53 protein-coding genes, 4 tRNA genes and 1 riboswitch (2 of these 58 only partly in view) are annotated in these 56,983 nt (G+C 70.1%); of the genes, 19 read left to right on the top strand and 38 right to left on the bottom strand.

Annotated elements, in window-relative coordinates; translation table 11 throughout:
* The 11 genes from rpsJ to rplJ all read right to left on the bottom strand — a co-directional run.
* Positions 1-103, bottom strand: partial view of a 30S ribosomal protein S10 gene (rpsJ, locus tag ACUKCB_RS25020; protein WP_013156110.1) — the 5' portion only. It extends 206 nt beyond the left edge of the window; the window shows 103 of its 309 coding nt (coding positions 1-103); the start codon lies at positions 101-103; the stop codon falls past the left edge of the window.
* 259 nt (positions 104-362) lie between these two features.
* Positions 363-1,556 (bottom strand): elongation factor Tu, encoded by a 1,194-nt coding sequence (tuf, locus tag ACUKCB_RS25015; RefSeq protein WP_473038027.1) that lies wholly within the window; start codon positions 1,554-1,556, stop codon positions 363-365.
* An 81-nt stretch (positions 1,557-1,637) separates the two neighbouring features.
* Entirely contained in the window at positions 1,638-3,749 is a 2,112-nt protein-coding gene (gene fusA, locus ACUKCB_RS25010; RefSeq protein ID WP_473038025.1) for an elongation factor G, read from the bottom strand.
* Positions 3,750-3,794: 45 nt separating this feature from the next.
* A complete protein-coding gene (gene rpsG / locus ACUKCB_RS25005; RefSeq protein ID WP_191266666.1) occupies positions 3,795-4,265 on the bottom strand; it encodes a 30S ribosomal protein S7 in 471 nt (156 codons plus the stop codon).
* 2 nt (positions 4,266-4,267) lie between these two features.
* Entirely contained in the window at positions 4,268-4,639 is a 372-nt protein-coding gene (rpsL, locus tag ACUKCB_RS25000) for a 30S ribosomal protein S12 (RefSeq protein WP_014912437.1), read from the bottom strand.
* Between the two features lie 471 nt (positions 4,640-5,110).
* Positions 5,111-7,819, bottom strand: a complete 2,709-nt coding sequence (locus tag ACUKCB_RS24995) for a DNA polymerase III subunit gamma/tau domain-containing protein (protein WP_473038024.1) — start codon at positions 7,817-7,819, stop codon at positions 5,111-5,113.
* A 148-nt stretch (positions 7,820-7,967) separates the two neighbouring features.
* Positions 7,968-11,846 (bottom strand): DNA-directed RNA polymerase subunit beta', encoded by a 3,879-nt coding sequence (locus tag ACUKCB_RS24990; protein ID WP_473038023.1) that lies wholly within the window; start codon positions 11,844-11,846, stop codon positions 7,968-7,970.
* A 34-nt stretch (positions 11,847-11,880) separates the two neighbouring features.
* Positions 11,881-15,348 carry a DNA-directed RNA polymerase subunit beta gene (gene rpoB / locus ACUKCB_RS24985; RefSeq protein ID WP_452542709.1) on the bottom strand — a complete coding sequence of 1,156 codons (3,468 nt, stop codon included), beginning with the start codon at positions 15,346-15,348 and terminating at the stop codon, positions 11,881-11,883.
* Between the two features lie 54 nt (positions 15,349-15,402).
* On the bottom strand, positions 15,403-15,564 hold the full coding sequence (locus tag ACUKCB_RS24980; protein WP_191266676.1) for a hypothetical protein: 162 nt from the start codon (positions 15,562-15,564) through the stop codon (positions 15,403-15,405).
* Positions 15,565-16,185: 621 nt separating this feature from the next.
* Positions 16,186-16,572: a 50S ribosomal protein L7/L12 gene (rplL, locus tag ACUKCB_RS24975; protein ID WP_473038022.1), complete on the bottom strand. Its 387-nt coding sequence runs from the start codon at positions 16,570-16,572 to the stop codon at positions 16,186-16,188.
* Positions 16,573-16,669: 97 nt separating this feature from the next.
* Positions 16,670-17,197, bottom strand: coding sequence for a 50S ribosomal protein L10 (gene rplJ / locus ACUKCB_RS24970; RefSeq protein ID WP_191266683.1), 528 nt, complete (start codon positions 17,195-17,197; stop codon positions 16,670-16,672).
* Positions 17,198-17,694: 497 nt separating this feature from the next.
* Here rplJ and ACUKCB_RS24965 point away from each other — a divergent pair, with 497 nt between their 5' ends.
* Both ACUKCB_RS24965 and ACUKCB_RS24960 read left to right on the top strand, forming a co-directional pair.
* A complete protein-coding gene (locus ACUKCB_RS24965; RefSeq protein WP_473038021.1) occupies positions 17,695-17,817 on the top strand; it encodes a hypothetical protein in 123 nt (40 codons plus the stop codon).
* Between the two features lie 21 nt (positions 17,818-17,838).
* Complete coding sequence (locus ACUKCB_RS24960; RefSeq protein ID WP_473041126.1) at positions 17,839-18,552, top strand: SCO4651 family lipoprotein; 714 nt, start codon at positions 17,839-17,841, stop codon at positions 18,550-18,552.
* A 172-nt stretch (positions 18,553-18,724) separates the two neighbouring features.
* On the opposite strand, the gene rplA is transcribed toward ACUKCB_RS24960, so the two are convergent.
* The 5 genes from rplA to ACUKCB_RS24935 all read right to left on the bottom strand — a co-directional run bounded on the left by rplA (position 18,725) and on the right by ACUKCB_RS24935 (position 21,684).
* Positions 18,725-19,402 carry a 50S ribosomal protein L1 gene (rplA, locus tag ACUKCB_RS24955; RefSeq protein ID WP_473038020.1) on the bottom strand — a complete coding sequence of 226 codons (678 nt, stop codon included), beginning with the start codon at positions 19,400-19,402 and terminating at the stop codon, positions 18,725-18,727.
* 88 nt (positions 19,403-19,490) lie between these two features.
* Positions 19,491-19,919, bottom strand: a complete 429-nt coding sequence (gene rplK, locus ACUKCB_RS24950; RefSeq protein WP_473038019.1) for a 50S ribosomal protein L11 — start codon at positions 19,917-19,919, stop codon at positions 19,491-19,493.
* Positions 19,920-20,201: 282 nt separating this feature from the next.
* On the bottom strand, positions 20,202-21,056 hold the full coding sequence (gene nusG / locus ACUKCB_RS24945; protein WP_473038018.1) for a transcription termination/antitermination protein NusG: 855 nt from the start codon (positions 21,054-21,056) through the stop codon (positions 20,202-20,204).
* Between the two features lie 200 nt (positions 21,057-21,256).
* A complete protein-coding gene (secE, locus tag ACUKCB_RS24940) occupies positions 21,257-21,511 on the bottom strand; it encodes a preprotein translocase subunit SecE (protein ID WP_191266703.1) in 255 nt (84 codons plus the stop codon).
* 100 nt (positions 21,512-21,611) lie between these two features.
* A tRNA-Trp gene (locus ACUKCB_RS24935) sits at positions 21,612-21,684 on the bottom strand.
* Positions 21,685-21,934: 250 nt separating this feature from the next.
* Between ACUKCB_RS24935 and ACUKCB_RS24930 the strand changes: the two genes are divergently transcribed.
* Together ACUKCB_RS24930 and ACUKCB_RS24925 are read left to right on the top strand one after the other, a co-directional pair.
* Positions 21,935-23,143: a pyridoxal phosphate-dependent aminotransferase gene (locus ACUKCB_RS24930; protein ID WP_473038017.1), complete on the top strand. Its 1,209-nt coding sequence runs from the start codon at positions 21,935-21,937 to the stop codon at positions 23,141-23,143.
* 116 nt (positions 23,144-23,259) lie between these two features.
* Positions 23,260-24,309, top strand: coding sequence for an adenosine deaminase (locus ACUKCB_RS24925; protein ID WP_473038016.1), 1,050 nt, complete (start codon positions 23,260-23,262; stop codon positions 24,307-24,309).
* 121 nt (positions 24,310-24,430) lie between these two features.
* Here ACUKCB_RS24925 and ACUKCB_RS24920 read toward each other — a convergent pair whose 3' ends face one another.
* Positions 24,431-24,757: a rhodanese-like domain-containing protein gene (locus ACUKCB_RS24920; protein ID WP_473038015.1), complete on the bottom strand. Its 327-nt coding sequence runs from the start codon at positions 24,755-24,757 to the stop codon at positions 24,431-24,433.
* Positions 24,758-24,869: 112 nt separating this feature from the next.
* Between ACUKCB_RS24920 and ACUKCB_RS24915 the strand changes: the two genes are divergently transcribed.
* Positions 24,870-25,478, top strand: a complete 609-nt coding sequence (locus ACUKCB_RS24915; RefSeq protein ID WP_473038014.1) for a TetR/AcrR family transcriptional regulator — start codon at positions 24,870-24,872, stop codon at positions 25,476-25,478.
* A 183-nt stretch (positions 25,479-25,661) separates the two neighbouring features.
* Complete coding sequence (locus tag ACUKCB_RS24910; protein WP_473038013.1) at positions 25,662-26,039, top strand: hypothetical protein; 378 nt, start codon at positions 25,662-25,664, stop codon at positions 26,037-26,039.
* Positions 26,040-26,142: 103 nt separating this feature from the next.
* Here the strand turns inward: ACUKCB_RS24910 and ACUKCB_RS24905 are convergent, their stop codons facing one another.
* A complete protein-coding gene (locus tag ACUKCB_RS24905; RefSeq protein ID WP_473038011.1) occupies positions 26,143-26,736 on the bottom strand; it encodes a TMEM165/GDT1 family protein in 594 nt (197 codons plus the stop codon).
* A 427-nt stretch (positions 26,737-27,163) separates the two neighbouring features.
* Between ACUKCB_RS24905 and ACUKCB_RS24900 the strand changes: the two genes are divergently transcribed.
* Positions 27,164-27,472: a hypothetical protein gene (locus tag ACUKCB_RS24900; protein WP_473038010.1), complete on the top strand. Its 309-nt coding sequence runs from the start codon at positions 27,164-27,166 to the stop codon at positions 27,470-27,472.
* A gap of 90 nt (positions 27,473-27,562) precedes the next feature.
* On the opposite strand, the gene ACUKCB_RS24895 is transcribed toward ACUKCB_RS24900, so the two are convergent.
* The 16 genes from ACUKCB_RS24895 to ACUKCB_RS24820 form a co-directional block, all read right to left on the bottom strand.
* Entirely contained in the window at positions 27,563-28,639 is a 1,077-nt protein-coding gene (locus ACUKCB_RS24895; RefSeq protein ID WP_473038009.1) for a UDP-N-acetylmuramate dehydrogenase, read from the bottom strand.
* Positions 28,640-28,682: 43 nt separating this feature from the next.
* The gene (locus tag ACUKCB_RS24890; RefSeq protein ID WP_473038008.1) at positions 28,683-29,108 is read right to left on the bottom strand and encodes a MaoC family dehydratase; all 426 of its coding nucleotides are present in this window, start codon (positions 29,106-29,108) and stop codon (positions 28,683-28,685) included.
* A gap of 16 nt (positions 29,109-29,124) precedes the next feature.
* Positions 29,125-29,568, bottom strand: coding sequence for a MaoC family dehydratase N-terminal domain-containing protein (locus tag ACUKCB_RS24885; RefSeq protein WP_473038007.1), 444 nt, complete (start codon positions 29,566-29,568; stop codon positions 29,125-29,127).
* A 135-nt stretch (positions 29,569-29,703) separates the two neighbouring features.
* Positions 29,704-29,868 carry a 50S ribosomal protein L33 gene (gene rpmG / locus ACUKCB_RS24880; protein WP_026117477.1) on the bottom strand — a complete coding sequence of 55 codons (165 nt, stop codon included), beginning with the start codon at positions 29,866-29,868 and terminating at the stop codon, positions 29,704-29,706.
* A gap of 101 nt (positions 29,869-29,969) precedes the next feature.
* A tRNA-Met gene (locus tag ACUKCB_RS24875) sits at positions 29,970-30,045 on the bottom strand.
* A gap of 101 nt (positions 30,046-30,146) precedes the next feature.
* Positions 30,147-30,222 (bottom strand) — tRNA-Thr (locus ACUKCB_RS24870).
* A gap of 280 nt (positions 30,223-30,502) precedes the next feature.
* Positions 30,503-32,608: an ATP-binding protein gene (locus ACUKCB_RS24865; RefSeq protein WP_473038006.1), complete on the bottom strand. Its 2,106-nt coding sequence runs from the start codon at positions 32,606-32,608 to the stop codon at positions 30,503-30,505.
* A 75-nt stretch (positions 32,609-32,683) separates the two neighbouring features.
* On the bottom strand, positions 32,684-37,315 hold the full coding sequence (locus tag ACUKCB_RS24860; RefSeq protein ID WP_473038005.1) for an SbcC/MukB-like Walker B domain-containing protein: 4,632 nt from the start codon (positions 37,313-37,315) through the stop codon (positions 32,684-32,686).
* Positions 37,269-38,645, bottom strand: coding sequence for a TIGR02678 family protein (locus ACUKCB_RS24855; RefSeq protein ID WP_473038004.1), 1,377 nt, complete (start codon positions 38,643-38,645; stop codon positions 37,269-37,271). Before ACUKCB_RS24855 ends, ACUKCB_RS24860 begins: the two co-directional genes overlap by 47 nt.
* Positions 38,645-39,724, bottom strand: a complete 1,080-nt coding sequence (locus tag ACUKCB_RS24850; RefSeq protein ID WP_473038003.1) for a DUF2397 family protein — start codon at positions 39,722-39,724, stop codon at positions 38,645-38,647. Before ACUKCB_RS24850 ends, ACUKCB_RS24855 begins: the two co-directional genes overlap by 1 nt.
* Positions 39,725-39,913: 189 nt before the next feature.
* A complete protein-coding gene (locus tag ACUKCB_RS24845; protein ID WP_473038002.1) occupies positions 39,914-40,459 on the bottom strand; it encodes a hypothetical protein in 546 nt (181 codons plus the stop codon).
* 128 nt (positions 40,460-40,587) lie between these two features.
* Positions 40,588-40,863, bottom strand: a complete 276-nt coding sequence (locus ACUKCB_RS24840; protein WP_473038001.1) for a hypothetical protein — start codon at positions 40,861-40,863, stop codon at positions 40,588-40,590.
* An 11-nt stretch (positions 40,864-40,874) separates the two neighbouring features.
* On the bottom strand, positions 40,875-41,120 hold the full coding sequence (locus ACUKCB_RS24835; RefSeq protein ID WP_473038000.1) for a hypothetical protein: 246 nt from the start codon (positions 41,118-41,120) through the stop codon (positions 40,875-40,877).
* A gap of 12 nt (positions 41,121-41,132) precedes the next feature.
* The gene (locus tag ACUKCB_RS24830) at positions 41,133-41,378 is read right to left on the bottom strand and encodes a hypothetical protein (RefSeq protein WP_191266743.1); all 246 of its coding nucleotides are present in this window, start codon (positions 41,376-41,378) and stop codon (positions 41,133-41,135) included.
* Between the two features lie 56 nt (positions 41,379-41,434).
* Complete coding sequence (locus ACUKCB_RS24825) at positions 41,435-41,680, bottom strand: hypothetical protein (RefSeq protein ID WP_017578673.1); 246 nt, start codon at positions 41,678-41,680, stop codon at positions 41,435-41,437.
* Between the two features lie 401 nt (positions 41,681-42,081).
* Positions 42,082-42,163: transfer RNA gene (locus tag ACUKCB_RS24820), tRNA-Tyr, on the bottom strand.
* Positions 42,164-42,387: 224 nt separating this feature from the next.
* On the opposite strand from ACUKCB_RS24820, the gene ACUKCB_RS24815 reads away from it, so the two are divergent.
* Positions 42,388-42,885: a YajQ family cyclic di-GMP-binding protein gene (locus ACUKCB_RS24815; RefSeq protein ID WP_191266749.1), complete on the top strand. Its 498-nt coding sequence runs from the start codon at positions 42,388-42,390 to the stop codon at positions 42,883-42,885.
* Between the two features lie 85 nt (positions 42,886-42,970).
* Here ACUKCB_RS24815 and ACUKCB_RS24810 read toward each other — a convergent pair whose 3' ends face one another.
* Entirely contained in the window at positions 42,971-43,831 is an 861-nt protein-coding gene (locus tag ACUKCB_RS24810) for a M48 family metalloprotease (protein WP_473037999.1), read from the bottom strand.
* A gap of 481 nt (positions 43,832-44,312) precedes the next feature.
* On the opposite strand from ACUKCB_RS24810, the gene ACUKCB_RS24805 reads away from it, so the two are divergent.
* From ACUKCB_RS24805 to ACUKCB_RS24780, 6 genes are all read left to right on the top strand, one after another.
* Positions 44,313-46,163 carry a 2-oxoacid:acceptor oxidoreductase subunit alpha gene (locus ACUKCB_RS24805; protein WP_473037998.1) on the top strand — a complete coding sequence of 617 codons (1,851 nt, stop codon included), beginning with the start codon at positions 44,313-44,315 and terminating at the stop codon, positions 46,161-46,163.
* Positions 46,164-46,230: 67 nt separating this feature from the next.
* On the top strand, positions 46,231-47,217 hold the full coding sequence (locus ACUKCB_RS24800; protein ID WP_473041125.1) for a 2-oxoacid:ferredoxin oxidoreductase subunit beta: 987 nt from the start codon (positions 46,231-46,233) through the stop codon (positions 47,215-47,217).
* A 122-nt stretch (positions 47,218-47,339) separates the two neighbouring features.
* Positions 47,340-48,014: an NAD(P)H-binding protein gene (locus tag ACUKCB_RS24795; protein ID WP_473037997.1), complete on the top strand. Its 675-nt coding sequence runs from the start codon at positions 47,340-47,342 to the stop codon at positions 48,012-48,014.
* A gap of 189 nt (positions 48,015-48,203) precedes the next feature.
* Positions 48,204-48,731: a hypothetical protein gene (locus ACUKCB_RS24790; protein ID WP_473037996.1), complete on the top strand. Its 528-nt coding sequence runs from the start codon at positions 48,204-48,206 to the stop codon at positions 48,729-48,731.
* A 325-nt stretch (positions 48,732-49,056) separates the two neighbouring features.
* A complete protein-coding gene (locus ACUKCB_RS24785; RefSeq protein ID WP_191266771.1) occupies positions 49,057-49,269 on the top strand; it encodes a hypothetical protein in 213 nt (70 codons plus the stop codon).
* Between the two features lie 74 nt (positions 49,270-49,343).
* The gene (locus ACUKCB_RS24780; protein WP_191266773.1) at positions 49,344-49,559 is read left to right on the top strand and encodes a hypothetical protein; all 216 of its coding nucleotides are present in this window, start codon (positions 49,344-49,346) and stop codon (positions 49,557-49,559) included.
* A 120-nt stretch (positions 49,560-49,679) separates the two neighbouring features.
* Here the strand turns inward: ACUKCB_RS24780 and ACUKCB_RS24775 are convergent, their stop codons facing one another.
* Entirely contained in the window at positions 49,680-50,216 is a 537-nt protein-coding gene (locus ACUKCB_RS24775) for a GNAT family N-acetyltransferase (protein WP_473037995.1), read from the bottom strand.
* Positions 50,217-50,420: 204 nt separating this feature from the next.
* On the opposite strand from ACUKCB_RS24775, the gene sigJ reads away from it, so the two are divergent.
* The 5 genes from sigJ (at position 50,421) to cobM (ending at position 55,685) form a co-directional block, all read left to right on the top strand.
* Entirely contained in the window at positions 50,421-51,329 is a 909-nt protein-coding gene (gene sigJ / locus ACUKCB_RS24770; RefSeq protein WP_473037994.1) for an RNA polymerase sigma factor SigJ, read from the top strand.
* 262 nt (positions 51,330-51,591) lie between these two features.
* A riboswitch (cobalamin riboswitch) is annotated at positions 51,592-51,793 on the top strand.
* A gap of 52 nt (positions 51,794-51,845) precedes the next feature.
* On the top strand, positions 51,846-52,775 hold the full coding sequence (locus ACUKCB_RS24765) for a nitrite reductase (RefSeq protein WP_473037993.1): 930 nt from the start codon (positions 51,846-51,848) through the stop codon (positions 52,773-52,775).
* Entirely contained in the window at positions 52,772-53,437 is a 666-nt protein-coding gene (locus ACUKCB_RS24760; protein ID WP_452542655.1) for a precorrin-8X methylmutase, read from the top strand. The genes ACUKCB_RS24765 and ACUKCB_RS24760 overlap by 4 nt, the downstream gene beginning before the upstream one ends.
* Positions 53,434-54,951, top strand: coding sequence for a precorrin-2 C(20)-methyltransferase (locus ACUKCB_RS24755; RefSeq protein WP_473037992.1), 1,518 nt, complete (start codon positions 53,434-53,436; stop codon positions 54,949-54,951). Before ACUKCB_RS24760 ends, ACUKCB_RS24755 begins: the two co-directional genes overlap by 4 nt.
* A complete protein-coding gene (cobM, locus tag ACUKCB_RS24750; protein WP_473037991.1) occupies positions 54,936-55,685 on the top strand; it encodes a precorrin-4 C(11)-methyltransferase in 750 nt (249 codons plus the stop codon). Before ACUKCB_RS24755 ends, cobM begins: the two co-directional genes overlap by 16 nt.
* Positions 55,686-55,712: 27 nt before the next feature.
* Here the strand turns inward: cobM and ACUKCB_RS24745 are convergent, their stop codons facing one another.
* Together ACUKCB_RS24745 and cbiE are read right to left on the bottom strand one after the other, a co-directional pair.
* Positions 55,713-56,315, bottom strand: a complete 603-nt coding sequence (locus ACUKCB_RS24745) for a Uma2 family endonuclease (RefSeq protein WP_473037990.1) — start codon at positions 56,313-56,315, stop codon at positions 55,713-55,715.
* Positions 56,316-56,517: 202 nt separating this feature from the next.
* Positions 56,518-56,983 carry the 3' portion of a precorrin-6y C5,15-methyltransferase (decarboxylating) subunit CbiE gene (cbiE, locus tag ACUKCB_RS24740; protein ID WP_473037989.1) on the bottom strand. It continues 767 nt past the right edge of the window, so 466 of the gene's 1,233 nt are visible here — the last part of the coding sequence; the start codon falls outside the window, past its right edge; the stop codon is at positions 56,518-56,520.

Raw genomic sequence — 56,983 nt, 5'->3', positions numbered from 1 at the left:
GTGCGCCAGTTCGCGTCACAGTCTCAACGATCTTGCGCGCCGAGCTGTCGATGACCTCGTGGTCATAGGCCTTTAGCCGAATGCGGATCTTTTGTCCCGCCATGTGGCCTGTTCGTCCTTCGCTTCAGTGTCCGTAACGGTGAGCTGTCCCGGTCACAGACGCCCAGGCCCGTCGGCGAATCCGCCGGCGTGTTCGGCCGTGAGCCCCTATTCCCTTGAGAAACCGCAACAGGGCTTGCCCCTGCGGTGCGTCACCGTCACAGAGCCCGATGACGTCTTGTCAGTGTGGTGGGTGGGCCGCGGTGAGGCGGCCCACCCACCACGTCGGGGCGGCTCCTCAGGGGGCCACCCCAACGTGTGTGCTACTTGATGATCTTCGTGACGCGACCCGCGCCCACGGTCCGGCCACCCTCACGGATGGCGAACTTCAGGCCCTCTTCCATCGCGACCGGCTGGATCAGCACGACGGACATCTCGGTGTTGTCACCGGGCATGACCATCTCGGTGCCCTCCGGCAGCGTCACGACGCCGGTGACGTCGGTGGTGCGGAAGTAGAACTGCGGGCGGTAGTTGTTGAAGAACGGCGTGTGGCGGCCACCCTCGTCCTTGGACAGGATGACGACCTGGCCCTCGAACTCGGTGTGCGGGGTGGTCGTGCCGGGCTTGATCACGACCTGGCCGCGCTCGACGTCCTCGCGCTTGATGCCGCGCAGGAGCAGACCGACGTTGTCGCCGGCCTGGCCCTGGTCGAGCAGCTTGCGGAACATCTCAACACCGGTGACGGTGGTGGTCTGCTTGTCTTCCTTGATACCGACGATGTCAACGGTCTCGTTGACGTTGACGATACCGCGCTCGATACGACCGGTGACGACGGTGCCGCGACCGGTGATCGAGAAGACGTCCTCGATCGGCATCAGGAAGGGCTTGTCGGTGTCACGCTCGGGCTCCGGAATGAAGCTGTCGACCGTGCCCATGAGCTCCAGGACGGCCTTGCCCCACTCGGCGTCGCCCTCGAGCGCCTTCAGAGCCGAGACCTTGGTGACGGGAACGTCGTCGCCGGGGAACTCGTACTCGCTGAGCAGCTCACGGACCTCGAGCTCGACGAGCTCGAAGATCTCCTCGTCGTCCACCATGTCGGCCTTGTTCAGGGCGACGACGATGGCGGGGACGCCGACCTGGCGGGCCAGGAGCACGTGCTCCTTGGTCTGCGGCATCGGGCCGTCGGTGGCGGCCACGACCAGGATCGCGCCGTCCATCTGCGCGGCACCCGTGATCATGTTCTTCACGTAGTCCGCGTGGCCGGGGCAGTCGACGTGAGCGTAGTGACGCTCGGTCGTCTGGTACTCGACGTGGGCGACGGAGATGGTGATACCGCGCTCGCGCTCCTCAGGAGCGTTGTCGATGTCCTCGAACGGGGTGAACGGGTTCAGCTCCGGGTACGCGTCGTGCAGCACCTTGGTGATGGCTGCGGTCAGCGTGGTCTTGCCGTGGTCAATGTGACCGATGGTGCCGATGTTGACGTGCGGCTTAGTCCGCTCGAACTTTTCCTTCGCCACTGGAAGTCTCCTAGACGTACAGAACTATCTGACTGTGGTCCAACCCGCGGTTGCGGGAACAGCCTGGTTACGTGTTCGCGACTATTCGCCGCGAACCTTCGCCACAATTTCTTGGGCGACAGCGGACGGAACCTCCGCGTAGGAGTCGAACACCATCGAGTAGTTGGCTCGACCCTGCGTACGGCTGCGCAGGTCACCCACGTAGCCGAACATTTCCGAAAGGGGCACCTGGGCCTTGACGAGCCGGACACCGGAACGCTCGTCCATGGACTGGATCTGTCCACGGCGGGAGTTCAGGTCACCGATGACGTCACCCATGTACTCCTCGGGCGTGGTGACCTCGACGGCCATGACCGGCTCGAGCAGCGCAGGCTTCGCGAGCCTGACGGCCTCCTTGAAGGCCATCGAACCAGCGGTCTTGAACGCCATCTCGGAGGAGTCGACGTCGTGGTACTGGCCGTCCTGCAGCGTCACCTTGATGCCGACGAGCGGGTAGTGCGCGAGCACACCCAGCTCAGCGGCCTCCTGGCAGCCCGCGTCGACCGACGGGATGTACTCCCGCGGGATGCGGCCACCGGTGACGGAGTTGACGAACTCGTAACCCGACGCGTCGCCCTCTTCGGCCACGAGCGGCTCGAGGTCGATCTTGACCTTGGCGAACTGGCCCGACCCACCGGTCTGCTTCTTGTGGGTGTAGACGTGGCCTTCGACCTTCTTGCGAATGGTCTCGCGGTAGGCCACCTGGGGCTTACCGATGTTCGCCTCGACCTTGAACTCGTCGCGCATGCGGTTGACCAGCACCTCGAGGTGCAGCTCACCCATGCCGGAGATCACGGTCTGGCCGGTCTGCTCGTCCGAGGCCACCTGGAAGGAGGGGTCCTCGTCGGCCAGACGCTGGATCGCGATGCCCAGCTTCTCCTGGTCGCTCTTGGTCTTGGGCTCGATGGCCACCTCGATGACCGGAGCCGGGAAGGTCATGGACTCCAGGACGATCGGCGAGCCCTGCTCGCAGAGCGTCTCACCGGTCGTGGTGTCCTTCAGGCCCATGACCGCGACGATGTCGCCCGCGCCCGCCTCGGGGATCTCCTCACGCTTGTTGGAGTGCATGCGGTAGATCTTGCCGATGCGCTCCTTGCGGCCCTTCAGGCTGTTCAGAACCTGGGTACCGGCGGTGAGGACACCCGAGTAGATGCGCACGTAGGTGAGCTTGCCCAGGTGCGGGTCGCTCATGATCTTGAAGACCAGTGCGGACATCGGCTCGTCCACGCTCGGCTTGCGCTCGAGCTTGGTCTCCTCGCTCTCGTCCTTGGGGTCGTGGCCCTCGATGGCGTCCACGTCCAGGGGCGAGGGGAGGTAGGCGGTGACCGCGTCGAGCAGGGGCTGGACGCCCTTGTTCTTGAAGGCGGTGCCGCAGACCACGGGGACGGCGGTGCCGGCGATGGTGGCGCGACGGATCGCGGTCACCAGCTGCTCCTCGGTGGGCTCCTGGCCCTCCAGGTACAGCTCCATGATCTCGTCGTCGGCCTCGGCCAGCGTCTCGATGAAGGAGTCGCGGGCCTCGCGGGCGGCGTCCGTGTGGGTCTCGGGGATGTCGACCGTGTCGTACATCTCGCCGAGCTTGGCCTCGTCGTTCCAGACGTAGGCCTTCATCTTCACGAGGTCGATGACGCCCTGGAAGTCGCTCTCGGCGCCGATGTTCAGCTGGATCGGCATGGCGTTCGCGCCGAGGCGCTCACGGAACATGTCGACACAGCGCTGGAACTCCGCGCCGATCTTGTCCATCTTGTTGACGAAGCAGATCCGGGGGACCTTGTAACGGTCGGCCTGGCGCCAGACCTGCTCCGACTGGGGTTCGACGCCTTCCTTGGCGTCGAACACCGCGACGGCACCGTCGAGCACACGCAGCGACCGCTCGACCTCGACCGTGAAGTCGACGTGGCCAGGCGTGTCGATGATGTTGATGGTGTAGTCGTCCCAGTGGGTGGTGGTAGCAGCCGAGGTAATGGTGATACCCCGCTCCTGCTCCTCCTTCATCCAGTCCATGGTGGCAGCGCCATCGTGGACCTCGCCCACCTTGTGGGTCACACCGGTGTAGTAGAGGATCCGCTCGGTCGTCGTGGTTTTGCCCGCGTCGATGTGGGCCATGATGCCGATGTTGCGGACCTTGGCCAGGTCAAGCAAAGTCTTAGCCATGAGGCTCGTCTTCCCTAGGTCTCAAGGAATCGATTCGCCGCGGGATTACCAGCGGTAGTGGGCGAAGGCCTTGTTCGACTCGGCCATCTTGTGCGTGTCCTCACGCTTCTTGACAGCCGCGCCCAGACCGTTGCTGGCGTCAACCAGCTCGTTCATCAGACGCTCCGTCATGGTCTTCTCACGACGCTTGCGCGAGAAGTCGACCAGCCAGCGCAGGGCCAGCGTGGTGGACCGGGAGGCGCGAACCTCGACCGGCACCTGGTAGGTCGCGCCACCGACACGGCGGCTGCGGACCTCCAGCGCGGGCTTGATGTTGTCCAGGGCTCGCTTGAGGACGACGAGCGGGTCCTGACCGGTCTTCTCACGGGCGCCTTCGAGGGCGTCGTAGACGACGCTCTGTGCGATGGAGCGCTTGCCGTCGAGGAGCACCTTGTTGATGAGTGCGGTGACGAGCGGCGAGCCGTAAACCGGGTCGGTGATGAGCTGGCGCTTCGGCGCCGGGCCCTTGCGCGGCATGCTTACTTCTCCTTCTTGGCGCCGTAGTGGCTACGGGCCTGCTTGCGGCCCCGGACACCCTGGGTGTCGAGCGAACCGCGGACAATTCGGTAGCGGACGCCCGGCAGGTCCTTCACTCGACCGCCACGAACCAGCACGATGCTGTGCTCCTGGAGGTTGTGACCAATGCCGGGAATGTAGGCCGTGACCTCGATGCCGCTGCTCAGCTTGACGCGAGCGACCTTACGCAGAGCGGAGTTCGGCTTCTTCGGCGTAGTGGTGTAGACACGCGTGCACACACCACGACGCTGCGGACTCCCCTTCAGCGCCGGGGTCTTGTTCTTTGCGACCTTGTCCTGTCGGCCCTTGCGGACCAGCTGCTGGATGGTGGGCACCGCGTCTCCGTCTTCCTCGTGACCTACGCCGGTTCTCGTAGCCGATATCGCTATTGACCTGCTGAATTTCCCGAAACTCCCCGACCCCCGGGGTCGGGCGTGTCGCACTTTTTCCCACGCATGGCAGATGGCGCACACCCGGCCGTAAGGCCGATTCACAGGAGGGGGTTCACATGCGCCGCGCGCCTTGCGTCCGTCCTGTGGAGGACTGGGGCGCCGCACACGCACGTGTGACCCGTCGACTCACGGGCACAATCACACAGGCTACCGCTTACCGAACAGGCGGTCAAAACGGTGTGCGACATGGCGAGACAAGCGGAACCGGATCTCGCGTAGCCGTGGGTCACCCCTAGTCTACGCGCTTCCAGACTCGTTTCGCCCATGTTTTCCCGCCGGGGGGCGGGCGGAGGGCCGCAAAAGGGCAACGGCCGCTCCCAGGGGGCCAATTGTCCCCCGGAAGCGGCCGAGAAGCTACAGCGCGAACCAGATCGCGACGGAGATCACCGTCACCAGGATGCCGATGACCGCGAAGACGGTGCCGGTGGTGATCAGCCCCAGCCCGTCGAGTGTGCCGCGCGACTCACGGATCGCCCTCTTGGCCTTGGGGCCGGTGACGAACAGCGCCAGGACCGCGGTGATCACACCGAGCCCCGGGAGCAGCGAGGCCACACCCAGCCACAGGGTCAGGTTCGCCCCGGGTTCGGTGTCGGCCAGGAAGTCGACGCTGTCGTACCCGGGGTAGGCGTCGCCCACGTCCCCGCCCAGGGGCGCGTCGTCGAAGCCCGGGAAGTCCGCGGCGATCCGGTCCCGGCGCCGCCGGGACTGCCTGGGCCGTTCCGGCATCCCGTAGTCCGCCGGAGTGAAGCCGTCCTCGTAGTCCGACTCCTCCTCACCGGCCTCGTCCTCGGCGGCGCGTTCCCGAAGGGCCCGGTCCACGGGCGGCGGCACCGCCCCCAGGTCGGAGGGGACCCCGGGCGCCACCGGCCCCTGTTCCTCCGGCGGACCGTCGAGTCCGTCACCGGCCCGGTCGTGGACCAGGTCCTCGTAACCGTCCTCGTCCCCGTACCCGCCGTATTCGACGCCCTCGTCGAACCGGTCGTCGTCCACGTCCTCGTAGGCCCGGTCCCGGTAACCGTCCCCGCCGGAGGCGGCGCCGCGCTCGTCGTAGCCCAGCTCGTCGTAGCCCCGGGGTTCCTCCCGGTCCCAGGAGCCCCGGGTCCCGGTGGACCAGTCCTGCCGGACCCCGTCGTCGAGGCCGCCGGGATCGGCGGGCCCGTCGAAGGAGGGTGCCGTGAACATCTGGGTGGAGCCATCGCCACCGCGCCAGGAGTCGTCCTCGGCAGCGGCGGCGGAGCCGCCCCAGGAGGGCTGGTCCAAGGGGTGTTCGTCCGGGGCCGACCGGCCCCACGAGGCCTCCTCTGCCGGCGGCGCGTCCCAGGAGAGCTCGTCCCGCGCGGGTGCGTCCCACGGGCGCTCGTCCCACCCCTGGCCGGGGCGCTCGTCCCACCCCTGGCCGGGGCGTTCGTCCCACCCCTGGCCGGAGTCGGGTCCGTACTCCTCCTCCGTGCCCGGGTCCTCCTTGGCCCTGGCCCGCGACTGCATGTCGGCGATGGCCGCCAGCGGGTCCTCGGAGGTGGCCACGGCCGCGGACAGCTCGCCCGTGTCGGGGCCGCCGTCCCACTCCCCCGCGGTTTCCCCGGCGGGGGCGGCGCTCCACTCGGTGTCAGCGCCCCAGTCGGTGTAGGAGGGCTCCTCCGGGGCCGTGTCGCGGCGGCGGCGCTCGGCGTCACGGACCACGTCGGGCAGGCGGGGGTCGTCGCGGTCGAAGGCCCAGGTGTTCCCACTCCCGCCGCCGATCCCGCCCTGGTCGGCGGAGACCGCTTCGGGCGAGGGCGCGGAGAGCTCGTCCTCGTACCCTCCGGTCCGGTCGCGGGTGTACCGGTCGCGCACCGGGGACTCGTCGAGCGGCGGTACAGGCCGGGGTGAGAGCTCGTCGTCGTACCGGTCAACGCCGTAGGAGGGGGCGGGGGCCGGGTCGCTCCACTCCCGGGTGGTCGGCTCGGCCCAGGGCTCGGTGGTGCCCGCGCCCCTCCAGGCGTCCCCGCTGTCCGGTGTCGGGCTCCAGCTGTCCAGGCCGCCGGTGCCCTGCCACTGTCGCGGCTGGTCCCGGTCGGGCTCGGGCCTCCAGGCATCCCCGGCCGATCCCGCCCAGGTGTCCTGCACGGGCTCCGGGGCCGGCGGTTCGACCGCGGGGGCGGGCTCGGGCTCCGCGGCCGCCTGCGGCGCCCAGGAGTCCTCGATCGGAGCGGTCCAGGCGTCCCGCGCGGGTTCGGGGGCCGGCGGCTCCGCTCCCCACGGTCGCGTGGCCGCGGTGGGCTCCTCCGCCGCCCGGCCGCCGCCCTCCGCCGGGGGTGCCTCGGCCGCCCAGGTGTCGTTCACCGTTCGGGGTGCCTCGGCCGCCCACGGCTGCGCAGCCGGAGCGGCCGTGTCCGCTGCCAAGGACGGTTCGGCCCCGGCTTCCCCTGCGGGTCGGCTCCCTCGTGCGAGGGACTCCTCGGGCTCCTCCTCGGCGGGCCGGGCGGCCCACGAGTCGTTCCCGGACGCCGCCCAGCTGTCGTGGGCGGGTTCAGCGGGTTCGGAGCCCTCCGGCGGTAGCGGGACCTCGGCGCTGGCGGCGATACCCGGGTAGCCGCCGGTCGCGGCGCTCTCCCGGGCCTCCGTCGGGCCCTCGGTCTCCGCGGAACTCCCGGCCCGCGAGGGCCCCTCCGGCTCAGGGAACCCCCCGGGCGCACCCAGCGGGTCGCTCTCCCCCGGGATCCGGGTGACCGGCTGGTAGGCCGCGCTCCCCGCACCCGGGTAGGAGATCCCCGGAACGTACGGGGGCTCCCCGCCGTAGGTCGGCGGGGTCTCCTTCGGGGTCGCGGGCGGACCGCCCAGAGCGTCCGGGTAGGGCTCCACCATGGCCGGACGCGAGGCGCTCAGCCCGGCGTAACCCCCGCTGTCCGGGAAGACCGCGCCACCGGCGGGGGCGTCGTCGCCCTCCCCGGTGCCTTCCTCGCCCTCCAGGGGGTCCTGGTACTCCGACTGTGTGCGATAGCGGTTCTCACTGGGCTTGAACCACGAGTCCGCGTCCTGCTCGGACGCCCGGTTCCCCGGTGCGTCGCCCCCGTTATCAGTCACTTGCCTGCTCTCCCGCCAGCGCCGTAGCGCCCTCTCCCCGTCCACACAGCGGTGTGCGGACCGACAACGACGAAACGGCGGCGGGGCCACCCCCGGTGTGGGGGTGGCTGACCGCCGCCGTCAGCTCAGCCAACGTTCAGGTTGACGCTTACCGGTTGTACGGCCCGAAGTCGTACTCCTCCAGGGGAACGGCCTCTCCCGATCCCTGACCGAAGGTGTACTCGCTGGGCTCCTCGTAACCGGAGACCGAGTACATCGAGGCCTTGGCCTCCTCGGTCGGCTCCACCCGGACGTTGCGGTACTGCGGAATTCCGGTACCGGCCGGGATGAGCTTACCGATGATGACGTTCTCCTTGAGGCCGAGCAGCGGGTCGCTCTTGCCGTGGATCGCGTTCTCGGTCAGCACGCGGGTGGTCTCCTGGAAGGAGGCCGCCGACAGCCAGGACTCCGTGGCCAGCGAGGCCTTGGTGATACCCAGCAGTACCGGACGTCCGGCGGCCGGCTGGCCGCCTTCGGACACGACGCGTCGGTTGATCCGCTCGAACTTGGGCCGCTCGACCATCTCACCGGGCAGCAGCTCGGTGTCGCCCGACTCCAGGATGTTCACGCGCTTGAGCATCTGGCGGACGATGATCTCGATGTGCTTGTCGTGGATGGACACACCCTGCGACTTGTACACCTCCTGGACCTCCGACACGAGGTGCTGCTGCACCGCGCGCGGGCCCTGGATGCGAAGCACCTCGTGCGGGTTGATCGCACCCTGGATGAGCTGCTGGCCGACCTTGACGTGGTCGCCGTCGCCCACCAGGAGCTGCGCACGCATCGGGACCGGGTAGGCGATCTCGTCCGTGCCGTCGTCGGGGATGACGACGATCTTGCGGCTCTTCTCGGTGTCGTCGATCCGGATCCGGCCCTCCATCTCGGAGATCGGAGCCATACCCTTGGGGATACGGGCCTCGAAGAGCTCCTGGACACGGGGCAGACCGTGGGTGATGTCCTGACCGGCCGAACCACCCATGTGGAAGGTACGCATGGTCAGCTGGGTGCCGGGCTCACCGATGGACTGGGCCGCGATGATACCGATCGCCTCACCGACGTCCACCGGCTTACCGGTCGCCATGGAGCGGCCGTAGCAGGTGGTGCAGACACCGATCTTCGCCTCACAGGTCAGCGACGAGCGGATGCGCACGCGGGTGACCCCGTGGGCGACGAGCTTGTCGATGTTCTGCTCGGAGGTGTCGGACAGCGCCGGGAGCACGAGGTTGCCCTCGGGGTCCAGCGTGTCCTCGGCGATCGTCCGACCGAAACCGGTGTTCTCGACGTTGTGCTTGCGCACGACGACGCCGGCGGCGTTCTTCTCGCCGATCTCGTGCCAGAGCGAACGGTCGGTGCCGCAGTCGATCTCACGGACGATGACGTCCTGCGCGACGTCCACCAGACGCCGGGTCAGGTAACCCGAGTCGGCGGTACGCAGGGCGGTGTCGGCCAGACCCTTGCGCTGACCGTGCGTGGAGATGAAGTACTCCAGCACGGACAGGCCCTCACGGTAGGAGGACTTGATCGGACGCGGGATCGTCTCACCCTTGGTGTTGGAGACCAGACCACGGATACCGGCGATCTGGCGCACCTGCATCGGGTTACCACGCGCACCGGACTGGACCATCATCCACACCGGGTTGTCGGCGGGGAAGTTGTCCTCCATGTTCTTGGCGACCTCGGCCGTGGCCTGGGTCCACACCTCGGTGAGCTCCTGACGGCGCTCGTCGTCGGTGATCAGACCGCGGTCGTACTCGCGCTGGATCTTGTCGGCCTTGCCCTCGTAGCCGCTGAGGATCTCGGCCTTGCGCGGAGGCGCGACGACGTCCTCGATACCGATGGTCAGACCGGACCGGGTGGCCCAGCGGTAACCGGCGTCCTTCAGGGCGTCCAGGGTCGTGGCGACCTGGACCTTGGGGTAGTTCTCGGCGAGGTCGTTGACCAGGACCGAGACCTGCTTCTTGCCCACCTGGAAGTTGACGTAGGGGTAGTCCACCGGGGTGGCCTCGTTGAAGAGGTACCGGCCCAGGGTGGTCTCCAGGACGTAGACGTCGCCCTGCTCCCAGCCCTCCGGCGGCGTCCAGTCCTTGGGCGCGGGAGCGCCGTCGGCGATACGCAGCCGGATCCTGGCCTGCAGGTCCAGGTCGCCCAGGTCGTAGGCCATGATGGCCTCGGCCGGGGAACGGAAGGCACGGTCCTCGCCCCTGGCCCCGGGCTTCTCCGTCGTCAGGTAGTACAGACCGATGATCATGTCCTGGGTGGGCATGGTCACGGGCTTGCCGTCGGACGGCTTGAGGATGTTGTTGGTGGCGAGCATCAGCAGCCGCGCCTCGGCCTGGGCCTCGGCGGACAGCGGCAGGTGCACGGCCATCTGGTCACCGTCGAAGTCGGCGTTGAACGCCGTGCACACGAGCGGGTGGATCTGGATGGCCTTGCCCTCGACCAGCTGCGGCTCGAAGGCCTGGATGCCCAGACGGTGCAGCGTGGGAGCACGGTTCAGCAGAACCGGGTGCTCGGTGATGACCTCTTCGAGGACGTCCCACACGACCGGACGGGACCGCTCCACCATGCGCTTGGCGCTCTTGATGTTCTGCGCGTGGTTCAGGTCGACCAGGCGCTTCATCACGAACGGCTTGAAGAGCTCCAGGGCCATCTGCTTGGGCAGACCGCACTGGTGCAGCTTGAGCTGCGGGCCGACGACGATGACCGAACGGCCGGAGTAGTCGACTCGCTTACCGAGCAGGTTCTGCCGGAAACGGCCCTGCTTGCCCTTGAGCATGTCGGACAGCGACTTGAGCGGACGGTTACCGGGACCGGTGACCGGGCGGCCGCGGCGGCCGTTGTCGAACAGCGCGTCGACGGCCTCCTGCAGCATCCGCTTCTCGTTGTTGACGATGATCTCGGGCGCGCCGAGGTCCAGAAGCCGCTTGAGGCGGTTGTTCCGGTTGATGACGCGGCGGTACAGGTCGTTGAGGTCGGAGGTCGCGAAGCGGCCACCGTCCAGCTGCACCATCGGACGCAGGTCCGGCGGAATGACCGGGATGCAGTCCAGCACCATGCCCATGGGGCTGTTGGTGGTGTTGAGGAACGCCGAGACGACCTTGAGCCGCTTCAGGGCGCGAGCCTTCTTCTGGCCCTTGCCGGTGCGGATGGTCTCCCGGAGCTTCTCCGCCTCCTCGTCCAGCTCGAAGTTGGACAGGCGGTCCTGGATGGCCTGGGCGCCCATGCCGCCGCGGAAGTACTTCCCGAAGCGGTCCCGCATCTCGCGGTAGAGCATCTCGTCGCCCTCGAGGTCCTGGACCTTGAGGTTCTTGAAACGGCTCCACACCTCGTCGAGGCGGTCGATCTCGCGCTGGGCGCGGTCGCGCAGCTGGCGCATCTCACGCTCGGCGCCCTCGCGCACCTTGCGGCGCGCGTCGCCCTTGGCGCCCTGCTCCTCCAGCTCGGCCAGGTCGGCCTCGAGCTTGCGGTGGCGCTCCTCGATGGTGGAGTCGCGGCGCTGCTCCAGGTGCTGCTTCTCGACCGAGATCCGGGCCTCCAGCGACTGGAGGTCGCGCTCACGGGCCTCGGTGTCCACCCACGTGACCATGTAGGCGGCGAAGTAGATGATCTTCTCGAGATCCTTCGGCGCCAGGTCCAGCAGGTAGCCCAGCCGGGAGGGCACGCCCTTGAAGTACCAGATGTGCGTGACGGGGGCGGCCAGTTCGATGTGGCCCATCCGCTCCCGGCGCACCTTGGCACGGGTCACCTCGACGCCGCAGCGCTCACAGATGATGCCCTTGAAGCGGACGCGCTTGTACTTGCCGCAGTAGCACTCCCAGTCCCGGGTCGGACCGAAGATCTTCTCGCAGAAGAGTCCGTCCTTCTCGGGCTTGAGGGTGCGGTAGTTGATGGTTTCGGGCTTCTTGACCTCGCCGTGCGACCACTGGCGAATGTCGTCGGCGGTGGCGAGGCCAATCCGCAGCTCGTCGAAGAAGTTGACGTCGAGCACTTAATTCGTCCCCTGCTCTCGGATTCCGCGGAAGTTAGACCTCTTCGACACTGCTCGGCTCTCGCCTGCCCAGGTCGATTCCCAGTTCTTCCGCGGCGCGGAAGACGTCCTCGTCACTGTCCCGCATCTCGATGGACATACCGTCACTGGACAGCACCTCCACGTTCAGACAGAGCGACTGCATCTCCTTGATGAGCACCTTGAAGGACTCAGGGATACCCGGCTCAGGGATGTTCTCGCCCTTGACGATGGCCTCGTAGACCTTGACGCGACCCACCACGTCGTCGGACTTGATGGTGAGCAGCTCCTGGAGCGCGTAGGCGGCACCGTAGGCCTCCAGCGCCCAGACCTCCATCTCACCGAAGCGCTGACCGCCGAACTGCGCCTTACCGCCCAGCGGCTGCTGGGTGATCATGGAGTACGGACCGGTGGAGCGGGCGTGGATCTTGTCGTCCACGAGGTGGTGGAGCTTCAGGATGTACTTGTAGCCGACGGAGATCGGCTCCGCGAAGGGCTCACCGGTACGGCCGTCGAACAGACGGGCCTTGCCGTCGGTGTTGATGAGGCGGTCGCCGTCCTTGTTCGGGCGGACCGACTGGATGAGGCCGCTGAGCTCGTCACCGTGCAGACCGTCGAAGACCGGCGTGGCCACACGCGAGTTCGGGTCGACCTCGGCGGCGCCGATCGCGTGCAGCGACTTCTGCCACTCCTCCTCGACACCCTCCACCAGCCAGCCGTTCTTGGCCAGCCAGCCCAGGTGGACCTCCAGTACCTGACCGACGTTCATTCGGCCGGGGACGCCCAGCGGGTTGAGGATGATGTCGACGGGGGTGCCGTCCTCCAGGAAGGGCATGTCCTCCTGGGGCAGGATCTTCGAGATGACGCCCTTGTTGCCGTGACGCCCGGCGAGCTTGTCACCGTCGGTGATCTTGCGCTTCTGGGCCACGTAGACGCGGACCATCTCGTTGACGCCGGGGGCGAGCTCGTCGCCCTCGTCGCGGCTGAACACCCGGACGCCGATGACCTTGCCGGTCTCGCCGTGCGGCACCTTCAGGGAGGTGTCGCGGACCTCGCGGGCCTTCTCGCCGAAGATGGCGCGGAGCAGGCGCTCCTCCGGGGTCAGCTCGGTCTCGCCCTTGGGCGTGACCTTGCCGACGAGGATGTCGCCGTCGACGACCTCGGCACCGATGCGGATGATGCCCCGGTCGTCGAGGTCGGCCAGGACCTCCTCGCTGACGTTGGGGATCTCGCGGGTGATCTCCTCCGGGCCCAGCTTGGTGTCGCGGGCGTCGACCTCGTGCTCCTCGATGTGGATCGAGGAGAGGACGTCGTCCTGCACCAGGCGCTGGGAGAGGATGATCGCGTCCTCGTAGTTGTGGCCCTCCCAGGACATGTACGCCACGAGGAGGTTCTTGCCCAGCGACATCTCGCCCTGGTCCGTGGAGGGACCGTCGGCGAGGACCTGCTTGGCCTCGATCCGCTGCCCCTCGTACACGATGGGGCGCTGGTTGAAGCAGGTGCCCTGGTTGGAGCGCTGGAACTTGCCCATCCGGTACGTCTTGCGGGTGCCGTCGTCGGCCATCACCGTGACGTAGTCGGCGGTGACGTCCTCGACCACGCCGGCCTTCTCCGCGACGATGACCTCACCGGCGTCGGTGGCGGCACGGTACTCCATGCCGGTGCCGACGAAGGGCGACTCGGCGCGGAGCAGCGGCACGGCCTGGCGCTGCATGTTGGAGCCCATGAGCGCGCGGTTGGCGTCGTCGTGCTCCAGGAACGGGATCATGGCGGTGGCGACCGACACCATCTGGCGCGGCGACACGTCCATGTAGTCGACCTCGTCGGTGCTGACCTGCTCGAACTCTCCGCCCTTACGGCGGACGAGCACGCCGGCCTCGGCGAAGGTGCCGTCCGGGTTCATCGGCGTGTTCGCCTGCGCGATGACGTAGAGGTCCTCCTCGTCCGCGGTGAGGTAGTCGACGTGGTCGGAGATGCGACCGTCGATGACCTTGCGGTACGGGGTCTCCACGAAACCGAAGGAGTTCACGCGGCCGTAGGCGGCCAGCGAGCCGATCAGACCGATGTTCGGTCCCTCGGGCGTCTCGATCGGGCACATGCGGCCGTAGTGGGACGGGTGGACGTCCCGGACCTCGAAGCCCGCGCGCTCACGGGACAGACCGCCCGGACCCAGCGCCGAGAGGCGGCGCTTGTGGGTCAGGCCCGCGAGCGGGTTGGTCTGGTCCATGAACTGGGACAGCTGCGAGGTGCCGAAGAACTCCTTGATGGAGGCCACGACGGGGCGGATGTTGATCAGGGTCTGCGGCGTGATCGCCTCGACGTCCTGGGTGGTCATCCGCTCACGGACGACGCGCTCCATCCGGGCCAGGCCCAGACGGACCTGGTTCTGGATGAGCTCGCCGACGGTGCGCAGGCGGCGGTTGCCGAAGTGGTCGATGTCGTCGGTCTCGACCGGACGGGGACCGAGGGTGGTCTCCTTCTCGACCTCGCCCGCGTGCAGGCGGACCAGGTAGTCGATGGTGGAGACGATGTCCTCTTCGGTGAGGGTGCCCTGCGTGAAGTCGGTGTCCAGACCGAGCTTCTTGTTGATCTTGTAGCGACCGACCTTGGCCAGGTCGTAGCGCTTGGGGTTGAAGTACAGGTTCTCCAACAGCGCCTGGGCCGACTCCTTCGTGGGCGGCTCTCCGGGGCGCAGCTTGCGGTAGATGTCCAGCAGCGCGTCGTCGGTGCCCGCTGTGGGGTCCTTCTCCAGGGTGTTGCGGATCGACTCGTACTGGCCGAAGCGCTCCAGGATCTGGTCGGTCGTCCAGCCCAGCGCCTTGAGCAGGACGGTGACGCCCTGCTTGCGCTTGCGGTCGATGCGGACGCCGACGAAGTCGCGCTTGTCGACCTCGAACTCCAGCCAGGCGCCGCGGGACGGGATGACCTTGCAGCCGAACAGGTCCTTGTCCGAGGTCTTGTCGACGGACTTGTCGAAGTAGACACCCGGGGAACGGACCAGCTGGGAGACGACTACGCGCTCGGTACCGTTGATGATGAAGGTGCCCTTGACGGTCATGAGCGGGAAGTCGCCCATGAACACCGTCTGGCTCTTGATCTCACCGGTGTCGTTGTTGATGAACTCCGCCGTGACGAACATCGGGGCGGAGTACGTCATGTCCTTGTCCTTGCACTCCTCCTCGGAGTACTTGGGCGGCTCGAACCGATGGTCGCGGAACGACAGCGACATCGTGCCCGAGAAGTCCTCGATCGGACTGATCTCCTCGAAGATCTCTTCGAGACCGGACTGCTCCGGAACGTCCTTGCGGCCGGCGTTACGGGCCGTCTCGACCCGGGTCTTCCACGTGTCGTTGCCCAGCAGCCAGTCGAACGACTCGGTCTGCAGGGCCAGAAGGTTGGGAACCTCGAGGGGCTCCTGGATACGGGCGAAAGAAACGCGGTGCGGACCAAGGGCGTTAGCGGAGGCGTTGCGCGAGGCTGCCAACAGGGGTCCTTCCGAAGGCTTGTGGCGGTTGAAGCGCGCACGCCAGACGATCCGTCACGAGAAGTACCGCCGCAACGCGGTTGAGACGGTCACATCGATCGGGTTCGGGCTTTCCGGATCCAGCGAAATGGGATGGCGGAAACCGAACACCGATACAGGGATCACCAAAGGGCAGCGCAAAAGAGCAGTGTAGCCGAACACCACACCGCTGTCCACTCACGGTCCACAACGCCACTCACGACACCGGCAGGATCACCCGTGGAGGGCGATCCGTCAAGCCCGCCCCTCGTGCACCGGCGCCCCTGTCGGGGGGACTCCGGCCCGGGTTCCGACCGACGGCGGAGCCGACGGCCATCCCCGGGGGGGAGGCCCTGGACCATCAGGGTGAAACAGCGCGCCTGCCCTGGCCCCTCGGGGGATGTGAGCCAACGGACACCCGGAAAGGTTCCCCCGCCCAAGGCGGGTAAACACTCTCCCCGTGCCCCGTCAAGATTCCCGGGACGGGAGGTTATCGCGTCCAGGGGACAGTTCGCACACGCGGGCTCGGCGGATTCCGCCCCGGACCGCCCCAGCTTCGCACACCACCCGGCGCACGGCAGGTCAGACACGGCGCCGTTCATGACATACGGGACGTCGGACCGCGCGCTCGACGGACGTTCGGCCCCCGTTTCCGGCCGGCGGGCCCGGGGTCGTCGGCGGCGCGGATCCCCCGGCACCGTTCCGCCCCGCGCCCGGAGGGGGCGTCAGCCCTCCCAGGACACAGGAAAGCGGCCGCCCCTCCCGGAGGAGGGACGGCCGCTTCACGCAGACCAGCGGGCATCTGGGGCCCGCGGAGGACTACTTGAGGGTGACGGAGGCGCCAGCGCCCTCAAGGGCGGCCTTGGCCTTGTCCGCGGCCTCCTTGCTGACGCCCTCGAGGAGCGGCTTCGGGGCGTTGTCGACGAGGTCCTTGGCCTCCTTGAGACCCAGGCTCGTGAGGCCGCGGACCTCCTTGATGACCTGGATCTTCTTGTCGCCAGGGCCCTCGAGGATGACGTCGAACTCGCTCTGCTCCTCGGCCTCCTCGGCGGCGCCGCCACCGGCGGGGCCGGCAGCGACGACGGCGGCCGGGGCGGCGGCGGTGACGTCGAACTTGTCCTCGAACAGCTTCACGAACTCGGAGAGCTCGAGGAGGGTCATCTCCTCGAACGCGGCAAGCAGGTCCTCGTTGCTGAGCTTCGCCATGGTGCGATCTCTCTTTCTCTAACGACACGCGCGCCCGACGGCGCATCGTGCGAGCCAGTGGCCGGGCGCCGTCGGCACCCGCCGTGGTTCATGGGGTTTAAGCGGCTTCCTCGGAACGCTTGTCCGCCAGGGCCTGCGCGAGACGCACAGTCTTGGACGGGAGCGCCTGGAAGACGGCGGCGGCCTGGCCCTGCTTGGCCTTGAGCGCACCGGCCAGCTTCGAGAGGAGAACCTCTCGGGACTCCAGATCGGCCAGCTTGGTGACGTCCTCGGCGCTCATCGACTTACCGTCGATGAGACCGCCCTTGATCACCAGGGGCGAGTTCGCCTTCGCGAAGTCACGCAGACCCTTGGCGGCCTCGACGACGTCCCCGCGGACGAAGGCGATGGCGGACGGGCCTTCGAGCAGATCAACGATCTGCTCGTCGACTCCGGCCTCCTTGACCGCGAGCTTGGTCAGCGTGTTCTTGACGATGCGAAAACGCGCTGTCTGACCGAGGCTGTTACGCAGTTCAGTGATCTGCGCAACAGTGAGCCCCCGGTATTGGGTCAGCACGGCGCCGTTCGACTCACGGAACTCGTCCGAGAGTTCGGCGACCGCGGCTGCCTTGTCCGGCCTCGCCATGGGACTCCTTCCAACAGTGAACGCTGGTTGGTTCCCAAGGACTCCACGATCGGCGTCAGCACGAGAAAAAGCCCCGAGCGCGAGGCGCACGGGGCACGACCGCGTTCTCAGAGCGTGGCTTGCACGCACCGGAACGGGAAAGCTCTGGTGACACCTGCGCGGGCGCCCATCAACGGGTCCTTGGGTCACCCGAGCGGGTGACGACCAGCGGTCTTCGGCAATTACCAATGCTAACGGACGAATGGGGGTGCTCGTCCAATCGGGGCCGCACGCGGAGGTGATCCACGCCTCATCCTCCCGGCCCCGATCCGCTCTCCGGGAGGCCGAGGAGGAGGCGGCATCACCGTTCTGTGAGGAACGGATACCGATCACGCCCACCGACGGAACGCGATACCGGGAATGTCCGTCGAAGATGAGAACATCGAGTCACAGTTGACGGGCGCCCCCCGCTCTCCGACGCGCCCCGCTTCCCCCATCGAAGAAAGTGAACACTTCTCTTGAAGACCCGTACCCCGGCCTTCCTGGCCGCCGGTTCCCTGTCCCTGGCCCTCGCCCTCACCGCCTGCGGCAGCGACGCAGCCGAGGAGGAGACGACCGAGGCCGCCGCGGAGGAGGGGTAGGGCGACGACAAGAAGAGCACCATCGAGGACCTGCTCAGCAGCCTCGGGGGCAACACCGACGAGGTCACCAACTACACCCTCACCCTCGACATGACGACGCCCGACCCCGACATGGGCGAGATCACGATCGGCATGGTCTACGAGGTGATGGACGACCCCGAGGCCGTCCAGACCACCATCAGCATGCCGTTCGTCGGCGAGATGATGTTCGAGATGATGTCCCTGGGCGGCGAGCTGCCCGCCGACGTCACCGCCGAGGACCTGGGCACCGGCACCGTCATCACCGAGGAGGGCCAGGAGCCGCTGGTCGCGAACCCGTACGGCCTCGAGGGCGATGCCCCCTGGATCCGCGGCGGCCTGGGCCAGATGGAGCAGGACCCGAACGACGTCTTCGACATCGATTCGCTGCCGGATCTCGCCGGGGCCCTGGCCGAAGTCGACCAGGCCGAGGAGACCGGGACCGAGGAGATCGACGGCGTCGAGACCACGGTCGTCCAGGGCACCATGACCGCCGAGGACCTGGACGGGCTCACCCCCGAGCAGACCGGTGTGCTCGAGAAGCTGATGGGCGGCGAGGTCGCCGGGTCCCTGGACACCACCCTGTGGATCGACGACGACGGCTTCCCGATGCGGACGGAGTTGTCCGACGACGAGGCCGACGTCTCGATGGAGTTCTCCGCCATCGACTCGACCTCCTTCGAGATGCCCGCCGAGGACCAGATCGGCACCGCGTAACCGCACACACCGCGTAACCGCATACGCCGACGGCCCCCGTCTCCGCGAGGAGGCGGGGGCCGTCCGCTGCCCCGGGACAGGGGCCCGGACAACAGGAAGGCCCCGGCCCGCCGGCTCGCCGTCCGGGGACGGCGGCGGTCGGGGCCGGGGCCCGCAGGATCAAGCAGGCGTGTCAGGCCTCGAGCGGAATGCTCGGACCCATCGTGGTGGTGACCACGGCCTTCTTGATGTAGCGACCCTTGGCGGCGGACGGCTTGAGGCGGTTGACCTCGTCGATCGCGGCCTTGTAGTTCTCCAGCAGCTTGGGCTCCTCGAAGGAGACCTTGCCGATGATGAAGTGCAGGTTCCCGTGGCGGTCCACGCGGAACTCGATCTTGCCGCCCTTGATGTCGGTCACGGCCTTGGCCACGTCCGGGGTGACGGTGCCCGTCTTGGGGTTGGGCATGAGGCCGCGCGGACCGAGCACGCGGCCGAGGCGGCCGACCTTGCCCATGAGGTCCGGGGTGGCCACGACGGCGTCGAAGTCGAGGAAGCCGTTCTGGACCCTCTCTACCAGCTCGTCGTCACCGACGATGTCGGCGCCAGCGGCACGAGCCTGCTCGGCACGCTCACCGGTCGCGAAGACCAGGACCCGAGCGGTCTTGCCGGTGCCGTTCGGCAGGTTCACGGTGCCGCGGACCATCTGGTCGGCCTTGCGCGGGTCGACGCCCAGGCGCAGGGCGACCTCGACGGTCGCGTCGAACTTGACCTTGGTGGTCTCCTTGGCCAGCTTCACGGCCTCGGCGGGGCTGTAGAGCCGGTCGCGGTCCACCAGGTTCTCGGCTTTGCGGTGGTTCTTGCTGCGCTTCACGCTGTTCTCCTAAGGGAACGTGTGGTCCTAGGGCCAGCGCCTGGCCCTGCCACTGTGGTTCTTGCCGTCGAGCGGCCCCGAGGGGGAGCTACTTGACCTCGATGCCCATCGAGCGGGCGGTACCGGTGACGATCTTGGCCGCGGCCTCGATGTCGTCGGTGTTGAGGTCGGGCAGCTTGGTCTGCGCGATCTCACGGACCTGGTCGGCGCTGATCGAACCGGCGGTGGTGCGGCCCGGGTCGGTGGCGGCCTTGTCCAGACCGGCGGCCTTGAGGATCAGCTTCGGCGCCGGGGGCGTCTTGGTGATGAAGCTGAAGGAGCGGTCCTCGTAGATGGAGATCTCGACGGGGATGACGCTGCCGCGCTGGGCCTCCGTAGCAGCGTTGTACTGCTTGCAGAAGTCCATGATGTTGACGCCGTGCGGACCGAGGGCGGTACCGACGGGCGGCGCCGGGGTCGCCTGACCGGCGGGGAGCTGCACCTTGACGAGTGCGGCAAGTTTCTTCTTCGGAGGCATATCGGGTCCTTTGCCTGATCTGCGTTGTGTGCCGGCCCCTGCCTCCCTGACGGCACCGCGGGGTCACGGGACCACGGCGGAACCGCTGCCGAAGGAGGCTGCCCGCGTTCGGGTACGGGGTACCCGGGCGCGGAGTCACGGCCCGTCGGGACCGGACGGGCCGGAGCGTGTCCCGCCTGGGCGAGGCACGCGACAGTGGGTCCGCCCATCACGGGGCGGACCCACCAAGTCTACGTCGCCCGGACAGTGGTCCGGGCGGGTTGTGGGGAAGACCCCACGGGGTCAGATCTTGGCGACCTGGTTGAAGGAGAGCTCCACCGGGGTCTCACGGCCGAAGATCGACACCAGCACCTTGAGCTTCTGGGTGTCGGCGTTGATCTCGCTGACGGTGGCGGGCAGGGTCGCGAACGGACCCTCCATGACCGTGACGGACTCGCCGACGTCGTAGGCCACGTCGGAGCGGGCCTCGCCGCCGCCGGAACCCTTGACCTGCTGGGTCTGCTCCGGCTCCTCCTCCGGCTCGGGGGCCAGGAGCTTGGCCACCTCGGTGAGGCTCAGCGGGGCGGGCTTGTTGGACAGGCCCACGAAACCGGTGACACCGGGGGTGTTGCGGATGGCCGACCAGGACTCGTCGGTCAGGTCCATGCGGACCAGGACGTAGCCGGGCAGGACCTTCTCGGTGACCTGCTGGCGCTTGCCGCTCTTGACCTCGGTGACCTCGTGCTCGGGCACCTCGACCTGGAAGATGTACTCCTCCATGTTGAGGGACTGGGTGCGGCTCTCGACGTTGGCCTTGACCCGCTTCTCGTAACCCGCGTAGGTGTGCACGACGTACCAGTCGCCGGGCAGCAGGACGAGCTCGTTCTTGTACTCCTCGACGGGGTCGAGGCGGGGCAGCTCGGGCTCGGCCTCGGCTTCGTCGGATTCGGTTCCGTCGGCAGCCTCAGCGTCGTCGGCCTCGGCGTCAGCGGCCTCGTCGGTGCTCTCAGCGGCCTCTTCGGCCAGCTCCGGGCTGTCGGCGTCGGTCTGCTCGACCGTTTCCTCGGACAGCTCGCCCGCCAGGCCGGTCTCTTCCGCCGACGACTGATCCGGCTCCTCTTCGGGGAAGTCGTCAGAGGTCAGTGGGGACTCGGACACGGCTGCTCTTTCTCTCGTCGGATTCGCTAGTGCGTGCGACGCACACCGAACAGGCCGTGCGTCGAACCCAGTTCTGCCAGCTTACGGTCTTTCCGGGCGACGCGGGACCAACGCGCGGACGAGCGGGGGCGGGGTGGCCGCGAAAACGGGCCACCGCCAAGGGAACCCGCGGGGTTCCCGGAGGCGCGGTCTGGGGGCTCCTAGGCGCCCGCGGGACGGCCGAAGGTGCTGTAGAGCCAGGTCACGGCCTCGCCGAAGGCGAAGTCGAGAAGGGAGACATAAGCGAGGACGATCACGACGAACACCAACACGACGATGGTGTAGGTGACGAGTTCCTTGCGCGTGGGCCAGCGGACCTTGCGCAGTTCTCCGACGACCTGCTTGGTGAACGTCACCGGACCGGTACGACGCTTCGGCTCCTTGTCGGGCTTGGCGTCGGCGTCAGTCTGAGTCACCTGGGGTCCTTAGGGTCGCGGGCTGCTTCGTATCCCCGTAGTTCCGTTGTCTCCGTGGCGGGGCGACGATGAACGCCACCCCGTACCACGTGCGGACTTGCAGGGCAGGAGGGACTCGAACCCCCAACCGCCGGTTTTGGAGACCGGTGCTCTGCCAATTGAGCCACTGCCCTTGAGCGGAAACTGCGCTCCCCACCATAGCCGGTTCTGAGTGCTGTCGCACACCCTCAGTGGTGTGACACCTGCATAACGACGAACCGACGCGAACGAGTGTACGCCCTCCACGCCGCTCTGGCCAAACCGTTGACCGCAGGCCCGACCGGGTGTCCGGGCTCCGGGCCCGGCACCCTCCGGGAACCTCGTCCGGCGGACCGGGGCCTTCCCCCGCCACCGGCCCCGGAGCACACATGACAACATAGGAGCATGACTGACCGACCCCGTATCTCTGCACGTATCAGCGCCATCTCCGAGTCCGCCACCCTCGCGGTGGACGCCAAGGCCAAGGCCATGAAGGCGGAGGGCCGTCCCGTCATCGGCTTCGGCGCGGGTGAACCGGACTTCCCGACCCCCGACTACATCGTCGAGGCCGCGGTGGCCGCGGCCCGTGAGCCGCGCTTCCACCGCTACACCCCCGCCGGCGGTCTTCCCGAGCTGAAGAAGGCCATCGCGGAGAAGACCAGGCGCGACTCCGGTTACGAGGTGGAGCCGGCCCAGGTCCTGGTGACCAACGGCGGGAAGCAGGCCATCTACGAGGCCTTCGCCGCCATGCTGGACCCGGGTGACGAGGTCATCGTCATCGCCCCGTACTGGACCACCTACCCCGAGTCGATCAAGCTCGCCGGCGGTGTCCCGGTCTTCGTCGTGACCGACGAGAGCACCGGCTACATGGCCAACGTCGAGCAGCTCGAGGCCGCGCGCACCGACCGCACCAAGGTGCTGGTGTTCGTCTCCCCGTCGAACCCGACCGGTGCCGTCTACCCGCGCGAGCAGGTCCGCGCCATCGGCCGCTGGGCCGACGAGCACGGCCTGTGGGTGCTGACCGACGAGATCTACGAGCACCTGGTCTACGGCGACGCCGAGTTCTCCTCGCTGCCCGTCGAGGTCCCCGAGATCGCGGACCGCACCGTCATCGTCAACGGCGTCGCCAAGACGTACGCGATGACCGGCTGGCGCGTGGGGTGGATCATCGGCCCGAAGGACGTCGTCAAGGCGGCGAGCAACCTCCAGTCGCACGCCACCTCGAACGTCGCGAACGTGTCGCAGGCCGCCGCCCTGGCCGCCGTCTCCGGCGACCTCACCGCGGTCGAGGAGATGAAGAAGGCCTTCGACCGCCGCCGCAGGACCATCGTGCGGATGCTCAACGAGATCGACGGCGTCCTCTGCCCCGTTCCCGAGGGCGCGTTCTACGCCTACCCGTCGGTGAAGGGCGTCCTGGGCAAGGAGATCCGCGGACGCAAGCCGCAGACCTCCACCGAGCTCGCCGAGGTCATCCTGGAGGAGGCCGAGGTCGCCGTGGTGCCCGGTGAGGCCTTCGGCACCCCCGGCTACCTGCGCCTGTCCTACGCACTCAGCGACGAGGACCTGGCCGAGGGAGTGAGCCGTATCCAGAAGCTGTTGGCCGAGGCGAAGTAGCCCCGCCCCTGTCGACGACGAACGCGCCCCGGGTCATCGTCCCGGGGCGCGTTCGTCTCATGTGGTGTTGGCCATTCCCGGCGCGATGGGTGCCCTTCATGCGGCAGGCTTACGTCATGGAGACACCGACCACCGCTCGCCGACTGGACCGGCTGCCCAAAGCACATCTGCACCTGCACTTCACCGGCTCGATGCGCCACGACACCCTGGTGGAGCTCGCCGCGGAGCGGGGCGTGCACCTGCCCCAGGCCCTGGCCGAGGAGTGGCCGCCCAAGCTGAGGGCCACGGACGAACGGGGCTGGTTCCGCTTCCAGCGCCTCTACGACATCGCCCGGTCCGTGCTGAGAAAGCCCGAGGACATCTACCGCCTGCTGCGGGAGACGGCCGAGGACGAGAGAGCCGCCGGTTCCCGCTGGCTGGAGATCCAGGTCGACCCCAGCGGCTACGCGGCGCTCTTCGACGGGCTGACCGCGACCCTGGAACTGATCCTGGACGCCGCCCGCGTGGCCGAGCGCGACACCGGGGTGTCCATCGGCCTGATGGTGGCCGCCAACCGGACCAGGCATCCGCTGGACGCCCGGGCGCTGGCCCGGCTGGCCCGGCAGTACACGGGCAGGGGCGTGGTCTCGTTCGGGTTGAACAACGACGAGCGCCGGGGGCGCGCCCGTGAGTTCGAGGCGGCGTTCCGGATCGCCAGGCGGGCCGGGCTGCTCTCGACTCCGCACGGCGGGGAGCTGAACGGGCCCCGGAGCGTGCGCGAGTGCCTGGACGAGCTGGCCGCGGACCGGATCGGCCACGGGGTCCGGGCCGTGGAGGACCCGTACCTGCTGGAGCGGATCGCCACCCAGGAGGTGACCCTGGAGGTGTGTCCGACCTCCAACGTGAGCCTGGGGGTGTTCGAGGAGCTCGACCACGTGCCGCTGCGCAGGCTGTATCAGGCCGGGGCGCCGATCGCCCTGGGCACCGACGACCCGCTGTTGTTCGGCCCCAGGCTGGTGGAGCAGTACCAGATCGCCCGCGAGGTCTTCGGGTTCTCCGACACCGAGTTGGCCGACCTGGCCCGTATGTCCGTCCGGGGCGCGGGTGCTCCCGACTCCCTGAAGAAGGAACTGCTGGCCGGGGTGGACGACTGGCTGGCGGGCGAGCCGGAGCCGGTCGAGGGCTGAGCCCGCGCCCCGAACCGGCGACGCGGGCGCCCCGTGTGCTCCTCCTTCCGCGCCCCGGTTCCGACGGCGGTGCGGGGCAGGGGGCTCTGTCGGCCGACCCTGCCCCGGCGGTCCGGACGGGTCAGCCCTTGTCGACGGGCAGACCGGCCCCCACCCAGTCCTCGATGCCCTCGCGATACTTGTGGACCCGGGTGTAGCCGAGTCCCTCCAGGGCGGTCGAAACGGCCTGGCTGTTGCCGCACGCGGGGTTGGAGCAGTACACGGCGATGAGGGCGTCCCGGTCGGGGAGCAGTCCGGCCGCCCTGTCCGCGACCTCGTCCGCGGTCAGCGGGAGCGCGCCGGGCAGGTGCTGCTGCTCGTAGTAGGCGCCGCCCAGGGCGTCCAGGACGGTCACGGTGCCGTCGTCGATGTGCTTCCTGAGTTCGTCTCGGCTGATCAGCGCTGTCATGCCACTCTCCCTGCCGGACCGTGGCCCGGCCTCCACAAAAATCGGACCGAAGTCCGCTTATGACCGCGAGCTTAACCGGACTCAAGTCCGCTTGTCTAGTAGGATGGTGCCCGTGAACGACGAACTGCTCCAGGTCCTGCGCCGGCCGCCCCAGGAGCGCGCCGACGCCGCCCGCAACCGGACCCGCCTGCTGGAGGCCGCGGCCCGGCTCTTCGCGGAGGGGGGTGTGGAGGCCCTGACCGTCGACGCGGTCGCCCAGGCTGCCGGTGTGGGCAAGGGGACGGTCTTTCGCCGGTTCGGCGACAAGTCCGGCCTGGTGGCCGCCCTCCTGGACCAGCGCGAACGCGAACTCCAAGAGGCGATCATCTTCGGTGGTCCGCCCCTGGGGCCCGGGGCGCCCGCACGCGAGCGGGCCCTGGCCTTCTTCGACGCCTACCTGGGTTACCTGGCCGACCACCTGGACCTGGTCCGGCTGTCGGAGACCGCCGCGCCGGGCGCCCGCTTCCGCATCGGCGCCTACGCGTTCTGGCACCGGCACCTGGCGGGCCTGTGCGCGCACAGGCCCGATCCCGACCACCTCGCCCATCTGCTCCTGGGGATGGTCGCCGCGGACCTCAACGCCGAACTGCTCAGACAGGGCCTGGGGTGGGACCGGATCCGCGCGGGGGTCGCCTCGGCCGTCGACGCCCTGGTCGGTCCCTCGTCACCGGAGGCCTCCTGAAGGGGGGGCGGACGCACGCAGGGGCCGGGGGAGCCCCGGAACCGAAGGAGCGCGTGTCGGCCTCCGGCCTGCCCGGCCGGTTCCGGCCGCTGTCAGCAGGGGTGACCGTGCGGTGCGGCGGGCATGGGAGAGGAAGCGCGTCCGACCTCTCAGCGGTCGACGCACGGGTGGCTGGAGGCCCCTATGCCCATTCCCCTCATCGCCTGGGCCGTCGTGGCGGGCGGTGCCGCCGTCACCACCTACGTGGTGCGCAGGATGTCGAAGGACGAGGACTTCGCCCAGCGGGTCCGCGAGATCAGGAGCGCCGCGGGCGAGGTCGCGGGGCAGGTCGCGGGCGAACTCGCCAGCGGTGCGGTGAGCATGATCGAGGTGGCTGAACTCCTGGACATGGAGGAACAGGTCGCCATGCGGCACATCGACAAGATGGCCGAGAAGGCGGGGGACGAGGAGTGGAAGCGCTTCACGACCTCCCTGGAGACCTGGACGACCACCCCTGACGTGAGCGAGGAGACCAGGGCCCTGGCCGGGCGCCTACGCCTGTACGCGGAGCGCGCGAGGTGAGCGGATAGTCCCGCCCGGGACCGTGTGGGGCCCGCCCGGAACGGACGCCGTTCTCCGGCCGGGCCCCTGCAGGTCCGGCGACCGCAGGGACCGGGGCGAGGGCTCAGGCGAGGAGCATCCAGGCGCCCTGGGCGAGCATGGCCGCGCCCGCGGCGAAGAACAGCACCGCGGCCCCGATCTGGATGGCCCTCTCCGGGAGCTTCTTGCCGAGTACGGCCCCCAGGGCGATGGCGATCGCGTCGGCGGCGACCATGCCGATCGTGGAACCGATCCACACCGGGAGCCAGTGGTGCTGCGTGCCGACGGTGATGGTGGCGAGCATGGTCTTGTCACCGAGCTCGGCGACGAGGAAGACCACGAAGACCGTCATGAAGCCCGAGCGGATCCGGCGAGAGGCGGCACGCTCCTCGTCCTTGGCGGTCATCTCGTCGCCGCGCAGGGTCCAGGCACCGAAGAGCAGGAACGCGATGCCGGCGGTGAGGGTGAGCCAGTCGGTGGGGATCGCGGCACCGAGGAACTCGGCCAGGAAGACGCTGCCCAGATGGACCGCCGCGGTGGCGGCGGTGATGCCCAGGAGCACCGTGAGGACCCGGTGGCGGGTCGCCAGCGACATCGCGACGAGTTGGGTCTTGTCGCCCATTTCGGCGACGAAGATGGCGAAGGCGCTCACACCGAGGCCGACCATAAAAGCTGACATGCGCTGCTCCCGCTGTCCGTGATGGGCAGAAGGAGGCGGAGGACGCCCCTTCAACCCGGTCGTTTCCTACCGGGTCAAAGGTCTCGTCCGCCCCGGGCACCGAGGGGCTTGCGCTCCGCTCTGCTGCGCTCGACCGGGCTCACACGGCCGGGGCTCCGGGCCCAGTATGTCGACCGTGCGGATTGGGGACTACTCCCCTTCGACACCGAAGACATTACCAGAACCATTTTTCATTGCAATTTATTGCCCTGTCGAATTCATTCGGCAACCTCGCCTGAAAAATGTGTTTGGCGCACCCAACTCAATTCTTCGCCCTTTTGTGCCTGCTGGGTGGGGATCACAGGCAACACCCCAGGTCAACCCCGGAGTCCCCTCATGCGTCACACTTCAGAGACCACTCCCATCCCCCACCCGAGGAGAGTCCCCCATGCGCAGGAACCCGTCAGCAGCCGTCGGAGCAGTAGTGGCAACACTCCTCGTGGCCGCATGTTCAGGACACAGCTACGACCAGGACGAGCACCGCGAAACCATCGAGGCCTACGGCGTCAACGTCCGGGACATGGACTCGGTCACCGAGACGTTCGAGTCGGCCTGCGGCACCGAGGACCCCCAGGCCTGGACCGACGACTACATGAATCAGGGCAGCGACGCCGGACTGCTGATCGTCGGTGTCGAGCAGATGTGCCCGGACCGGGCCGGGGAGTTCGAACAGGCGCTCGAGAAGCACGGCTGGTAGCCGACCGGAGCCCGGCACGGCCCCCGGCCAGGGGGCGCGGGGGCGGCCGGTGCGCCCCGACGGTCACCGCACCGGGGACTGATCACCGCCCTAGAGGCTGACGCCCACCATGACCGGTTCGTTGACCAGGCGCACGCCGAAGGCCTCCTCGACCCCGGCCCGTACCTCTCGGGCCAGGTCCAGCAGGTCAGCGGTACTGGCGCCACCGGGGTTGGTCAGGGCTAGCGTGTGCTTGCCGGAGATCCGCGCGGGACCCGCCCCGTAACCCTTGGCGAACCCGGCCCGGTCGATCAGCCAGGCCGCGGACAGCTTCACGTTGCCTTCGGGGTCGGGGTGCCCGGGGACCTCGGCGTCGGCCCCCAGGCGCGCGGCGGCGCGCTCGCGGAAGACCGCGTACTCCTCCGGTGCCAGGACCGGGTTGGTGAAGAAGGAACCAGCGCTGCGGGTGTCGGGGTCGGCCGGGTCCAGCACCATGCCCTTTCCCCGGCGCAGCCCCAGGACGACCTCCCGGGCCCGGGCCAGCGGGACCCGCTCCCCCGCCGCCACGCCCATGGTGCGGGCGACCTCGGCGTAGCGGACCGGGCGACTCAGACCGCCCCTGCGGAGCTCGAAGACGACCTCGCACACCACGTACCGGTCGCGCCCCTTGAAGACGCTGTCCCGGTAGGTGAACCCGCAGTCGGCGTTGGACATCGTGACCAGTTCACCGGTGGTGCGGTCCAGGGCCAACACCTCCCGGACGGTCTGGCTGACGTCCTGGCCGTAGGCGCCGACGTTCTGGATGGGGGTGGACCCCACCCGGCCGGGGATGCCGGAGAGGAACTCGATGCCGTTGAGGCCCTCCGCGACGGCCCGGCCGACCAGGGGATCCCACTCCACACCCGCGTCCGCCCGCAGCAGGACGACCTCCTCACCGGTCTCCGGGTCGGTTCCGGCCTCGGTCAGCGTGACGCCCTGGGAGGCCACCAGGACCACGGTGCCGGGGAACCCGTCGTCGGCCACCACCAGGTTGCTGCCGCCGCCGAGCACGAGAACGCGCTCACCGTCCCGGTCGGCCCCGGTGACGAGCCGGACCAGCTCGTCGGTGCTGTCAGCGGTGAGAAAGGCCTTGGCGGGGCCGCCCAGGCCGAGTGTGGTGTGGTCGGCGAGCATCGTGGACACGGGCATACCTCTGGTGGAGAGAACGAACGCGGGCGCGGGGCGGGGCGGCTCAGGGGAGGCGGACGACCGCAGAGGCCTTGGCGAGGACCTTGGCGCCGCCGGAGCGGGCGGTCAGCAGCACCGTGACGGTGCCGTCCTCGTTCTTGGCCTTGACCTTGCCGGCCACGGTGATCTCGGCACCCTCATCATCGTCGGGCACCACCACGGGGGCGGAGAAGCGCACCGAGTAGTCGACGAGGCTGCCGGGGTCACCGGTCCAGTCGGTGATGACCCGGCCGGCCTCGGCCATGGTGAACATGCCGTGCGCGATCACGTCGGGCAGGCCGACGGACTTGGCGAAGCGCTCGTTCCAGTGGATGGGGTTGAAGTCACCCGAGGCACCCGCGTAGCGAACCAGGTCCAGGCGGGTGACCGGGAAGGTCCGCTCGGGGATCTGGGTTCCGACCTCGACGTCGGCGTGGCTGATCCTGCTCATCTTTCTTCCCCGCTTCCTAGGAACCCCGGACGACGAGCATCATGCCCGCCGTCACCACGTGCTCGCCGTCGGCCGCCTCCGCCACCGTCTCCAGGGTGAGCAGTTCGTTGCCGCCCAGTGCCTTGATGTCGGTGATACGGGTAAGAGTGGTCAGGACGTCACCCGCGCGGAGCGGGCGGCTGTAGTGGAAGCTCTGGTCGCCGTGGACCACCCGGGAGAAGTCCACCCCCAGGTCGGGGTCGGCGATGGCCAGGGCCGACCCGGCCATCCCGAGGATCACCGGGAAGGTGGGCGGGGCGATGACGTCGGGGTACCCCATGGCCTTGGCCGAGGCCCGGTCCAGGTAGACCGGGTTGAGGTCGTTGATCGCCTCGGCGAACTCGCGGATCTTGCCGCGGGTCACCTCGTAGGCCTCGGGCGCGGGGTACTCCCGGCCGAGGTAGTCAGGGTTGATCGCCACGCTCTGCCTCTCCTGTGCACTGTGCGGCCGCACGGGGCCGGCCATAACAAAAGCCCGGTGAGCGATGGGCTCACCGGGCTGGAGTCTACGAGAAACCGACCGCTCCCCGCCTGGGGCGAACGGACCTTCGAGAACCTAGCGGGTCTCGCGGTGGTCGTTGTGCTTGCGGCAGTTCGGGCAGAACTTCTTGATCGTGAGACGGTCGGGGGTGTTCCGACGGTTCTTGCGCGTGATGTAGTTCCGGTGATTGCACTCCTGGCAGGCCAGGGTGATCTTCGGCCTCACGTCTGTGGCAGCCACTTCGGAGTGCCTTTCTCGCTGGAGACATTACCTAGGCGCAGTTGAACACTGCTGCAGACCCACGACGACCCCTGAGTTCTCTGTCTCAGGGGTCAGCGGGTTGGTAGCGGGGGCCGGACTTGAACCGACGACACAGCGATTATGAGCCGCTTGCTCTACCGACTGAGCTACCCCGCCCCGGATCGGACGGGAGTCGATCCAGTTCGGAACACTCCCGGCCCAGGCCGGTGACGTTCCACCGGCCACCCACCTGAGTGGACCGGAACCTCATCAAGTGGTGGAGCCCCTTTACGGAATCGAACCGTAGACCTTCTCCTTACCATGGAGACGCTCTGCCGACTGAGCTAAAGGGGCGCGCTGTGGGGCTTTCTCTCGTCCGCCCCGGGGGCGTTGCCCCCTTGCGCTGGTCATGACTATACAGGGATCTGGGGGTGGTCTGCCAAATCGAATACCCGGGGCCGCCCCGGCAACCCCGCCCCAGCGCTCCACCTCCCCGCCACGCAAGCACGAAAGCCCAGTTCAGAGCAGCTTCCCCAAGCACGGGAAGCTTCCCGGGAAGAGCCTGGAAAGAGGCCGAATGTGACGCCGTGCACCCCCGTGGGGGCAGCTGTGCGCCCTCCGGGGGCCGCCGGGGTCACGAAGCGCCCTCGGCTAGCCAGACGTTGGACATCGCGTCGCGGTTGATCGTGCGGATGTCCGCGGGCAGGCCCAGCCGGCGCAGGGCGTCGGACAGCCTGGTGTCGTGGGTGAACACGATGAGCTGCCGGTGCCGTCCCACCTCCGCCAGTACCGAGGCCAACCCCTCGACCGTCTCCGTGTCCATCGCCTGGACCGGATCGTCGAGCAGCAGGAAACCGAACGGGTTGCCCTCCACCAGCGTGCGCGGCAGACAGATGGACAGCGCCAGGGCCTGGAACTCGCCCTGGCTGAGCAGCCCCGGCGCGCTCGTCTGGTCGGCCACACCGTCCACGGCCACGTCCACCTCGACCCGTCGGCGGGCCCCGCGACCGATCAGTCGCATGCCCTGGAGGTCGATGTGGCGTTCCTGGCGCAGCCGGAACCACACCTGCTCGGCCTGGTTGGCCACCGGCCCCAGCCGCTCCGCCCGCACCCCGCGGGCGTAGTCGGCCAGCCAGTTCAGCGCCGTCTCGGCGGCGCCCAGTGCCTCGCCGGCGGCCACTGCCTCCCGGGCCTCCTCCAACCAGCCGGAGAGGCGGTCGGCCAGGTCGGCCCAGCCGCCCGTGGGGTCCTCCAGCCGTTCGGCGGCGTCCCGCCGCGCGCTGACCGCCGCGGCCCGGAGCCTGCGGCCCACCGTCTCGATGTGCTCGGCGAGCTCCCCGAGATCGTCGATGTCCGCGCCCGACTCCCAGAGCGCCCACACCTGGCCGAGCTCGCTGTCCGGCGGCAGCCATCCCGGTGTGGGCGAGAGCAGGAAGCGTGCCTGGCCCCGGGCGGCCTCGGCCCGCTCGTAGGCGGCCGAGGCGCTGGCCGCCTGGGGGCGCAGGGCGCGCAGCTGCGCGTTGGCCCGGCGCACCCAGTCGGGGCCCAGCGCCCCGGTGGCGGAGCAGGTGGGGCAGGTGGTCTCGGTGGGGTGGCGTTTGTGGTGTTCCAGGGCCTGTTCCAGGAGCTGGACCACACCGTGCGCGTGGTCGCCCTTGGTTCCGGCGGCCATCGCCAGCTCCATGGCGGCGCCGCGCAGCTCGTTGACGACGTCGCTGATGAGCGCGCGTTCGGGCACGGAGAGGCGGCGCAGGCGGCGCAGGACCACGTGCAGGGCTGGGTCGCTGGGGCCGTCGTCGGCGGCCAGGCGGCGCAGGGCCTCCAGGTCCGTGCTGGGCGCGGAGAGGAGCTGGACGGCCTGGACGGCCCGGGGGTCGTCGGAGGCGCCGAGCGCCTCCAGGAGGGGGCGCACCTCCCTGGAGGGGCGGTCGCGCCGCCGGACCAGGCCGTCGCAGACCTTGGCCAGGCGGCGTTCGGCCTCGGCCAGCCCGGTGAGTCCGAGCAGGGCGGTGAGGGTGTCGTAGAGCTCGGCGGCGCGGCCGGTCACGGTGCGGCCGAGTTCGTCGTAGGACAGGAAGGGTCGGTAGCGGACGAGGTTCTCGCCCCAGTCGAGGGTGCGCAGCGGGGAGATCTCACCGTCGGGGTGGACCACCTCGCCGCGCGCCGAGCGCACGCTCTCCCCCGTCCAGCGGCGGCTGATCCGGGTGGGGCCGCTGTCGCCGGCGATGTGGATGTCGACGGTCGCCTCGGTGCGCTCGTCGTAGTGCAGGTTGCGCCAGCCGTCGCGCCAGCCGGTGGGCATGGCGTCCCAGCGGGGGTTGCGGCCGGTCAGCGCCGCCTCCGCGGCTTCGGCGAAACTGGACTTGCCGGAGCCGTTGCGGCCGACGATCACGGTCAGTCCGGGCCCCGGGGGGAAGGTGAGTTCCGCGGGACGCCCGATCCCGCGGAAGCCCTGGACGCGGATACCGGTGAGATAGGCCCGGCGCACCCGCCCGGGCGGCGGCCCCGAGGGCCCGGCCGGCACCGTCTCGGGGATGTGCTCGCCGCGCAGGAGGGCCTCCAGCGCGTCCTCGCCCCAGAGTGCCGCGTTGACCCAGGCCCTGGCCCGGGACGGCATCCCCGAGCGCGCCAGGGCTTCCAGGAGGGCCGTCGCGGTGGGGTCGTCGGTCTGGGCTGCGGCCCCGTGGCCGTCCCGTCCTGCGTGCGTGTCCGCCTCGGGTATCCGAGTCACCTTCGCCACCCCGCTCCGTTCTCGAACCTGCACCAGCAGAGTAGGACAGGACGGGAGGAAGTGCGCTGGTGATGCGCACAACCGCTACACCCCGACGAGCCTCCTCCTACTACCGTCCCAGGTGAAGTGCAGCGTCGCGATCCCCGGGACGTTGGGGTCGCGCAGACACTCGTAGATGTTCAGGCTCGGCACGCTCGCGAAGCAGCCCCAGACGCGTTCGGACGTCAGGACGAAGTCCAGGTCCAGTTCGACCAGCAGGCCGAGCAGGCGCCCATGGGTGGGTTCGTCGACCTTGGCGAAGGCGTCGTCCAACAGGATGAGGCGCGGCGCCCACGGTGCCCGGACCGCCAGGGCGTCGAACTGCGCGGCGGCCGCGGCGAACAGCACCAGGTAGGCGACCACGCGCTGCTCGCCCTGGCTGAGGGCGGTGCGGTGGCCCAGGCGGCGCTCGTCCCCGGCGGAGTCGGTGACGTAGACGGTGAAGGTGAACCAGGAGCGGTAGTCGAGGGCGGCGCGCAGCTGGGCCCCGCCGGTGGCGGTCGGGTCCAGTCGGCGGATCGCCTCGATACAGCGGCGCAGGGCGTCGCGCAGCCGGGTGGTCTGGACGCGGGTGCGCTCCTCGGCCGGGGTGGCCAGCAGCGGGACGACCGCCTCGATGTCGGCCCCGGCGTCGGGTGCCAGGCTCCAGTCCAGGCGCACCCCGAGCCCCGCGGACGTGGTGACGTCCTTGAGGACGTCGTTCATGGTCGCGATGAGGGCGCGGGCCTCGTCGATCTGGCGGGAGAGGTGTCCGGCGAGCTCACCGAGCAGGTGGCGCTCGAAGGCCTCCTCCTCGGCGAGGGCGACGGTCTCCTCGGCTCGGACGACGGCCCCGGCGACGCGTTCGGCGTAGGCGGTGACGTCGTGGGCCCCGTCCTCGTCGTGGACGGTGAGGCGTTTGACGCCGCGCGGCTCGGTGAGTTCGGTGCGGGTCTGGGACAGGCCCACGGAGGCGAGGAGGCGGTGCAGCTCCTCGCGACTGCCGAGGATGGCGCTGTCGTCGACCTCGTCGACGTCCTCCTGCGCTGCCAGACCCTCCTCCAGCTGGCCGACGAAGGAGGCCAGCAGGGCCAGGCGCTCGTCGGGCCCGGACGCCTCGGCCTCCGTCCGCCCGTTGACGGACTCCAGGTAGCGGGCCAGGGGCGCGTCCTGCGCGGCGCAGTCCTCCAGCCCGGCGGCGCGGAGCAGGACGGCGTCGGGGACGGTGTCCTCGGCCCCGGTGACGGCCTTGCTGCCGGGATCGCCGACGGTGGTGACCGAGGAGACCAGGGTCCGCCCTGCGGCCAGGGCCCGGCGGACCTGCTCGGCGCGTTCGGCGGTGGCGGCGTCGAGGCGGGCCTCGGCGCTGACGCGTTCGTCCCGGGCGCGCTGTGCCTCGCGTTCGAGTTCGGGGAGGCGTTCGGCGGCCTCCTGGGCGCGGGCCCGTACCTGTTCGCGGGCGGCGTCGATCTGCTCGGCCGCCACCCCGCGGGCGCGGTCGCCGAGCTCGAACTGGCGGCGCACGGTGATCATGTCGTCGATCGCGGCGGCACGGGCGTCCTCGGCCAGCACGCGGGCGGCGCGGGTGCGGGACCAGGCGGCCACGTGGCGTTCGTGGTCGGCGAGCTCCCAGGCCAGGACTTCGAGGTCGCGCAGGGCCGAGGCGATGAGGACCCGTAGGTGGTCCAGGGCGCGCAGGGCGCTGTCGAGCCCGGCGCGTGTGGTGGGCAGGCCCTCGTCCCCGGCCGCCTCCGCCAGTCGGGAGCGGAGTTCGAGGAGTTCGGTGCGCGCGGCCCCGGCGGCCTCCTGGGCGGTCTCGTGCGCGCGCCGGGCCGCGGCCACGTCGTCCCGGGCGACGTCGAGGGCGGCCCAGGCCCGGACGAGCGGAGCGGAGTCGGGCAGGGACCGGGAGACGTCGAGCAGCTCGGCGTAGGAGTGCTCGACCGCCCAGCGTCGTTCGCCCGCCTCGGCCAGGAGTGCCTCGGCGATGGCCATCCGGCGGTCGGTGTTGGCGGCCTGGCGGTCGCGGGCGCGTTTGCGGGCTGCCTCGCCGATGAACTCGGGTTCGTTCTTGTGGTGGGCTCCGGAGGCCACGCCCAGGCGCCAGCCGCCGGAGAGCGACATCGAGCTGACGGTGGCCACGGAGCTGTCCCGGCGGTGCTTGGCCTCGGTGTCGTCAGCGCCGGCGGGCGTCTGGGCGTCTTCCGAGTGCAGGGCGACGGAGGCCAGGAGGGCGCGCAGGTTGTCGTGGTGCACACTGCGGTCGGGGGCCGGCACGGGGACGAGGACGTCCAGGAGGGTGCGGCCCTTGGCCGTGCGGGCCGGGGTGACGATGAGGTCGCGGCTGCTGGGGTCGTGGAGGCTGCCGTCGGCGCGGATCCACCCGGCGAGCAGGCCGCTGGCCTCCAGCGCCGCCTCAAGTCCGGCCTGTTCGCGGAGGCTGAGCCCGTCGGCGAAGTCGACGGCCAGGTGGAAGGGGACGCCGTCCTCCTCCGGGCGCGGGTAGGTGGCCCAGGCGGGACGCTCGGGTGCGCTGTCGGCGTTGCGGGCCCGGCGGGCGGCGAGGTCGGCGAGCTCGTCGGAGAGCTGGCCCTCCTCGTTGACGGCGACGTCGCGCCGGGCGCGCAGCTCCTCCAGGAGCGGGTCGACGGCGGTGTGGGCCAGACGTGCGACGGTGGCCGGGACCCCGGGATCCAGGACGCGCAGGGAGTCGGTGATGGGCAGCTCGACACTGCCCTCCAGCTCGTGGATGGTCTCACCGAGGGCGTGGGCGTGGTTGGAGTCGCGCAGCCCGGCCGCCCATGAGCGGACCCCGTCGGCGTAGGCGGTGCTTTCGGCGCGCAGGGCGTCGATGGCCTCCTGCTCACGGGTGTGGGCACGCTCCAGCACGGCCTCGGCGCTCTCGGCCTCGCTGGTCAGGGCGACCAGGCGGCGGTCCGCGGCCGCCTCGGCTGTGGTGAGGCCGGTCAGCCGGACCGCGAGGTCGGTGCGGTCGGCCGCGGCGTCGGCGGCACCGGTGAGCTGATCGTGCAGGAGGCCGAGGTGCTCGCGCAGGTCGGTGAGGTCGATGCCGTCGACCGGGGCGCGTTCCACGGCCTGTTCCAGCCCCTGGAGGTCGACCCGGGTGGTGTTCTCCCGGGGCGCGTGGACCGTGGTGGTCGCGTCGGGGACCTGACCGAGGGCCCGGGGGTCGAGTCCCGCCGCGGTGGCCGCGCGGGAGGCTTCGATGTGGGTCTGGCGGAGGACCTCCAACGCGCGCTCGATGGCCGCGGTGTCCTCGGCCAGGCGGTCCACGGCGTGGGTCTCGGTGGTGACGGCGTGTTCGGCCGCGGCCCAGGCCGCCTCCGCCGCACGGATGTAGGCGCCGACGGCGGCGTCGTAGGCGCGGCGCTCGTTGGTGGTGGCCGTGGCCGCGTCGTTCTGTGCGGTGGCCAGGGTGCCGTCGTCGGCGTTGGCGGTGTCCCGGGTGCGGCGGGCCTGGTCGCGTTCCTCGGCGACCTGGCTCTCCGCGGTGATGAGCTCGTCCAGCTCGGCGCGCAGGCGGTCGGTCTCCTCCGTGCGGCGGGTGCACGAGTCGAGCTGTTCCCGGACCTCGGCGGCGCGGGTGCGCAGGGTGTGCAGGAGGTAACCGTGGTAGTCGGCGAGGAAGGCGGTGACACCGGCCCCGGCCTCGGTGAGCTCGTCCTTGTCGGTGCGTGCCTGTTCGAGGTCGGCGATGTTGCGGGCGACCTCGTCCAGGATGGACTCGTCCATCGGGGGGAGCGCCTCGGACAGGACGCTGACCAGCTCACCGGCCTCCAGCCGGTCTCCGATGGTGGGACGGCGCAGGCGGTAGAGCAGGTGGATGAGGTTGCGGTAGCGAACGGAGTCGTCGATGCCGAACAGGCTCCGCATCACCCGGGCCCGGTAGGGGACGGCGCTGGTGAAGCAGTTGTCGGCGCCGATCTCCGAACGCAGCCGGTCCACGGGTTTGGGGCGGCCGTCGGTGACCAGTTCCAGGTCGTGTCCGACACGGCGGTCGGTCACGAAGTACACGCAGCGGGGGTCGGCGTCGCCGACCGCCATGACGGCGGCGCCCAGGGTGAGGTGCCGGGGCGGGGCGTCGGTCCCGTCCTGGGTGGAGCCCGCCGGGGAGGCGGTGGTCGAGGGGGTGCCCGCGGCCTCGGGGCCGGCGGCCGGGGCGGAGGCGGTGAGCAGTGCCGACGCGGAGTCGGGGCCGGCGGGGGTGCGCGCGGCGGAGTCCAGGCCGCGGTCGCCGCGGACGGTGGTGAACTCCACCCACAGGTAGCCCAGGCGGGTGGCGGGCCCGGACTCGTCCTCGGCGTCCTGTCCCGCGGGGGCCTCGGTCCCCTGGACGGGGCCGCCCAGCAGGTCGGGACCGGTGTCCTCCTCGTCGGGACCGCGGGAGGCCCGGGGGTCGTCGGCCATGAGCCAGCGCAGGCTGGTGCGGTTGGTCCCGGTGGTGTCCAGCCGCCGGACGTCCCCGTCCAGCAGGAAGGGGAGCAGCATCTCCAGCGCCTTGGACTTGCCCGCGCCGTTGCGGCCGCGCAGCAGAAGCCGTCCCTCGGCGAAGTCCAGGACGTGGTCGTCGTACTGCCAGACGTTCCGGATTCCCGCGCGTTCGAGGCGGTAACGGGGGGTGTCGGCAGGATCAGCCGGAGCCGTCCCGGGGGCCTCGATCGTCTCCTGTGTCACCACTGGTCGCGCTCACCTTCTCGTTCGCCACCGCTTGCAGCACGGACGCCACCCGGTCGAGGTCGCCGCGGGGGTCGGCCTGGGCGTCGGGCCCACCGTGACCGGAACCACGCGGTTGCGCGGGGTGTGTCCGGCTGTCTTCGTCATTGTCCTGGATCCGGGGGACGCGATCGTCCACATCGGCGCCGAAGCGGGCCGCCGCCGCGCTGAGGAGCCGCTCCCCCGGTCTGCCCGTGAGCAGACCGAGGCCGCTGAGGAGCTCCAGCACGAGAGCGGAGAGCCGGTCCGGGGCGGGGAGCTCGGGCCCGGCTGTACGCGCCCACTCGGCGCGGGCCGGGGCGTCAGCACCGCCGAAGGCCTCCAGCGCAGCGTGCAGTTCCTGTTCGGGGACTGGGACGGAGGTGGCGGGGCGGCCGGGGTGCAGGCGGCCGGAGAGGTGGCGGACCAGGGCGAGGGCCGTGTGCCCGACGGGGTCGTCCGAGGGGAAGCACGGGGTCGCCGCGGCCTCGTCCGGCATGACGAGCGCCACACCCTCGGCGCGGATCTCGGTGTCGCAGCCGAGGAGGTTGCCGAGCGCGGCGGCGGCCCGCCATTGGTGGGCGGACAGGCGGTCGCGCTGGCGGTCCGGGAGTCGCTCCCGGTAGACGACGGCGGTCTCGGCCAGGAGGCGGCGCAGGGCGACCTCGCCCGCCTGGTCGCTCTCGGGGTCCGGGTCGATGGTGTCGGCGAGGAAGGACTCGGGGTCGTCGCCGGCCCTGGGCAGGTGTGCGGCCACCGAGCGCAGGACCTCGGTGTCCGGGAGGAGCCCGGCGTCGACGGCGGCGTCGGCCTGGTGCCCGCGGACCGTGCCCGAGGTCTCGGTGAGCGCGCCGAGGCCGATCAGGTGCTGCAGGGCGGCGCAGAAGGCTCGGCGTTCGCCGAGGCCGCGCGCGGGGTCGGCGTCGATCCCGGTCTCCCGGGCGGCGGCGCGGACCTGTGCGGCGAGGGAGCGGACCGTGGTGGGCCCGGTCCGCTCGACCAGGACCGCGAGGGCCAGGGCGAGGTAGGTGTGGGTCCGGGGGGTGAAGCGGGAGCCGGTGGGGCGGGTGAGGGGCCGGACCACCTCGCTCACCAGGCCGCGCTTGACCAGCCGGGCGTGGTCGTCGGCCACGGTGAGGCGGTAGCCGAGAACCCGCTGGAAGCGTTGGACGAGCCATTCCGCGTGCGAGCGCACGAGGGAGAACTCGGCGGGGTGGGTGCGCCGGGTGAGCAGGGGGCGGGCCATGAGGGTGCGCGCGGCGGCCTGACGCTCGCCGATGAGGGCGGCGTCCTCCGTGTGGGTGTTCGTCTTCATCACCCCCACCTCCGCGTCCAGGGCGTTTGCGTCGTGATCTCGATGGGACCGGTGGTCTCCGTGTCGGGGTCCTGGTCCTGGTCGGGTTCGGTTTCCGCGACCGGTTCCGGTTCCGGTGGTGTCTGCGCTCCCGTGAACGCGTCCGGAATCCGGATCGGGGCCGTGTCCGGTTCCGGGGAGGCATCCGTACCCGGTTCCGGGACCGGTTCCGGCTCCGCGAAGGTGCCCGGCTCCGGGGTTGTTTCCGGCTCCGGGAGCAGGTCCGGGGGTGCCTCCCCCTCCGGAGCCGTCTCCTGCTCCGGTTCCGCGAACGTGTCCGGTCCGGGGAGGGTACCGGTGGGGGCCGGTTCGCCGACAGGGTCGTTCCCGGCACCGACCGGCGCGACGGCGGCCGGGGCCTCCTCGCGGGTCGGGTTCCCGGACGGAGGCGCGGTGTCCAGCGTGTGCTGCTCGTAGGAGGTGACCCGCAGCCGCAGCCCCTCCAGAGTCAGGTCGCCGCCCTCGCCGCGGACCGTGACCTCGGCCCCGGGGGCGGCGTACACGTGCAGGCGCAGTCCGAACTCCAGGTCGCCCGCGGAGGACGGCCGGCGGGAGGCGTCACCGGAGCCGAGGGCTGCGGTGAGCAGTTCCATGAGGACCTCCATCCCGGCGCCGGACAGGTCCAGGCGGGCGTGGTCCCCGGTGGGTTCGGTGAGTAGGGAGCGGATCTGTTCGGCCCCGGCGCGACGCCAGTGGGCGGAGGACTCGGCAGCGTCCCGCAGCCGGGCCTGCTGGGCCCGGTGATCGCGCACGGGTTCGGGCAGCCGGGTGCCGGGGTGTTCGGTGACGGTGCTGCGGTCGGGCTCGGCCTGCCACCAACTGGTGGTCGCCGCGACGGTGTCGTCGACGCGCCCCTCGATGTGGCGGGCGGGGTGGAGGGCGAAGGCAGCCGCGGCCAGTTCGTCGGCCCGGTCGGGTTCGGCCTCCTCGAACCAGGTGGCCAGGCGCAGCAGGGCAGCGCGGCCGTGCCGTGGCACCGGCCGGTCACCGGTGCCCTGTCCGTCGTCCGCGCGGTCGTCCGTCCGCTGGTTGAGTCCCACAACTCAGCAGACTAGAGACCTCCGGAGCCCGCCACGCCCGATTCGGCCCTCTCCGAACCCGGTGAACTGACCCGGGCAGCCACTCTGAGCAGGACTTTCGTTCCTTTTCTGAACTTTGTAAGGATTCGGTGGGGAGCGGCGGGAGTCAAAACTCACGTCCGGCCCCGCACTGCCGGTGTCGTACCCGTGTCACCGGGTCCGGGCGGGGATGTTGAGGTGTCCGCCGTCGGCCTGCTCCAGCGCGTCCCGCTGCTCCTCGGGCATGTCCTCGTCGTACTCGGTGACGGTGTACGTGGAGAAGTACCGGGTGCCGTCCGCCTCCACCGGCTCCCCGAGCTCGATCTCGACGTCGTAGGGGTCGTCCTGGCACCCCTGATCCATGCACCAGGTGCCCAGAACCTCCCCCTCGCCCCGGGCACCGGTCCCGTTCCACTCGTCCCACTCCATGTCGGAGAAGGTCGTGAACTCGGAGGCGACGTACTCCGTCGGCCGCTGGTCGTCGAAGCCCTCCTCGTCGCCGTACAGGTTGAGGACGTACACCTCCTCCCCGTCCGCGGCACCGCCGTCGGTGGCGGTCTCGCCCGAACCGCCGTCGGTGGCCGTCCCCTCGGGGGAACCGTCCGCCTCCGGGGAGTCGCCACCGGCCGCGGTGCCGTCGTCCTCGGGCTCCTCGGCCTGCCCGCAGGCCGACACCGCCAGTGCCAGCACCGCCCCGGCCAAGAGTGTGCTCTTCATCTCGACTCCTCGCTTGCGACCAGTACGGTCGCGGACAGCGGCGAGGCCCCCCGGCAGCTGCCGGGGGGCCTCGGTCCCGCTCTTTTCCGTCACTGGGGCCTCAGGGCCCCGTCATCACACCGGGGTGCTCAGTAGCCGTGACCGTGGTCTGCACGGTCGTGGCTGACGTTGGTACCCGCCGGGCCGTTGATGCAGTCGCCCGTGGTCTGCGGCGACAGGATCGGCACGTTGGCGCCGACCAGACCCACGGCCAGCTCGGTGTTGCACAGCTGAATCGGAACCAGCTGAAGGTTCTGGTTGAACTGCTGGTCGCCACCGTGCGACGCGGAGGCCGGAGCGGCCGCGAGCATCGCGCCGAGCGCGACACCGGCGATCGCCGTGGCGGCGGTGAACTTGCGCAGCATCCTCGGAACTCCTAGTCGATGTTGGTGCTGACCGGGCCGTTGATGCAGTCGCCCGTGGTCTGCGGCGACAGGATCGGCACGTTCACACCGGCGAGCAGTCCGACGGCCAGCTCGGTGTTGCACAGCTGGACCGGGACGGCCTGCAGGTTCTGGTTGTACTGCTGGTCGCCGCCGTGCGAGGCGGACGCGGGAGCCGCGGCGAGGATGGCGCCCAGGGCGACACCAGCGATGGCGGTGGCAGCGGTGAACTTACGCATTGTGGGGTTCTCCTAGTCGATGTTGGTGCTGATGGGGCCGTTGACGCAGTCGCCCGTGGTCTGCGGCGACAGGATCGGCACGTTCACACCGACCAGGCCCACGGCGGCACTGGTGTTGCACAGCTGGACCGGAATGGCCTGCAGGTTCTGGTTGTACTGCTGGTCGCCACCGTGCGAGGCGGAGGCCGGCGTGGCGGCCAGAACGGCGGAGAAAGCGGCACCAGCAACGAGGCCGGCAACACCGAGCTTACGCAGCATTGAACTACCCTTCGAAAAAGTTTGAGATATCGTCTCGGTCGAGCTAATTGCCGGAACTAGCTGATGTTGGTGCCGACGGGGCCGTTGACGCAGTCGCCGGTGGTCTGCGGCGACAGGATCGGGACGGTGACGGCGACCAGGCCAACGCTGCCGGTCAGGTTGCAGGACTGCACCGGAACGAGCTGGAGGTTCTGGTTGAACTGCTGGTCACCACCGTGCGAGGCGTGAGCGGGAGCCCCCATGAGGAGCGCACCCATCGCGGCACCAGCGACCAGGCCAGCAGCGGTCAGCTTCTTGATCATGTTTCCCCCGGAAATCAGGCGAGGCATTGACAGAAAAAGACGCAGGCGCTTTTGCACCTGTGTCGCGGTGGACTGATGCAATCATCATCCGCCCCCCAGTTTTTGTCAACGCCGAAACCCGGAGTGCAGTTTGTCCAAATTGCCAGAGGAATTCCATTCGCCCCATAAACCAAATAGGACAATGCTGTGATTTATCAGCACGCCCGACGGGCAGGACGACAGGCGACGCTCACCCAGAGTGATTTTTCTGTGTCCGGAGCGTGACACTCCCGCAATCGCCCGAATCACCTGACTCTCCGTGATGGGGGACACGCAGAGTGAAGAGGGCCGCAGGGCGGTCAGACCGCCCCCGAACACGACGAAGCCCCCGGTACCGAGGTACCGGGGGCTTCACTCCCCTGTGGCAGGTCAAGGATTCGAACCTTGGAAGGCTAAGCCGACGGATTTACAGTCCGCTCCCATTGGCCACTCGGGCAACCTGCCTGGGCTGCCGGGACGCTTGGCGTCGCCGTGCATGAACGACCATAGCGGATGATCGGCCCGAACCTGAAATCGATAAACCCGGCGCGTTCCCGGCAGGCTCTCCCGGACGGAGCGGACGGTGCGCGGCTAAGCTCTGAACCCGGCCCGGACCGGGCCGAACGAGACGCGCACGGGCGCCCGCCGGCGCCCGTGACCCATTGAGACGTAGCGGGATGTGAGAGTACGTGGCCGCCGAATCCAGTTTCGACGTGGTGTCCAAGCTCGACCGTCAGGAGGTCGACAACGCCCTGAACCAGGCGGGCAAGGAGCTGGCCCAGCGGTTCGACTTCAAGGGCACCGGGACCACCATCGCCTGGCAGGGCGAGAACGGCATCGAGATCAAGAGCGGCTCCGAGGAGCGCGCCGCCGCCGCCCTGGAGGTCTTCAAGGAGAAGCTGATCAAGCGCAAGATCTCCCTGAAGGTCCTGGACGCCGCCGAGGAGCCCAAGCCCTCCGGCAAGGAGTACCGCCTTCCGATCAACCTCAAGGAGGGCATCTCCTCCGAGGACGCCAAGAAGATCTCCAAGCTCATCCGGGACGAGGGCCCCAAGGGCGTCAAGGCCCAGATCCAGGGCGAGGAGCTGCGCGTCAGCTCCAAGAAGAAGGACGACCTCCAGGGCGTGATGAACCTCATCAAGGAGAAGGACTTCGACCTGGCGCTCCAGTTCGTGAACTACCGCTAGCCCTCCCGAAGGACCGAACGGCCGCCCGCCCCTCCCGGGGCCGGCGGCCGCAGCGCTGTCCGGGCCCGCGCGGGCCCGGCGCGGCTCAACCCATGTCCCACCTGCGACGCAGCTCCCGCAGCCGGTGGACCCTCTCCTGGACCGGCGGGTGCGCGGCGAACAGGCGGCCCACCCCGCCCGGGAAGGGGTTCGTGGTCATCAGATGCGCGGCGGCCAGCAGGACGCGCTCCCGGGGCAGCGGGTGGGCCCGGTTCCCCGACTCCAGTTTGCGCAGCGCGTCAGCCAGTCCCAGCGGGTCGCCGGTGATCTCGGCCGCCCTCTCGTCGGCCCGGAACTCCCGCGCGCGGCCCACCCCGCAGTAGACGACCACCGCCGCCAACGGGGCGAGCAGGACCACCATCAGGCCACCCAACAGGTTGGGCAGGTCCGTCTCCTCCGAGTCCCCGAGCGGGATCAGGAAGGAGATCGCGGTCAGGGCCGTGATGAGCGTGGTCAGTGTCGCCGCCACCGAGCTGGTCAGGGTGTCGTGCGCGCGGATGTGCGCCAGTTCGTGGGCCAGGACCCCGCGGAGCTCGCGTTCGTTGAGGGTGCGCAGGAGGCCGGTGGTGCAGCACAGGGCGGCGCGGCGCGGCGTGCTCCCGGTGGCGAAGGCGTTGGGGGAGCGCACCGGGGACAGGTACAGCTTCGGCATCGGCTGGCGTGCGGTCGTGGCCAGTTCACGGACCATCCGGTAGAGCTCGGGACGTTCGATCTCGCTGACCGGTCGGGCCCGCATCGCCCGCAGCGCCAGGGTGTCCCCGAAGAGGTAGACCAGGATTCCGGCGCAGGCCACCAGCGCGACCGCGAGCTGGACGCCCTTCCCCGCGCCGCACAGCCAGCCGGCCACGACGGCGGCCGCCGAGACGCCGGCGAACAGTCCGACCGCGCGGATCGCGTTGACGTGCACACGCCCTCCCTCCGCTGTTCGCCGCTGCCCGGCTTTGGATGCGTACATGGTGACAAACGTGCGGGTCGGCGTCTTGCGTTCCCCATGTGACCAGCTGTCGGTCACATCCCGCTTCCGGAGCGGTGGCGTCCCCATGGCGGAACCCTCTGTGACAATGGCCACCCGCCCCGCCCCCGAACGGTGCCCACGACCTATAGTGCGAACGTGGCCCTTGTCACTCCGTGTGTCGAGGAGGGGATATCCCCGCCGAGGTGAGCGGAGGGCCGTGTCGTCGTAGGTTGGCAGCCGCACGGCCCGGTCGCGGTTCCGGACCGCCGAACGCCGCGCTGGGTTGGCGCGCCCAGTGCGTGCGGGGGGCCACGCCGTCCTCCTGTCCCCGACCCACAATCCGGCTCGCAACGGTGCGGCAGGGCCGGGGGCAGACAACCGAGCGCCGCCGCCCGTCATGACCGGCGGCTCACCAAGGAGGTCGTCGATCTCAGTGGCCAAACAGATCGAACAACTCGACCGGGTCATCATCCGCTTCGCCGGGGACTCCGGCGACGGTATGCAGTTGACCGGTGACCGATTCACCCAGGAGACCGCGTCGTTCGGCAACGACCTGTCGACCCTGCCGAACTTCCCGGCGGAGATCCGCGCCCCCGCGGGCACCCTCCCCGGCGTCTCCAGTTTCCAGTTGCACTTCGCGGACCACGACATCATGACCCCGGGGGACGCTCCGGACGTGCTGGTCGCGATGAACCCCGCCGCCCTCAAGGCCAACCTCGGCGACCTGCCGCGGGGGGCCACGGTCATCGTCAACACCGACGAGTTCACCAAGCGCAGCCTGGCCAAGGTCGGGTACACGGTCGACCCGCTCACCGACGGGACGCTGGACGCGTTCAAGGTCAGCGCGGTGGGTCTGACCTCGATGACGGTGGCGGCCCTGGCCGACTCCGACATCTCCAAGAAGGACGCTCAGCGCGCGAAGAACATGTTCGCCCTGGGTCTGCTGTCCTGGATGTACAACCGGCCGACGGAGGGGACGACCTCGTTCCTGAAGTCGAAGTTCGCCGGCAAGCCGGACATCCTGGCCGCCAACCTCACGGCGTTCCAGGCCGGGTGGAACTTCGGTGAGACCACGGAGGACTTCGCGGTCTCCTACGAGATCAAACCCGCGCGGCTCCCCGCCGGCACCTACCGGAACATCACCGGGAACCTGGCGACCGCCTACGGGCTGATCGCCGCCTCCCAGCGGTCGGGGCTGCCCCTGTTCCTGGGCTCGTACCCGATCACCCCGGCTTCGGACATCCTGCACGAGCTGTCCCGGCACAAGCGGTTCGGGGTGCGCACCTTCCAGGCCGAGGACGAGATCGCCGGGGTCGGCGCGGCCCTGGGCGCGTCGTTCGGCGGCTCGCTCGGGGTGACGACCACCTCGGGCCCGGGCATGGTCCTCAAGCAGGAGGCCGTCGGCCTGGCCGTGATGACCGAACTGCCCCTGGTGATCATCGACGTGCAGCGTGCCGGGCCGAGCACCGGCATGCCCACCAAGACCGAGCAGACGGACCTGCTGATGGCGCTCTACGGGCGCAACGGCGAGTCCCCGGTCCCGGTGGTCGCCCCGGCCTCCCCCGCCGACTGCTTCGACGCGACGCTGGAGGCGGCCAGGCTGGCCGTGGAGTACCGGACCCCGGTGGTGGTGCTCTCCGACGGGTACCTGGCCAACGGTTCGGAGCCGTGGCAGCTGCCCCAGGTGTCGGAACTGCCGACGATCGACCCCGCGTTCGCCGACGGGCCCAACGGTCCGGACGGCGAGTTCCTGCCGTACCTGCGTGACGAGCGGACGCTGGCCCGCCCGTGGGCGGTGCCGGGCACCGCGGGGCTGGAGCACCGGATCGGCGGTATCGAGAAGCACGCCGAGAGCGGCGACATCTCGTACACGCCCGGCAACCACGACCTGATGGTCCGGACCCGTCAGGCCAAGGTGGACGCGATCGCCCGGGACATCCCCGAGCTGGAGGTGTCCGACCCCACCGGTGACGCGCGGGTCCTCGTCCTGGGCTGGGGAGGCACCTACGGGTCCATCACCGCCGCGGTGCGCCGGGTGCGGCGCGCGGGCGGCCGGGTGGCCCAGGCGCACCTGCGCCACCTCAACCCCTTCCCGGCCAACCTCGGTGAGGTGCTGCGGAGCTACGACAGGGTCGTGGTCCCGGAGATCAACCTGGGCCAGTTGTCGCTGCTGCTGCGCGGCCGATTCCTGGTGGACGTCATCGGTTACAACAAGGTCCGCGGACTGCCCTTCAAGGCGGAGGAGCTCGCGGACGTGCTGCAGGAGGTCATCGACCGTGACTGAGAACGCGAGCCGCGAGGGCGAGCTGGCCGGCCTGCGGCTGGTGCCCAAGTCGGACACCGAGTACAGGATGAAGGACTTCAAGTCCGACCAGGAGGTGCGCTGGTGCCCGGGCTGCGGTGACTACGCGATCCTGGCGGCCTTCCAGTCGTTCCTCCCGCAGTTGGGCGTGCCGCGCGAGAACATCGTGATGGTGTCCGGGATCGGCTGCTCCTCGCGCTTCCCGTACTACCTGAGCACCTACGGCGTGCACTCCATCCACGGACGCGCCCCGGCGATCGCGACGGGGCTGGCGACCAGCCGCCCCGACCTGTCGGTGTGGGTGATCACCGGGGACGGCGACGGGCTGTCCATCGGCGGAAACCACCTCATCCACGCGCTGCGCCGCAACGTCAACATCAACGTGCTGCTGTTCAACAACCGGATCTACGGGCTGACCAAGGGCCAGTACTCCCCCACCTCGGAGGCGGGGAAGATCACCAAGTCCTCGCCGGTGGGTTCGCTGGACCAGCCGTTCAACCCGGTGTCGTTGGCGCTGGGCGCCGAGGCGGGTTTCGTGGCGCGGACCGTGGACTCCGACCGCAAGCACCTGACATCAGTGCTGCGGGCGGCGGCGGACCACCCCGGCGCCTCGTTCGTGGAGATCTACCAGAACTGCCCGATCTTCAACGACGACGCCTTCGAGCCGTTGAAGGACCCGACCGCACGCGAGCTGCGTCTGCTCCGGATGGAGCACGGCGAGCCGTTGCGGTTGGGCGAGGACCGGGGCGTGGTCGCGGGCGAGTTCGGCGGTCTGGAGGTCGTGGACGTGGACTCGGTCGGTGCGGACCGGCTGATCCGGCACGACGCGCACCGGCAGGACCCGGGGTACGCGTTCGCGCTGTCGCGGCTGGACTACCCGGCCTTCGAGCACGTGCCGGTCGGTGTGTTCCGGGACGTGCGCCGACCCACCTACGACGGTCTGGTGAACGAGCAGATCGCGGATGCGCGGGCCGAGCGCGGTGACGGCGAGCTGGCCGCGCTACTGGCCAGCGGGGACACCTGGACGGTCGAGTAGCCGGACGGCCGGCAGGGGCTCCTGCCGGGCCGGGGTATTCCCCCGGGCGGCGTCGTGAAGTTCACCGGCGCCGCCCGGGATTCCTCAGGGGATCGCCGGGCTCCAGGCAATACGCTTCCCCCATGCGTATCGTCATTGCCGGAGGACACGGGAAAATCGCTCTGCGGCTGGCCAGGCTCCTGGCCGACCGCGGTGACCGACCCGTCGCCCTCATCCGTAACCCCGACCACAGCCAGGACGTCGTCGACGCGGGGGCCGAACCGGTCCTCATCGACCTGGAACAGGCGACGGTCACCGAGCTGACCGAGAAGATCATGGACGCTGACGCCGTGGTGTTCGCCGCCGGTGCCGGGCCGGGCAGCGGTGTGACCCGCAAGACCACCGTGGACCACAAGGCCGCCTCCCTGACGGCCGATGCCGCCGCGCTCGCCGGGGTGCGCCGCCTGGTACAGATCTCCGCGATCAACGTGGACCAGCCGGTGCCGGAGGGCACCGACGAGGTGTGGGCCGCCTACGTGGCGGCGAAGAAGGCCGCGGACGACGAGCTCCGTGAGCACGACCTCGACCTGGACTGGACGATCCTGCGGCCCGGGCGGCTGACCGACGAGGCCGGAACCGGCCAGGTGGACCTGGGCGAGGAGGTGGAGCGCGACTCGGTGACGCGTGACGACGTGGCCGCCGTGATCGTTGCCCTGTTGGACGAACCGGACACGGCCAAGCGGGTTCTCAACCTGGTGAACGGTAGGACACCCGTCGTCGAGGCCGTTCGCGCCGTCGCGGGCCGGCCGCGGGCGTAGGCGCACCGACCCGACAGGTAGGGGGTCTGCCCAGCCTTTTCGGGGGTTCCGGTCCTCTGTGGCCAGATACCCCCATAGGAGGCATGATGGGAGCGGAGCCCGGCGGAATCCCGTCACGGTGGACGCGGGCGACCGGGAACGAACCCGACGGGTGAAGCAGCTCCGCAGAGCAGATGGGTACGGTTATTCATGAGCGTCACACAGGTCGTGCGGGACAGCACGGTCGTCGAGCACGCCAAGGTCGCCGCGCAGCAGAAGCGCCGGATGTTCATCATCCAGCTCGAGGTCAACGCCTACGACGAGGCTTCCAGCAAGCTGCGCCCGGGGCTGACCCGCATCCTCGAGGGCATCGAGGAGGCCGGGTGGCGCCTGGAACTGATCACCCCGAGTGAGAGCGGTGAGTCCGCGGCCACCCGCCTGTTCATCTTCCGTCCGGACGAGTCCGCGAAGGGCGGGGGGAACGAGCAGGCCGAGGCCAGGCAGCCCCACCAGCCGGACCAGTCCGGGCAGCAGCAGCCCTACCCGCAGTACCCGACGGGTGCTCAGCAGCAGGACCCGTACGCGGGTTACGGCCAGGGCTACGGACAGCACCAGCAGCCGTACCCCGGTTACGACCCGCAGCAGTACCCGGGATACGGGCAGCAGCAGCCGGGATACGGCCAGCAGCCCGGCTACGGGCAGCCGTACCCGGGTTACGGACAGCAGCAGGGCTGGTAACCGAGCCCGAGCGCGAACGCGGGGCCCGCACGATCACCGTGCGGGCCCTTTTCTATGTCCGGTTTCGCACGCCCACGGTGAGCCATGTCGGACAGTGTGTGATTCCGATGCATTCGCCAGAAGCGTGTCTGGGACATGCTTTCGGTTGTGTAACTCAGCCAAGAGCGAAGAGACGACATGTCCGTCATGTCTGTCGTGAAGCCGAAGAAATTCCTTGTGATCTCTGGAATCTTCCCCAAAACTACTTCGAGCACGCGCCTAGCTACGCTAAGTTAATTCCGGCGGCCGCAGCCAACCTGTTTTGCACTTCCGAAAGGTAACCACCATGACCCGTATCGCCAAGGTTTCCGGTTTCGTCCTCGCTACCGGTCTCGCCCTGGGCGCCATGACCGGTACCGCCGCCGCGGACAACAACGCCCAGATCCAGAACATCACCGTCCCCGTCTGCCTGGACGTCCTGAAGGCCTCCGGCTTCAGCGCCAGCGGCTGCAACGTCGTCGACTGGAACTCCACCTCGGGCATCTCCGTCCACGACTAGCACCCGGTCGCCGCGGCCGCCCGTCAGACCTGCCAGAACCAAACGCACACAACGAATCGAAAAGGAAGCACACCATGAAGCGCATCACCGCCGTCTCCGGCCTCGTCCTCGCCACCGGCCTCGCCCTGGGCGCCATGACCGGCACCGCCGCCGCGGACAACAACGCCCACATCCAGAACATCACCGTGCCGATCTGCGCCGACGTCATCTCCTTCGCGGGCTTCAGTTCCGAGGGCTGCAACGTCACCAGCATCACCGAGACCTCGGGCATCTCCGTCAAGAACTGGTAGTCCACAGGTCCCGCACGGGACTGGCGCGGGGCACGGTGTTCCTACACCGTGCCCCGCGTTCGTCGTTTCACCCCGGTGGAGCGGGAAGACCCGGACGCGTACGCCCGCGCGACCCTCCGATCACCCGCCGCAGACACCTTCCGGCACGCCTTCCACCGGGTCCGTCACCAGCCGCGCGTGCATCCCCGTGTCGTAACGGGAGGTCCCGTAGCGGAGCTTGGCCCGCTCGACACCCTCCGGGCGAAAACCCGCCCGCCGGGCAGCCACGCACGACCCCGGGTTGTTCAGCCGGTGGCCCGTCTCCACCCGGAACAGGTCCAGTCGGTCGAAGGCGAACTCCGTGGCCAGCCGGGCCCCGGCCGAGGCCACGCCCCGCCCCTGCTCGGCCGGGTGCGTCCAGTAGGACAGCCAGCCGAAGTCGTGCCTGCGGCTGGACACCGAGACCTGCACGTGCCCGAGGGCCTTGTCCTGGCCGTCGACCACCACGAACCCGTGCACGTCCCGTTCCTTGGCCAGGACCGCCCGCCCGGCGATCCACTCCAGGGCCTCGTCCGGGGTCCGCGGCACGTCGCTCTCCTGCCTGGCCAGCTCCTCCCAGGCGAAGGCCGTCAACAGCCGGTCGGCGTCGCCCCGGTTCCACTCCCGTACTCGGTACAACCACAGCCCCTCTCACTGACAGCTCGGGTCGCGCCAACCTAGAACCGAGCCGGGGGCGGTGCAAGCCGTTTGCCGGTGCCGTCGGCCGCCCTCCATCCACTGGCCGACCGCCCCTCCTGGTCACACCCGCCCGAGCCCACGGCCCTGGCCGGAACCGGTCAGGGGCATGTCACGCCAGGCGCACTGTGGTACGTCTTCCCCGACATGACGGCAACAGAGGTCTTCGAGGAACACCGCCCCCTGCTGAACGGGGTCGCCTACCGGATCCTGGGAACGGCGGACGACGCCGAGGACGTGGTCCAGGAGGCGTGGCTGCGCTGGTCCCGGGTGGATCCGGACGGGATCGACAACCCGCGCGCCTACCTGGTGACCGTGGCGTCCCGGCTTTCCATCGACCGGTTGCGCAAAGCCAGTGCCCAGCGCGAGTCCTATGTGGGCGAGTGGTTGCCCGAGCCGGTCAGCGAGCTGCCCGACGCGGCCGAGCGGGCCGAGCTCGCCGACTCCGTGGAGTTCGCGCTCCTGGTGGTGCTGGAGACCCTCAGCCCGCTGGAACGGGCCGTGTTCGTGCTGCACGAGGCCTTCCAACTGCCCTACGCGCACATCGCCCAGGTCATCGACCGGAACGAGGCGGCCACCCGGCAGTTGGCCCGGCGGGCCCGGGACCACGTGCGGGAACGCCGCCCACGTTTCGAGGCCGACCGGGCGGCGCGCCGCCGCATTACCGAACGCTTCCTCCGGGCCTGCGTGGAGGGCGACCTGGACGGGCTCAAGGGACTGCTGGCCGAGGACGCCACCCTGGTCAGCGACAGCGGCGGCAGGGCCCCGGCGCCCCTGCGGGTGATCCGCGGCGCCGACAAGGTGGGCCGTTTCCTGGCCGCGGTGTCCCTGGAACGCAACGCCTCGCGCTTCCTGCGGTCCCTGGGCCTGGCGCCCACGGCACCGCTGCACACGGAGGTCGCCGAGGTCAACGGCGGCCCCGCCGCGGTCCTGTCGGTGGAGGGGGTCCCGATCACCGTGCTGACCCTGGACGTCTTCAAGGGCCGGGCCCGGCACGTGTACATGGTGGCCAACCCGGACAAGATGTCGCGTCTGCGGGCCACCGGCCCGTCCTAGGGGGCAGGGGGCGCCGCCGTCGTGGGCGGGGGCGGCGCGGATTCCGGTGGATTCGGGCCTGTGGAAACCCGTCGATAACCCAGCGTGACCCCAGGCGCCGGTCCTCCTGCAGCCGAGGAGGCAGTATGTCTGTCATGACCACCAGGCATCCGGCAGTTCCTCGCCGACCCGGGACCGGGCGTGCTCAGTCGGCGAACCGGAGGCGCGTGGGGCGGAGAGAGCGCCCGGGCACGGTCCGCCGGAACGAGCCGCGAGGTGGCACGATACCCTCGTCGGACCGGTCGAACCCCACGTCCGTGGGGCAGGGAACCCGGTGTGATTCCGGGACTGACGCGCAGCGGTGAGGATGACGGACGGGCACGTCCGGGGTGGTCCCCCGGACAGCCACTGGAGTAGAACTCCGGGAAGGCGCCCCGTACCGGTCGATTCCGAGTCCGAAGACCTGCCGGTAGCGGCGGACACCTCCGCCGAGTCATCCGCGGGCCCGCGAACAAGCCCCTGACCCGAAAGACGTGCATGTCCCTGCCCGGCACCCCGCCCTCCGCCCGAACCCCCCACAGCCGTACCCGGCGCGACCGCTGCCCCGGCGCGCTGAGGCCCTGGGCCGCCGACGACGGTCTGCTGGTCCGGCTCCGGCTCATCGGCGGCCGACTCCGCGCCCGTTCGCTGCGAGCTCTGGCCGCCGTGGCCGAACGGCACGGCAGCGGCCGCGTCCACGTCACGGGCCGCGCGAACCTGCAACTGCGCGCCCTGCCCGGGAACGCGGGACGGTTGGAGTCCGAGGTGCTCCGGGACCTGGAGGAGACCGGTCTGCTGCCCTCGGCCAGCCACGAACTGGTACGCAACGTGATGGTCTCCCCGTGCACGGGGCCGAAGGACCCGGCACTCCCGGACGGTGCCGTACCGGGCGGCGGGCGGGCCGACCTGCGGCCCGTCGCCTCGGCCCTGGACACGATGCTGTGCTCCGTGCCGCGCCGCGCGGACCTGCCCGGACGGTTCCTGTTCGTGCTGGACGACGGATCCGGGGACCTGCTCGACCGCCCCTGTGACCTGGGGCTCGTCGCCCTGGACGAGGGGATCGCACAGTTGCGGATCGGCGGGTACTGGGGCCCGGTGGTACCGCTCGACGAGGCGCCCGCCGCGCTGCTGCGGTTCGCGGACGAGTTCCTGGAACACCGCGGTCAGGGTCCCACGGCGCCCTGGCACGTCGCCGAGCTCCCGGCACCGCTGGCCGCACCGGTGGCTCCCGACCCGCGGCTGCCACAACCCTCGCCTCCCCTGCCGTACGGACCGCTGCCCGGGGGCGGACTACATCTGCGGGTCACCGACCGGGGGCTGGACCGCTCCGCCGTCGAGGAGCTCGCCGAGCGGGCGACCGCCGCGGGCCACGGAGAGCTCGTCGTCACGCCCTGGCGCGGGGTTCTGGTGCCCGGGGAGGTCCGATGACCGCCCCCCGCCGACCGAACCGGCACTACGAGTACGTCGACGACGGCCCAGCGATCTACACCGACTCCTTCGCCACCATCCGTCGCGAGGCCCGGCTGGGGCACCTGCCGGACAACGCCGAACGGCTCGCCGTGCGGATGATCCATGGCACCGGTCAGGTCGGCCTCGCCGACGACCTGGTGGTCCACCCCGACCTGGTTCCTGCGGCCCGCGCGGCCCTGGAGGGCGGCGCGCCGATCCTGTGCGACGCACGCATGGTGGCCGCCGGGGTGACCGCGAGCCGCCTGCCCGGCGGCAACGAGGTGCTCTGCTTTCTCGGCGACGCACGCGTCCCCGAGCTGGCGCGGGAGTGGGGCACCACCCGCACGGCGGCCGCGGTGTCCCTGTGGGAACCCCTGCTGGAGGGTGCCGTGGTCGCTGTCGGCAACGCGCCCACCGCCCTCTTCCACCTGTTGGAGATGCTGGTCGACGGGGCGCCGAGACCGGCCGCGATCGTCGGCTGCCCGGTCGGTTTCATCGGTGCCGCCGAGTCCAAACAGGCGCTCACCGAGTTCGCCGACCGGCACGGGACCGACATCCCGTACGTGACGGTCCGCGGCCGTCGCGGAGGGTCCGCGATGACCTCGTCAGCTCTGAACGCGCTCGCCAAGGAGGAGGAGTGAGAGGACGTTTCCACGGGGTCGGTGTGGGTCCGGGCGACCCCGAACTGATCACTCTCAAGGCGGCCCGCCTCATCCGCGCGGCCGACGTCGTCGCCTACCACGCCGGGGTCGGCAAGCGGTCCAACGCCCGCCGCATCGCCGAGGACCTGGTCCCGGCCTCCGCGGTCGAGGAACAGCTCACCTACCCGGTGACCACCGGCACGACCGACCACCCGGGCGGGTACGCGGGGGCGCTGGCCGACTTCTACGAGGAGTCCGCCGCACGGCTGGCCGTCCACCTGGATGCCGGACGCGACGTCGTCCTGCTCTCCGAGGGCGACCCGCTGTTCTACGGCTCGTACATGTACATGCACGACCGGCTGTCCGAACGCTACGAGACCGAGATCGTCCCCGGGGTCCCGGCGTTCGGTGCGGCTGCCGCAACAGCGGCGGCACCGCTGGTCCGACAGACCGACGTGCTCACCGTGCTGCCCGGGACCCTCCCCGAGCCGGAGCTGGCCCGCCGTCTGGCGGATACCGACGCCGCGGTGATCATGAAGCTGGGCCGGACCTTCCCCGCGGTGTGCCGCGCCCTGGAGGCGGCCGGGCGGTTGGAGCACGCGGTGTACGTGGAGCGCGCCTCCATGACCGGGGAGCGGCGGCTGCCGGTCGCCGAGGTCGACCCGGCCACGGTGCCGTACTTCTCACTGATCCTGGTCACCGGGGACAGCCGCAACGGCAGGAGGTCCCGGGAGCGGGCGGTGCCGGCTCCCGTGTCGGGGCCGGAGCCCGCGGCCGCGGCGGCCGAACTGCTGGTCGTCGGCCTGGGACCGGGCCCCGACCACTGGCTCACCCCCGAGGCATCCGCCGCGCTGGCCGAGGTGGACCACGTGGTGGGTTACGGCCCCTACGTCGACCGCGTCCCGCAGCGCCCCGGCCTGACCCGGCACGCCTCCGGCAACACCGTCGAGATCGACCGCGCCCGGCTCGCACTCGGGCTCGCCCGTGACGGTGAGCGCGTGGCCGTGGTCTCCGGCGGGGACGCCGGTGTGTTCGGTATGGCCACCGCCGTGTTCGAGGCGGCCGAGGACCCCGCCTACTCGGATGTTCCGGTCCGAGTGCTGCCGGGTGTCAGCGCCGTTCAGGCGGTCGCGGCCCGGGCGGGCGCCCCCGTCGGCGGTGACTTCGCGGTGCTGAGTCTGTCGGACCGGCTCAAGCCCTGGGAGGTGATCGAGCGCCGTCTACGCGCCGTCGCCGAGGCGGACATGGTGCTCGCGGTCTACAACCCGGCCTCGCGTTCGCGGACCGAACAGATCGCCACCGCCCGCGAGGTCCTCTTGGAGCACCGCAAACGCGAAACCGTGGTGGTCGTCGGCCGCAACGTCGGCAGGGAGGGCGAGTCCCTGACGGTGACCACGCTGGGTGAACTCGACCCCGCCGACATCGACATGCGCTGCCTGCTGATCGTCGGCGCCTCCGGAACCCGCGTCTCCCGGTCGGGCCGGGTGTGGACACCGAGGTGGGTGAAGCCGTGACCGTGCACTTCGTGGGTTCGGGGCCCGGCGCCGCCGACCTGCTCACCGTCCGCGCCACGCGGATGCTCAACGCGGCCGACGTGGTCCTCTACCCCGGCACCTACCTGGACCCGGAGGTCCTCACCCACTGCGCCCCCGGGGCCGAACTGGTGGACACCCAGGGCCTGGACCTGGACCGGATCACCGAACACCTGGTCGCCGCGGACCGTGCGGGACGGGACGTCGTACGGCTGACCTCGGGTGATCCCTCGCTGTACTCGGCGCTGGCCGAGCAGACCCGCCGTCTCGACGCGCACGGTGTGGCGTGGGACGTCACCCCGGGGGTGCCCGCCTACGCGGCCGCCTCGGCGCTGGTGGGCCGGGAGCTGACCGTGCCGCTGGTGGCCCAGTCGGTGGTGCTGACCCGGACCAGTGCCCGTTCGACGGCGATGCCGGAGAGCGAGTCGCTGAGCGCGTTCGCGGCGACCCGCGCCACGCTGGTGCTGCACCTGGCGATCCGGCGGGTGCGCGAACTCATGGCCGAGATCGAGCCCGAGTACGGCGCGGACTGCCCGGTCGTGGTCGTCTACCGGGCCAGCCAGCCGGAGGAGGCGGTGCTGCGCGGAACCGTCGCCACCATCGCCGACCTGGTGGCGGAGGCGGGGCTGCGGCAGGCCGCGGTGGTGCTGGTCGGTCGGGCGCTCGACGCCGAAGGCGGCGAGTCCTACCTGTACGACCCGGCCCGGTCCCGCTGATCCCCGCACAGGTCCGGGGCGGCCGCCTCAGCGAGTGAAGCGTTTGAGCCCGGCGGTGTCCAGGGTGACTCCGGTCCCGGGGATCGGCACGGCCTCACCGTAGGGGTGGGCGCTTCGGTCCAGGTACTGGCCACGGACAGGGCGGCTGTGCACCACCACGGCGTTGGCGTCGCGGTCCACCAACAGGTGGACGCCGATACCGGTCTCCGCGTAGGCGGCGGGCTTCCCGACACGGTCGCGGGCGTGGGTGTCGGCATCCCAGGAGGTGACCTCGACCACGGCCAGGACGCCGTCCGGTTCGGCCCACTCCCCCGCCTGGTCGAAGTGACCGATCGGAACGAGGACACCGTCGGGGCGGGCGCGACCGTTGCGGTAAGTATCGACCTTGATGCCCAGCCCGCTGGTGAGGAGGTCCAGATCGGGACGGTGGGCCATGAACTCACGCATCAGCCAGGTGAGGATCCCCGCGTGGGCTCCGTCGGTCACTTTGTGGACCCAGACCTTCCCGTTGAACATCTCCATACGAACACGGTCGGCCTCGAACGCCTGTTCCGCGAGGTGCTCGAACAGGTCGGTCCCCATGGGGAACGTCGGCATACCGGGCGGCGGGTGGTGCTCTGTGACGGTCATGTGGCCCCCTGAGCGATGCCGGTGGCGGGTGGTGACGACACGGACGCGATCTCCGGCACGAGCGTTCGGTGGCTCGTCGAGGAAGTCGCCGAGCGCGGTGGTTCGGGACCCTCCACACGGCCAGAATAACGCCGGGGAGGGAGCGCGGGCATGCCCGTGGTGGAAATTCCGGGAGCCGGGACCGACCGGCTCACTCCGAACGTCACCGGTCGGGCACGGTCAGGCACCACTGGGTGACGGTGCGGGCGGGGGTCCAGCCGGTGAAGGTGCCGATGGGCGCGGTGGTCTCCACCGCGATCCGGGTCAGCTCCCCGCCGTGGCTCCGGTAGGCGTCCGCGAGCAGCTGCTCGGTCTCCAGCGTCACCCCGTGCACCACGAGTCGGCCGCCCGTACCCAGTGCGTCCAGGCAGGTGTCGAGCACGCCCGGCCGGGTGGCGCCGCCGCCGACGAACACCGCGTCGGGGGCGCCCAGCCCGGCCAGCGCGTCCGGGGCCCGGCCGGTGACCACGCGCAGACCCGGGACGCCGAGCCGCCCGGCGTTGCGCCCGATCCGATCGGCGCGCCCGGTGTCGGCCTCCACCGCCGTGGCCGTGCACGAGGGGTGGGCGCGCATCCACTCGATACCGACCGAGCCCGCGCCCGCCCCGACGTCCCACAGGTGCTGGCCC

This window comes from Nocardiopsis moroccensis (assembly GCF_055763695.1).
This window is presented reverse-complemented; position numbering and strand designations above follow the sequence as displayed.

Bases quoted from the DNA above. Each gene is read 5' to 3' on its own strand.
- fusA (WP_473038025.1), bottom strand. From the start codon at position 3,749: ATGGCTAAGACTTTGCTTGACCTGGCCAAGGTCCGCAACATCGGCATC.
- rpsG (WP_191266666.1), bottom strand. From the start codon at position 4,265: ATGCCGCGCAAGGGCCCGGCGCCGAAGCGCCAGCTCATCACCGACCCG.
- rplL (WP_473038022.1), bottom strand. From the start codon at position 16,572: ATGGCGAAGCTCAGCAACGAGGACCTGCTTGCCGCGTTCGAGGAGATG.
- rplJ (WP_191266683.1), bottom strand. From the start codon at position 17,197: ATGGCGAGGCCGGACAAGGCAGCCGCGGTCGCCGAACTCTCGGACGAG.
- rplK (WP_473038019.1), bottom strand. From the start codon at position 19,919: ATGCCTCCGAAGAAGAAACTTGCCGCACTCGTCAAGGTGCAGCTCCCC.
- ACUKCB_RS24930 (WP_473038017.1), top strand. From the start codon at position 21,935: ATGACTGACCGACCCCGTATCTCTGCACGTATCAGCGCCATCTCCGAG.
- ACUKCB_RS24925 (WP_473038016.1), top strand. From the start codon at position 23,260: ATGGAGACACCGACCACCGCTCGCCGACTGGACCGGCTGCCCAAAGCA.
- ACUKCB_RS24920 (WP_473038015.1), bottom strand. From the start codon at position 24,757: ATGACAGCGCTGATCAGCCGAGACGAACTCAGGAAGCACATCGACGAC.
- ACUKCB_RS24910 (WP_473038013.1), top strand. From the start codon at position 25,662: ATGCCCATTCCCCTCATCGCCTGGGCCGTCGTGGCGGGCGGTGCCGCC.
- ACUKCB_RS24905 (WP_473038011.1), bottom strand. From the start codon at position 26,736: ATGTCAGCTTTTATGGTCGGCCTCGGTGTGAGCGCCTTCGCCATCTTC.
- ACUKCB_RS24900 (WP_473038010.1), top strand. From the start codon at position 27,164: ATGCGCAGGAACCCGTCAGCAGCCGTCGGAGCAGTAGTGGCAACACTC.
- ACUKCB_RS24895 (WP_473038009.1), bottom strand. From the start codon at position 28,639: ATGCCCGTGTCCACGATGCTCGCCGACCACACCACACTCGGCCTGGGC.
- ACUKCB_RS24890 (WP_473038008.1), bottom strand. From the start codon at position 29,108: ATGAGCAGGATCAGCCACGCCGACGTCGAGGTCGGAACCCAGATCCCC.
- ACUKCB_RS24855 (WP_473038004.1), bottom strand. From the start codon at position 38,645: ATGAAGACGAACACCCACACGGAGGACGCCGCCCTCATCGGCGAGCGT.
- ACUKCB_RS24845 (WP_473038002.1), bottom strand. From the start codon at position 40,459: ATGAAGAGCACACTCTTGGCCGGGGCGGTGCTGGCACTGGCGGTGTCG.
- ACUKCB_RS24840 (WP_473038001.1), bottom strand. From the start codon at position 40,863: ATGCTGCGCAAGTTCACCGCCGCCACGGCGATCGCCGGTGTCGCGCTC.
- ACUKCB_RS24835 (WP_473038000.1), bottom strand. From the start codon at position 41,120: ATGCGTAAGTTCACCGCTGCCACCGCCATCGCTGGTGTCGCCCTGGGC.
- ACUKCB_RS24830 (WP_191266743.1), bottom strand. From the start codon at position 41,378: ATGCTGCGTAAGCTCGGTGTTGCCGGCCTCGTTGCTGGTGCCGCTTTC.
- ACUKCB_RS24825 (WP_017578673.1), bottom strand. From the start codon at position 41,680: ATGATCAAGAAGCTGACCGCTGCTGGCCTGGTCGCTGGTGCCGCGATG.
- ACUKCB_RS24800 (WP_473041125.1), top strand. From the start codon at position 46,231: ATGAAGGACTTCAAGTCCGACCAGGAGGTGCGCTGGTGCCCGGGCTGC.
- ACUKCB_RS24795 (WP_473037997.1), top strand. From the start codon at position 47,340: ATGCGTATCGTCATTGCCGGAGGACACGGGAAAATCGCTCTGCGGCTG.
- ACUKCB_RS24790 (WP_473037996.1), top strand. From the start codon at position 48,204: ATGAGCGTCACACAGGTCGTGCGGGACAGCACGGTCGTCGAGCACGCC.
- ACUKCB_RS24785 (WP_191266771.1), top strand. From the start codon at position 49,057: ATGACCCGTATCGCCAAGGTTTCCGGTTTCGTCCTCGCTACCGGTCTC.
- ACUKCB_RS24780 (WP_191266773.1), top strand. From the start codon at position 49,344: ATGAAGCGCATCACCGCCGTCTCCGGCCTCGTCCTCGCCACCGGCCTC.
- sigJ (WP_473037994.1), top strand. From the start codon at position 50,421: ATGACGGCAACAGAGGTCTTCGAGGAACACCGCCCCCTGCTGAACGGG.
- ACUKCB_RS24765 (WP_473037993.1), top strand. From the start codon at position 51,846: ATGTCCCTGCCCGGCACCCCGCCCTCCGCCCGAACCCCCCACAGCCGT.
- ACUKCB_RS24760 (WP_452542655.1), top strand. From the start codon at position 52,772: ATGACCGCCCCCCGCCGACCGAACCGGCACTACGAGTACGTCGACGAC.
- ACUKCB_RS24745 (WP_473037990.1), bottom strand. From the start codon at position 56,315: ATGACCGTCACAGAGCACCACCCGCCGCCCGGTATGCCGACGTTCCCC.